This is a genomic window from Streptomyces sp. NPDC034084 (assembly GCF_055575535.1).
The window spans coordinates 392,517-447,417 of sequence record NZ_JBVISK010000003.1; the positions used below are offsets into that span (position 1 = coordinate 392,517).

General features: G+C 72.9%; 53 protein-coding genes, 1 pseudogene and 1 riboswitch (2 of these 55 only partly in view). Of the genes and pseudogenes, 20 read left to right on the top strand and 34 right to left on the bottom strand.

The genetic code is table 11. From position 1 onward, the window contains the following. A protein-coding gene (locus ACZ51I_RS12725) for a hypothetical protein (protein WP_468874618.1) crosses the window boundary here: on the top strand, positions 1-143 show its 3' portion. It extends 832 nt beyond the left edge of the window; the window shows 143 of its 975 coding nt (coding positions 833-975); its start codon lies off the left edge, out of view; its stop codon occupies positions 141-143. A gap of 55 nt (positions 144-198) precedes the next feature. Continuing rightward, positions 199-1,731, top strand: a complete 1,533-nt coding sequence (locus tag ACZ51I_RS12730) for an amino acid permease (protein ID WP_468874621.1) — start codon at positions 199-201, stop codon at positions 1,729-1,731. 73 nt (positions 1,732-1,804) lie between these two features. Here the strand turns inward: ACZ51I_RS12730 and ACZ51I_RS12735 are convergent, their stop codons facing one another. Continuing rightward, on the bottom strand, positions 1,805-2,560 hold the full coding sequence (locus ACZ51I_RS12735) for a GntR family transcriptional regulator (RefSeq protein ID WP_468874623.1): 756 nt from the start codon (positions 2,558-2,560) through the stop codon (positions 1,805-1,807). Between the two features lie 183 nt (positions 2,561-2,743). On the opposite strand from ACZ51I_RS12735, the gene ACZ51I_RS12740 reads away from it, so the two are divergent. Next, entirely contained in the window at positions 2,744-4,084 is a 1,341-nt protein-coding gene (locus ACZ51I_RS12740; RefSeq protein WP_468874626.1) for a DUF2252 domain-containing protein, read from the top strand. A 42-nt stretch (positions 4,085-4,126) separates the two neighbouring features. On the opposite strand, the gene ACZ51I_RS12745 is transcribed toward ACZ51I_RS12740, so the two are convergent. Further along, the gene (locus ACZ51I_RS12745) at positions 4,127-5,518 is read right to left on the bottom strand and encodes an NAD(P)/FAD-dependent oxidoreductase (protein ID WP_468874628.1); all 1,392 of its coding nucleotides are present in this window, start codon (positions 5,516-5,518) and stop codon (positions 4,127-4,129) included. A gap of 23 nt (positions 5,519-5,541) precedes the next feature. Further along, positions 5,542-5,919, bottom strand: a complete 378-nt coding sequence (locus ACZ51I_RS12750) for an ArsR/SmtB family transcription factor (protein ID WP_468874630.1) — start codon at positions 5,917-5,919, stop codon at positions 5,542-5,544. A 153-nt stretch (positions 5,920-6,072) separates the two neighbouring features. Here ACZ51I_RS12750 and ACZ51I_RS12755 point away from each other — a divergent pair, with 153 nt between their 5' ends. Next, positions 6,073-7,968, top strand: a complete 1,896-nt coding sequence (locus ACZ51I_RS12755) for a heavy metal translocating P-type ATPase (RefSeq protein ID WP_468874633.1) — start codon at positions 6,073-6,075, stop codon at positions 7,966-7,968. 105 nt (positions 7,969-8,073) lie between these two features. Here the strand turns inward: ACZ51I_RS12755 and ACZ51I_RS12760 are convergent, their stop codons facing one another. The 12 genes from ACZ51I_RS12760 to ACZ51I_RS12815 all read right to left on the bottom strand — a co-directional run bounded on the left by ACZ51I_RS12760 (position 8,074) and on the right by ACZ51I_RS12815 (position 18,249). Beyond that, positions 8,074-8,613, bottom strand: coding sequence for a PadR family transcriptional regulator (locus ACZ51I_RS12760; protein WP_468874636.1), 540 nt, complete (start codon positions 8,611-8,613; stop codon positions 8,074-8,076). 46 nt (positions 8,614-8,659) lie between these two features. Beyond that, entirely contained in the window at positions 8,660-10,675 is a 2,016-nt protein-coding gene (locus tag ACZ51I_RS12765) for an NADPH-dependent 2,4-dienoyl-CoA reductase (RefSeq protein ID WP_468874638.1), read from the bottom strand. 98 nt (positions 10,676-10,773) lie between these two features. Next, on the bottom strand, positions 10,774-11,637 hold the full coding sequence (locus tag ACZ51I_RS12770; RefSeq protein ID WP_468874640.1) for an ATP-binding cassette domain-containing protein: 864 nt from the start codon (positions 11,635-11,637) through the stop codon (positions 10,774-10,776). Beyond that, positions 11,634-12,383, bottom strand: a complete 750-nt coding sequence (cbiQ, locus tag ACZ51I_RS12775) for a cobalt ECF transporter T component CbiQ (protein WP_468874643.1) — start codon at positions 12,381-12,383, stop codon at positions 11,634-11,636. The genes ACZ51I_RS12770 and cbiQ overlap by 4 nt, the downstream gene beginning before the upstream one ends. 5 nt (positions 12,384-12,388) lie before the next feature. After that, entirely contained in the window at positions 12,389-12,898 is a 510-nt protein-coding gene (locus ACZ51I_RS12780) for an energy-coupling factor ABC transporter substrate-binding protein (protein ID WP_468874646.1), read from the bottom strand. After that, positions 12,895-13,593, bottom strand: a complete 699-nt coding sequence (locus tag ACZ51I_RS12785; protein WP_468874648.1) for an energy-coupling factor ABC transporter permease — start codon at positions 13,591-13,593, stop codon at positions 12,895-12,897. Before ACZ51I_RS12785 ends, ACZ51I_RS12780 begins: the two co-directional genes overlap by 4 nt. A 29-nt stretch (positions 13,594-13,622) precedes the next feature. After that, a riboswitch (cobalamin riboswitch) is annotated at positions 13,623-13,828 on the bottom strand. Positions 13,829-13,906: 78 nt separating this feature from the next. Beyond that, positions 13,907-14,359, bottom strand: a complete 453-nt coding sequence (locus ACZ51I_RS12790; RefSeq protein WP_468874651.1) for a PTS-dependent dihydroxyacetone kinase phosphotransferase subunit DhaM — start codon at positions 14,357-14,359, stop codon at positions 13,907-13,909. Next, positions 14,356-14,976 carry a dihydroxyacetone kinase subunit DhaL gene (gene dhaL, locus ACZ51I_RS12795; RefSeq protein WP_468874652.1) on the bottom strand — a complete coding sequence of 207 codons (621 nt, stop codon included), beginning with the start codon at positions 14,974-14,976 and terminating at the stop codon, positions 14,356-14,358. The genes ACZ51I_RS12790 and dhaL overlap by 4 nt, the downstream gene beginning before the upstream one ends. Positions 14,977-15,006: 30 nt before the next feature. Continuing rightward, positions 15,007-15,999, bottom strand: a complete 993-nt coding sequence (gene dhaK / locus ACZ51I_RS12800; protein WP_468874654.1) for a dihydroxyacetone kinase subunit DhaK — start codon at positions 15,997-15,999, stop codon at positions 15,007-15,009. Between the two features lie 84 nt (positions 16,000-16,083). Further along, positions 16,084-16,704 (bottom strand): YdcF family protein, encoded by a 621-nt coding sequence (locus tag ACZ51I_RS12805; protein ID WP_468874656.1) that lies wholly within the window; start codon positions 16,702-16,704, stop codon positions 16,084-16,086. Between the two features lie 391 nt (positions 16,705-17,095). Then, entirely contained in the window at positions 17,096-17,656 is a 561-nt protein-coding gene (locus tag ACZ51I_RS12810; protein WP_468874659.1) for a GNAT family N-acetyltransferase, read from the bottom strand. Between the two features lie 218 nt (positions 17,657-17,874). Further along, entirely contained in the window at positions 17,875-18,249 is a 375-nt protein-coding gene (locus ACZ51I_RS12815) for a VOC family protein (protein ID WP_468874662.1), read from the bottom strand. Between the two features lie 465 nt (positions 18,250-18,714). Here ACZ51I_RS12815 and ACZ51I_RS12820 point away from each other — a divergent pair, with 465 nt between their 5' ends. The 6 genes from ACZ51I_RS12820 (at position 18,715) to ACZ51I_RS12845 (ending at position 22,540) form a co-directional block, all read left to right on the top strand. Beyond that, on the top strand, positions 18,715-19,473 hold the full coding sequence (locus ACZ51I_RS12820) for an SGNH/GDSL hydrolase family protein (RefSeq protein WP_468875627.1): 759 nt from the start codon (positions 18,715-18,717) through the stop codon (positions 19,471-19,473). Between the two features lie 125 nt (positions 19,474-19,598). Beyond that, the gene (locus ACZ51I_RS12825; RefSeq protein ID WP_468874665.1) at positions 19,599-20,174 is read left to right on the top strand and encodes a hypothetical protein; all 576 of its coding nucleotides are present in this window, start codon (positions 19,599-19,601) and stop codon (positions 20,172-20,174) included. Positions 20,175-20,317: 143 nt separating this feature from the next. Then, on the top strand, positions 20,318-20,632 hold the full coding sequence (locus ACZ51I_RS12830; protein WP_468874667.1) for a hypothetical protein: 315 nt from the start codon (positions 20,318-20,320) through the stop codon (positions 20,630-20,632). A 23-nt stretch (positions 20,633-20,655) separates the two neighbouring features. After that, positions 20,656-20,943: a hypothetical protein gene (locus ACZ51I_RS12835; RefSeq protein WP_468874670.1), complete on the top strand. Its 288-nt coding sequence runs from the start codon at positions 20,656-20,658 to the stop codon at positions 20,941-20,943. Between the two features lie 288 nt (positions 20,944-21,231). After that, on the top strand, positions 21,232-21,930 hold the full coding sequence (locus tag ACZ51I_RS12840; RefSeq protein ID WP_468874672.1) for a hypothetical protein: 699 nt from the start codon (positions 21,232-21,234) through the stop codon (positions 21,928-21,930). A 175-nt stretch (positions 21,931-22,105) separates the two neighbouring features. After that, the gene (locus ACZ51I_RS12845; RefSeq protein WP_468874674.1) at positions 22,106-22,540 is read left to right on the top strand and encodes a VOC family protein; all 435 of its coding nucleotides are present in this window, start codon (positions 22,106-22,108) and stop codon (positions 22,538-22,540) included. A 14-nt stretch (positions 22,541-22,554) separates the two neighbouring features. On the opposite strand, the gene ACZ51I_RS12850 is transcribed toward ACZ51I_RS12845, so the two are convergent. The 4 genes from ACZ51I_RS12850 to ACZ51I_RS12865 form a co-directional block, all read right to left on the bottom strand. Beyond that, complete coding sequence (locus ACZ51I_RS12850; RefSeq protein WP_468874677.1) at positions 22,555-23,127, bottom strand: antibiotic biosynthesis monooxygenase; 573 nt, start codon at positions 23,125-23,127, stop codon at positions 22,555-22,557. A gap of 75 nt (positions 23,128-23,202) precedes the next feature. Beyond that, the gene (locus tag ACZ51I_RS12855; RefSeq protein ID WP_468874680.1) at positions 23,203-24,672 is read right to left on the bottom strand and encodes a multicopper oxidase family protein; all 1,470 of its coding nucleotides are present in this window, start codon (positions 24,670-24,672) and stop codon (positions 23,203-23,205) included. Positions 24,673-24,951: 279 nt separating this feature from the next. Then, positions 24,952-25,314 carry a DUF952 domain-containing protein gene (locus tag ACZ51I_RS12860; protein WP_468874683.1) on the bottom strand — a complete coding sequence of 121 codons (363 nt, stop codon included), beginning with the start codon at positions 25,312-25,314 and terminating at the stop codon, positions 24,952-24,954. Positions 25,315-25,404: 90 nt separating this feature from the next. Beyond that, positions 25,405-26,349, bottom strand: coding sequence for a LysR family transcriptional regulator (locus ACZ51I_RS12865; RefSeq protein ID WP_468874684.1), 945 nt, complete (start codon positions 26,347-26,349; stop codon positions 25,405-25,407). A gap of 202 nt (positions 26,350-26,551) precedes the next feature. Here ACZ51I_RS12865 and ACZ51I_RS12870 point away from each other — a divergent pair, with 202 nt between their 5' ends. Then, a complete protein-coding gene (locus tag ACZ51I_RS12870) occupies positions 26,552-26,851 on the top strand; it encodes a DUF1876 domain-containing protein (RefSeq protein WP_468874686.1) in 300 nt (99 codons plus the stop codon). Between the two features lie 115 nt (positions 26,852-26,966). Here the strand turns inward: ACZ51I_RS12870 and ACZ51I_RS12875 are convergent, their stop codons facing one another. Continuing rightward, the gene (locus ACZ51I_RS12875) at positions 26,967-27,569 is read right to left on the bottom strand and encodes a CBS domain-containing protein (protein ID WP_468874688.1); all 603 of its coding nucleotides are present in this window, start codon (positions 27,567-27,569) and stop codon (positions 26,967-26,969) included. Between the two features lie 198 nt (positions 27,570-27,767). Here ACZ51I_RS12875 and ACZ51I_RS12880 point away from each other — a divergent pair, with 198 nt between their 5' ends. Beyond that, positions 27,768-29,048 carry a YncE family protein gene (locus ACZ51I_RS12880; RefSeq protein ID WP_468874691.1) on the top strand — a complete coding sequence of 427 codons (1,281 nt, stop codon included), beginning with the start codon at positions 27,768-27,770 and terminating at the stop codon, positions 29,046-29,048. Between the two features lie 68 nt (positions 29,049-29,116). On the opposite strand, the gene ACZ51I_RS12885 is transcribed toward ACZ51I_RS12880, so the two are convergent. Both ACZ51I_RS12885 and ACZ51I_RS12890 read right to left on the bottom strand, forming a co-directional pair. After that, on the bottom strand, positions 29,117-31,186 hold the full coding sequence (locus ACZ51I_RS12885) for a galactose-binding domain-containing protein (protein ID WP_468874693.1): 2,070 nt from the start codon (positions 31,184-31,186) through the stop codon (positions 29,117-29,119). Positions 31,187-31,309: 123 nt separating this feature from the next. After that, on the bottom strand, positions 31,310-31,903 hold the full coding sequence (locus ACZ51I_RS12890) for a TetR/AcrR family transcriptional regulator (RefSeq protein ID WP_468874695.1): 594 nt from the start codon (positions 31,901-31,903) through the stop codon (positions 31,310-31,312). A gap of 161 nt (positions 31,904-32,064) precedes the next feature. Here ACZ51I_RS12890 and ACZ51I_RS12895 point away from each other — a divergent pair, with 161 nt between their 5' ends. After that, positions 32,065-33,450, top strand: a complete 1,386-nt coding sequence (locus ACZ51I_RS12895) for a hypothetical protein (RefSeq protein ID WP_468874697.1) — start codon at positions 32,065-32,067, stop codon at positions 33,448-33,450. A gap of 28 nt (positions 33,451-33,478) precedes the next feature. Here the strand turns inward: ACZ51I_RS12895 and ACZ51I_RS12900 are convergent, their stop codons facing one another. Together ACZ51I_RS12900 and ACZ51I_RS12905 are read right to left on the bottom strand one after the other, a co-directional pair. Beyond that, positions 33,479-34,159, bottom strand: a complete 681-nt coding sequence (locus ACZ51I_RS12900; protein ID WP_468874699.1) for a GntR family transcriptional regulator — start codon at positions 34,157-34,159, stop codon at positions 33,479-33,481. A 66-nt stretch (positions 34,160-34,225) separates the two neighbouring features. Beyond that, positions 34,226-35,434, bottom strand: coding sequence for a CaiB/BaiF CoA transferase family protein (locus ACZ51I_RS12905; protein ID WP_468874701.1), 1,209 nt, complete (start codon positions 35,432-35,434; stop codon positions 34,226-34,228). A gap of 212 nt (positions 35,435-35,646) precedes the next feature. Between ACZ51I_RS12905 and ACZ51I_RS12910 the strand changes: the two genes are divergently transcribed. Continuing rightward, positions 35,647-36,828 carry an acyl-CoA dehydrogenase family protein gene (locus ACZ51I_RS12910; RefSeq protein ID WP_468874704.1) on the top strand — a complete coding sequence of 394 codons (1,182 nt, stop codon included), beginning with the start codon at positions 35,647-35,649 and terminating at the stop codon, positions 36,826-36,828. A 72-nt stretch (positions 36,829-36,900) separates the two neighbouring features. On the opposite strand, the gene ACZ51I_RS12915 is transcribed toward ACZ51I_RS12910, so the two are convergent. Together ACZ51I_RS12915 and yczR are read right to left on the bottom strand one after the other, a co-directional pair. After that, positions 36,901-37,404: an FBP domain-containing protein gene (locus ACZ51I_RS12915; RefSeq protein ID WP_468874707.1), complete on the bottom strand. Its 504-nt coding sequence runs from the start codon at positions 37,402-37,404 to the stop codon at positions 36,901-36,903. An 81-nt stretch (positions 37,405-37,485) separates the two neighbouring features. Continuing rightward, complete coding sequence (gene yczR, locus ACZ51I_RS12920) at positions 37,486-38,958, bottom strand: MocR-like transcription factor YczR (RefSeq protein ID WP_468874709.1); 1,473 nt, start codon at positions 38,956-38,958, stop codon at positions 37,486-37,488. A 100-nt stretch (positions 38,959-39,058) separates the two neighbouring features. Here yczR and ACZ51I_RS12925 point away from each other — a divergent pair, with 100 nt between their 5' ends. Further along, on the top strand, positions 39,059-39,244 hold the full coding sequence (locus ACZ51I_RS12925) for a hypothetical protein (RefSeq protein ID WP_468874711.1): 186 nt from the start codon (positions 39,059-39,061) through the stop codon (positions 39,242-39,244). A gap of 23 nt (positions 39,245-39,267) precedes the next feature. Here the strand turns inward: ACZ51I_RS12925 and ACZ51I_RS12930 are convergent, their stop codons facing one another. Beyond that, complete coding sequence (locus tag ACZ51I_RS12930) at positions 39,268-40,644, bottom strand: DUF6777 domain-containing protein (protein ID WP_468874713.1); 1,377 nt, start codon at positions 40,642-40,644, stop codon at positions 39,268-39,270. A 140-nt stretch (positions 40,645-40,784) separates the two neighbouring features. Between ACZ51I_RS12930 and ACZ51I_RS12935 the strand changes: the two genes are divergently transcribed. Beyond that, complete coding sequence (locus tag ACZ51I_RS12935; protein ID WP_468874716.1) at positions 40,785-42,110, top strand: streptophobe family protein; 1,326 nt, start codon at positions 40,785-40,787, stop codon at positions 42,108-42,110. Here ACZ51I_RS12935 and ACZ51I_RS12940 read toward each other — a convergent pair. Genes ACZ51I_RS12940 through ACZ51I_RS12950 form a run of 3 tightly spaced genes read right to left on the bottom strand, consistent with a single transcriptional unit; the run spans position 42,107 to position 46,395 of the window. Then, positions 42,107-43,084 carry a serine/threonine-protein kinase gene (locus ACZ51I_RS12940; protein ID WP_468874718.1) on the bottom strand — a complete coding sequence of 326 codons (978 nt, stop codon included), beginning with the start codon at positions 43,082-43,084 and terminating at the stop codon, positions 42,107-42,109. The two genes, ACZ51I_RS12935 and ACZ51I_RS12940, sit on opposite strands and share 4 nt — an antisense overlap. Next, the gene (locus tag ACZ51I_RS12945; RefSeq protein WP_468874720.1) at positions 43,081-43,737 is read right to left on the bottom strand and encodes a hypothetical protein; all 657 of its coding nucleotides are present in this window, start codon (positions 43,735-43,737) and stop codon (positions 43,081-43,083) included. The genes ACZ51I_RS12940 and ACZ51I_RS12945 overlap by 4 nt, the downstream gene beginning before the upstream one ends. Positions 43,738-43,773: 36 nt before the next feature. After that, positions 43,774-46,395 carry an FHA domain-containing protein gene (locus ACZ51I_RS12950; RefSeq protein WP_468874723.1) on the bottom strand — a complete coding sequence of 874 codons (2,622 nt, stop codon included), beginning with the start codon at positions 46,393-46,395 and terminating at the stop codon, positions 43,774-43,776. A 100-nt stretch (positions 46,396-46,495) separates the two neighbouring features. Between ACZ51I_RS12950 and ACZ51I_RS12955 the strand changes: the two genes are divergently transcribed. After that, the gene (locus tag ACZ51I_RS12955) at positions 46,496-47,158 is read left to right on the top strand and encodes a TetR/AcrR family transcriptional regulator (RefSeq protein ID WP_468874725.1); all 663 of its coding nucleotides are present in this window, start codon (positions 46,496-46,498) and stop codon (positions 47,156-47,158) included. Here the strand turns inward: ACZ51I_RS12955 and ACZ51I_RS12960 are convergent. Continuing rightward, positions 47,122-47,928, bottom strand: coding sequence for a class II aldolase/adducin family protein (locus tag ACZ51I_RS12960; RefSeq protein ID WP_468874728.1), 807 nt, complete (start codon positions 47,926-47,928; stop codon positions 47,122-47,124). The genes ACZ51I_RS12955 and ACZ51I_RS12960 overlap by 37 nt on opposite strands. A gap of 160 nt (positions 47,929-48,088) precedes the next feature. Further along, positions 48,089-48,415, bottom strand: a pseudogene (locus tag ACZ51I_RS12965) (DUF3626 domain-containing protein); the annotation flags it as partial. A 114-nt stretch (positions 48,416-48,529) separates the two neighbouring features. Between ACZ51I_RS12965 and ACZ51I_RS12970 the strand changes: the two are divergent. Further along, the gene (locus tag ACZ51I_RS12970) at positions 48,530-49,189 is read left to right on the top strand and encodes a ThuA domain-containing protein (RefSeq protein WP_468874730.1); all 660 of its coding nucleotides are present in this window, start codon (positions 48,530-48,532) and stop codon (positions 49,187-49,189) included. Between the two features lie 121 nt (positions 49,190-49,310). After that, positions 49,311-50,708, top strand: coding sequence for an NADP-dependent succinic semialdehyde dehydrogenase (locus ACZ51I_RS12975; protein ID WP_468874732.1), 1,398 nt, complete (start codon positions 49,311-49,313; stop codon positions 50,706-50,708). Positions 50,709-50,741: 33 nt separating this feature from the next. On the opposite strand, the gene ACZ51I_RS12980 is transcribed toward ACZ51I_RS12975, so the two are convergent. Both ACZ51I_RS12980 and ACZ51I_RS12985 read right to left on the bottom strand, forming a co-directional pair. Beyond that, positions 50,742-51,791, bottom strand: coding sequence for a PHP domain-containing protein (locus ACZ51I_RS12980; protein ID WP_468874735.1), 1,050 nt, complete (start codon positions 51,789-51,791; stop codon positions 50,742-50,744). A gap of 10 nt (positions 51,792-51,801) precedes the next feature. After that, a complete protein-coding gene (locus ACZ51I_RS12985) occupies positions 51,802-53,886 on the bottom strand; it encodes a SpoIIE family protein phosphatase (protein ID WP_468874737.1) in 2,085 nt (694 codons plus the stop codon). Positions 53,887-54,060: 174 nt separating this feature from the next. Between ACZ51I_RS12985 and ACZ51I_RS12990 the strand changes: the two genes are divergently transcribed. Beyond that, positions 54,061-54,901, top strand: partial view of an ATP-binding protein gene (locus tag ACZ51I_RS12990; protein ID WP_468874740.1) — the start only. Its footprint extends 2,450 nt past the window's final position; the window shows 841 of its 3,291 coding nt (coding positions 1-841); the start codon lies at positions 54,061-54,063; the stop codon falls past the right edge of the window.

The window sequence follows — 54,901 nt, forward strand, 5'->3', positions numbered from 1 at the left end:
TCGCCGACGCGGCCCGGGTCTTCGAGGCGCTCGGCCCCTACTACACGACCCTCCCCTGGGCCTACCGCACCGCTCACCCGGACGACCGCGCCCTCGCCGAGGAGATCTTCCTGCGCGCCCGCACCCGCTGTCTCAGCGGCTGACGCGTGCCCCACCCCCCGACGTACCCCCGCTCCTTACCCGTCCCCGGAGGTCCCCATGTCCCGTACCGACGCCCCGACCGACGCGATACGCAAGCCACCGCCGTCCCAGGACGACGAGGCGAGACTGAGAGAACTCGGGTACCAGCCCGTCCTCGCCCGTCGCATGGACGGCTTCGGCAACTTCGCGATCAGCTTCTCGGTCATCTCCGTCCTCTCCGGGTGCATGACCCTCTACGGCTTCGGGATGGGCACCGGCGGCCCGTCCGTCATGCTCTGGGGCTGGGCCGGCGTCGGCCTCTTCGTCCTGTGCGTGGGCCTCGCCCTCGCCGAGGTCACCAGCGCCTATCCCACCTCCGGCGCCCTCTACTACATGGCCGACCGGCTCGGCGGGCGCCGCTGGGGCTGGTACACCGGCTGGCTGAACCTGCTCGGCCTCCTCGGCGCCATCGCCGGCATCGACTACGGCGCCGCCCTCTTCACCGGAGCCTTCCTCAACCTCCAGTGGGGCTTCGTCCCCACCCCGGGCTCCACCTTCCTCGTCTTCCTCGCGATCCTGCTGCTCCACGCCGGACTCAACCTCTTCGGCGTCCGGCTCGTCAGCGTCCTCAACTCCGTCAGCGTGTGGTGGCACCTGATCGGCGTCGCGGTCATCGTCGGCGCGCTCGCGTTCGTCCCCGACCGGCACCAGTCCGTCGAGTTCGTCTTCACCGAGTTCGTCAACGACACCGGCTGGGCCAACCCGTTCTACGTCGCCGCGATCGGCCTGCTCCTCGCCCAGTACACCTTCTCCGGCTACGACGCCTCGGCCCATCTCTCCGAGGAGACCTCCAACGCCTCCGTCACCGCCGCGAAGGGCATCGTCCGGGCCATCTGGGTCTCCTGGCTCGCCGGCTTCGCCCTCCTCGCCGGACTCAGCTTCGCCATCCAGGACTACGCGGCCACCCAGAACAGCGCCACCGGCGTCCCGCCCGCCCAGATCCTCCTGGACGCGCTCGGCTCCGGCGGCGCCGCCGCCCTGCTGCTCGTGGTGATCGTGGCCCAGCTCTTCTGCGGCAACGCCGAGGTGGCCGCCGCGAGCCGCATGGTCTTCGCCTTCAGCCGCGACAACGCCCTGCCGGGCTCGGCGATCTGGCGCAAGGTCAGCGGCAGGACCCAGACGCCCGTCCCCGCCGTCTGGCTCGCGGTCGCCGTGGCCGCGCTGCTCGCCGTCCCGTCGCTGTACTCCGCCACCGCCTACGGCGCCGTCACCGCGATCAACGTCATCGGCATCACCCCCGCGTACGCCATCCCGATCTACCTCCGGCTGCGCGCCGGGAAGCGCTTCGTCCCCGGCCCCTGGAGCCTCGGCCGCTGGAGCAGGCCGATCGGCTGGATCGCCGTCGTCTGGGTGGCGTTCGTGACCGTCCTCTTCTGCCTGCCGCAGAAGTCCCCGGTGAACGTCGACACCATGAACTACGCCGCCATCGCACTGGCCGTCGTGCTCGTCCTCGCCAGCGTCTGGTGGTACGTCGCCCGCCGCTCGTACGGCACGCCGACCGCGTACGGCACCGCCCGCGAAGAGGCGGAGATAGCCGAGGGGATCGTCTGACGGCCGGGCCCGGCCCCGGGGCGTGTCCGGCGGATCGGCGCCCGTCTCGCCCCGTCCCCGTACCGGACGGCAGTCAGACGCTGAACTCGTAGGTCCAGGCGGCCGACTGGGCCGAGAAGTCGATGTCCGTGATCTCCAGGGCGCGCCCGTGCTGGTCGCTGACGACCCGGTGGACGATCAGCCGGGCCGTGCCGCCGGCCGTCGTCGTGGCCGGGCCGGGCGGGACGCCGACCGACTCGCGGTGGGTGATCCGCAGGCCCGCCTGGTGCATCCAGTGGTAGAGGAGCCGCAGGTCGGGCTGGGGATGGATGTCCTTGCCCCGCCGGTACCGGGAGAGCTGGGGGATCTCGGCGAGGGCCGGCCGGGAGAACCACGAGACCGCGCGCTGGAGCGCCGCCCCGTGCGGTCCGAGGACCGTGTGCCGGTGGACGAGCGTCGGTTCGCCGGGGGTGAGCAGGAGCCGTGGCGCCAGGGGGGTGGGCGATGGCTCCCAGGTGAGCGAGGCTCGCACCAGCGCCTCGGCCGCCCGTGGGCCGCCGGGGAAGGTCGGCCGGCGGGCCGTGACGGCGGGCGCGGCCGGCTCGGGCGCGGTCGCGTCGGCGGCGGCGAAGGTGCCGCGCCGGTCGGTGACCACGAGCCCTTCGTCCCTGAGGAGTTGGAGCGCGCTGCGGACGGTCTGCCGGTTGACGTGGTAGCGCTGGGACAGCGAGCGTTCCGACGGGAGTCGGCTGCCGGGGGAGATGTGCCGCCGGGTGAGGTCCTCGCGCAGGGCGGCTGCGACCCGGAGATAGCGCGGCACGTCCGCCGCCTCGGAATCGGGCTCGACCATGATCAACCCTCTCTGTGCTCAGCGTGACAGCATGGACCGTGTGGGTGATCAATTCCTATCATTGGTCTAAACCATTTGGCCAGGCCGGTCCGGCAGAGTGGCCGAAACGAGCGTCGCGCCGTGTAATGAGGGTCCAGGTGACGGGCCGGAGGCGCGGCGGCGGGAAGAGGCGGGTGAGGCCGGATGACGACACCGTCGGAGCGCGCCGCTCGGGGCAAGGCGGCCCGCAAACGCGTCTCCCGCACCTCCCACGGCCGCTGGATACCCAGCTCACAGCGCCCCGACCCGCTGGACGTCCTGGAGCGCCAGTCCGTGGACCGGCTCCCCGACCTCGTCCCCCTCCGCTACGGCAGGATGGCCGTCTCCCCCTTCGCCTTCCTGCGCGGCGCCGCCGCCGTCATGGCCGCCGACCTCGGCGCCCAGCCCCACACGGGGCTCACCGTGCAGCTCTGCGGCGACGCCCACCTGCTCAACTTCGGTGTGTACGCCTCACCGGAACGGACGCTCCTCTTCGACGTCAACGACTTCGACGAGACCCTCCCCGGCCCCTTCGAATGGGACGTGAAGCGGCTCGCCGCCAGCATCACCGTCGCCGCCCTCCAGAACGGCAGCGCCAAGCCCAAGGCCCACCGCGCCGCGCTCGCCGCCGTCGAGTCGTACCGCACGAGCATGCGCCGCCTCGCCGGCCTCGGAGAACTCGCCGTCTGGTACGAGCGGATCGCCGCCGACGACCTGCTGCCCCTCGTCCGCCGCGGCGAACGGACCCGCGTCGCCCGGCGGCTCGACCGGGCCCGCCGCCGCACCAGCCTCCAGGCCCTCGGCCGGCTCACCGGGACCGACGAGGCCGGGAATCGGCACCTCGTCGACGACCCACCGCTCCTCGAACGCGCCACGGACATCGACCGGGTCACCCTCGGCAAGATCTTCAGCGACTACCGCAGCTCCCTCGCCGAGGAGCGCCGCGTCCTCCTCGACCGCTTCCACTTCGTCGACGCGGCCCGCAAGGTCGTCGGGGTCGGCAGCGTCGGCACCCGCTGCTTCGTCCTCCTCCTCGAAGGACGGGACGACGGAGACCCGCTCATCCTCCAGATCAAGGAGGCCGGCCGCTCCGTCCTTGAGCAGTACCTGGCCCCGACCGCCTACCCCCACCAGGGCCGCCGCGTCGTCTGCGGCCAGCGGCTCACCCAGGCCGCGAGCGACATCTTCCTCGGCTGGATGACCGGCCCCGAGCAGCGCCACTTCTACTGGCGGCAGCTGCGCGACATGAAGGGCTCCGCCGAGGTGGAGACCATGTCCCCGGCCGTTCTGCGCGACTACGCGCGGCTCTGCGGCCGGGCCCTCGCCCGCGCCCACGCCCGCTCCGGCGACCGGATCGCCATCGCCGCCTACCTCGGCGGCTCGGACGTCTTCGACCGCGCCGTGGCCGACTTCGCCCTCGCGTACGCCGGGCAGAACGCCGACGACTACGCGGCGCTCGGCGCGGCCATCGCCGCGGGCATGGTGACGGCGGCCCCGGGCGCCTGACCGGGCCCCGGGCCGCCGCCGTCACTCGTACGGGCGTACGGGCTACGCGTCGCGGCGCAGTGGCGGTTCGGAGGGTGTCGGCGCCACCGGGCCGAACAGCACCGCACGTGCCACGGCCGGTGCGAACAGCACGCTCGGCGGAGCCGTGAGGCTGATCGCCTTGCGGAAGGCCGCGCCGACGAACGGGTCGCCCGCCGCCCTTTCCTGCACGCGGCTCAGGTACCAGCCGGCCGCCTTGTCCAGCGCACTGGGGGACTTCGTGCCGCCGAGGGCGCCGGGCATCTTCTTGTCGGCGCCCGTCGAGATGTCCCAGGCCTGCCGGGAGGCGTCGAGGAGGGCGCGCTGCACGCGCCGGGTGGTCGGGGTGCGCTTCGGGTCGGAGAGCGCCCGGCGCAGGGCGACGGCGGAGATCGCCGCCACCGCCATGCCCTGTCCGTAGACCGGGTTGAAGGCGCAGAGCGCGTCGCCGGTGGCGAGGAAGCCGGCCGGGCGGCGGCCTGGACGGTCGTACCGGCGCCGGATGTTGGCGGTCCTGCGGAAGCCGTACACCGGGGACACCGGCTCCGCCCCGGCCAGCCACTCGCTGATCAGCGGGTGCGGAAGCCGCTTCGCGAACTTCTCGAACGCCCCTTCCTCGGTGGGCGGTTCGTTGCCACGCAGCCCCGAGAGCGTGACGAGATGGGTCCCGTCGCCGACGGGCAGTACGACAGCCCCGTACTCCTGGGCGGAGTCGGGCACGATGAAGTAACCCATGGCATCGCTGTCCAGCACGCCGGCGGGCGCGCGGTAGACCCGGGTGCCGTACGCGAGACCGGTGTCGATGACCTCCTCGTGCGGTGCCTCGGCGCCGACCGCCGCCAGCCAGTCCGCCGCCTTCGTGGACCGGCCGGAGGCGTCGACGACGAGATCGGCCTCCAGGACACGGGCTTCCTTCCCGGCTCCCGCGCCACGCTCGCGCAGCCTGACTCCGCGCACACGCGAGGAGTCGCCGGTGAGTCCCATCGCCTCGTGGCCCTCGACCAGTTCGACGCGCGGGTCGGCGAGGACCCGCCGCCGCACCAGCCACTCGAGCTGTGGCCGCGAACCCGAGTAGAAGCTCGCGGTGGCGGGCGTCCGGCGGATCCACCTGCCGTTCTGCCACTGGACCATGTCCTCGGGCACGCCCACCCTGGGCGCGCCGAGTTCCCGCAGCTCGTCCATGAAGCCGGGGAGCAGCTCGTCGTACGCCTGCTGCCCGCCCGCGATGAGGACGTGCAGGTGCCGGCCCTGCGGGACACCCGGCCGCGCGTCCGGTCCCTCCGGGAAGCGGTCGCGCTCGACGACCGTCACCTTCTCGGCGTGCTCGGCCAGTACCCGAGCGGCAAGCAGTCCAGCGAGACTTCCCCCGATGACCACCGCGTGACGTGCAGCGCGGCGCCCCAAGTCGTCGGCCATACCCGCCCCTTCGTGTCGTGGAACTACGACTGACCAGTATCCACGCCGGTGCGGGCGCCGTCGCGTGCCCCGAGCCGCAGGTGCTCGATGTGGTAGACGGCTTCGTCGAGGAGCTGGGCGACGTGGTTGTCGTACAGGCTGTACTCGATACGGCGCCCCTGCCGGACGCCCGTGACCAGGCCGAGCGCGCGGAGCAGCCGGAGCTGGTGGGAGACGGCGGACTGCTCCATGCCGACGGCGGCGGCGAGGTCGGTGACGCCGCACGGGCCCTGGCGGAGGGTGGTGAGGATCATCAGCCGGGACGGGGTGGCGAGGGCCTGGAGGGTGGCGGCGATGGCGGCCGCGGACTCGGCGTCCAGGTGGGTTGCGGGGGTGGTCTCGCCGTTCGCTCCGTGTCCCATGCGCTCATCGTAGCGGCGCTCGTATGTCTATACGTGAAGACCTCTTCATGTGTTCGGGTATGGTGGTGACCCTCCCGGCCCCGCCCGGTGCGGTCCTGCCCGCCGTGCCCGAGGGCCGTCCTGCCCGCCGCCCTCGAAAGAGGTGTCCTTCTCATGGCCCTCCCGGAGCTCACCACCCCGCAGGCCCCCGCCCCCGCCCGTACGCCGAGGACGCCGCACCGCACCCGGGCCGCCGCCCTCCCCGAGGTCCGCTGGGCCGCGCTCGCCGCCCTGGCCTTCCTCGTCGCCCTCCCGCTCGACCTGGCCGGCGCCCCGGGCTGGCTCTGGGGCCCGCTCTACGCGGTCTGTTACGCCGCCGGCGGCTGGGAACCCGGCTGGGCCGGCCTCCAGGCGCTCAAGGAGCGCTCCCTCGACGTGGACCTGCTGATGGTGGTGGCCGCCCTCGGGGCCGCCGCCATCGGCCAGTACCTCGACGGCGGGCTCCTCATCGTCATCTTCGCCGTCTCCGGCGCCCTGGAGGCCCTCGCCACCTGCCGTACCGCCGACTCGGTCCGCGGCCTGCTCGACCTCGCCCCCGCCACCGCCGTCCGCCTCACGCCCGGGGGAGAGGAGACCGTGGAGGCGACCGCCCTCGCGGTCGGCGACACCGTCCTCGTACGGCCCGGGGAGCGGCTCCCCGCCGACGGCACGGTCCTGCGCGGCGCGAGCGACGTCGACCAGGCGAGCATCACCGGCGAACCCCTCCCCGCCCCCAAGACGCCGGGCGACACGGTCTTCGCGGGCACCCTCAACGGCTCCGGGGCGCTCCGCGTCCGCGTCGACAAGGACGCGGCCGACTCCGTCATCGCCCGGATCGTCGCCCTCGTCGAGGAGGCGAGCGCCACCAAGGCCCCCACCCAGCTCTTCGTGGAGAAGATCGAGCAGCGCTACTCGGTCGGTGTCGTCGTCGCCACCCTGGCCCTCTTCGGCCTGCCCGTCGCCCTCGGCGCCGACCTCACCGGCGCCCTGCTCCGCGCCATGACCTTCATGATCGTCGCCTCGCCCTGCGCGGTGGTCCTCGCCACCATGCCCCCGCTCCTCTCCGCGATCGCGACGGCCGGACGCCACGGCGTCCTCGTCAAGTCGGCCGTCGTCATGGAGCGGCTCGGCGCGGTCGACCGGGTCGCCCTCGACAAGACCGGCACCCTCACCGAGGGGACGCCGAGGGTGACCGCCGTCCACGGCGACGACTCCGCCCTCGCGCTCGCCGCGGCGGCCGAACTGCCCAGTGAGCACCCGCTGGCGCGCGCCGTGGTGGCCGAGGCCCGCGCCCGCGGCCTGGAGATCCCCGAGGCGAGCGACTTCACCGCCGAGCCGGGTCAGGGGGTACGGGCGGTGGTGGGCGGACGCGAGGTGCGGGTCCGACGGGCGCCCGGCGCCCACACCGACACCACCGTCGAGGTCCTCGTCGACGGCGCCCCCGCCGCCGTCCTCCACCTCTCCGACCGGCTCCGCGAAGGCGCCCCCGAGGCGGTCGCCGCCCTCGCCCGGCTCACCGGGGCCGCCCCCGCCCTGCTGACCGGCGACAACGCGGGTGCGGCCGCCCGCATCGCCGCCGAGGCCGGGCTCAGCGACGTGCGCGCCGGCCTCCTCCCGCACGAGAAGGCCGAGACCGTACGGGAGTGGGAGCGGGCGGGCGCCAAGGTGCTGCTCGTCGGCGACGGCGTCAACGACGCACCGGCCCTCGCGGCCGCCCACACCGGCATCGCCATGGGCCGGGCCGGCTCCGACCTCGCCCTGGAGACCGCCGACGCGGTCGTGGTCCGCGACGAACTGCACGCGATCCCGGCCGTCGTGGCCCTCTCCCGCCGCGCCCGGCGCCTTGTCGTCCAGAACCTGGTGATCGCGGGCGTCTGCATCGGCGCTCTCGTCACCTGGGACCTCGCCGGCAACCTGCCGCTCCCCCTGGGCGTCGCGGGCCACGAGGGCTCCACGGTCCTGGTGGGCCTCAACGGGCTGCGGTTGCTGCGGGATTCGGCGTGGCGCCGGACGGCGACGGGCGAGGCGTGATCCGGGGCCCGTACGCGCCGCGCGGTCCGTTACGGGCGAACGGCGCGTCCCCACAACGGGCGGGTGGCGGGTGCCGGCCCGGCGGGGTACCGCACCGCAGGGCCGTCAGTCCTCCGGCCCCAGCTCGGCCAGCGCGCTCGTCAGCCACTCCACCCAGAACCGCTCCAGATCGACCCCGCCCCGCAGGACGAGGTGGCGCAGCAGGTCCGGTTCGGCGCGGCGGCGCTCCGCCGGGAAGTCGCGGGCCTCGATCAGGAGGTACTCGTCCAACTGGGCCTGGTGGAGAGACAGATGGCGCTCCAGCTCGGCCCGGAGCCCCGCCGTTCCGACCATCGCCGCGGCCCGCATCCGCAGCAGCAGGGCGGACCGGAGCGGCTTCGGGTCCTCGGCCCTGCCCACCCAGTCGCTCAGCTCCGCCCGGCCGGCGGGCAGCACCTCGTACTCCTTCTTCTGCCCCCGCGCGGGCACCGGGGCAGGCAGGGCGCGGATGTGCCCCGCCTGCTCCAGTTTCCCGAGCTCGCGGTAGATCTGCTGGTGCGTGGCCGACCAGAAGTAGCCGATCGACTTGTCGAAGCGGCGCGTCAGTTCGAGGCCGGAGGACGGCTTTTCGAGCAGCGCGGTGAGGATCGCGTGCGGGAGGGACATGCTCGCATCCTAGGTTCGGCCGGCCACGGTGATCACGGTGCGGCCGTCACAGGGCGGCGGCGAGGCGGGTCCCCTGGTCGATGGCCCGCTTCGCGTCCAGCTCGGCGGCGACGTCCGCGCCGCCGATGAGGTGCGCGGAGCGGCCCGCCGCGATCAGCTCCTCGTACAGGTCGCGGCGCGGCTCCTGCCCGGCGCAGAGCACGACCGTGTCGACGGGAAGGAGCTGCGCCTCCCCGTCGATCGTGACGTGCAGGCCCGCGTCGTCGATCCGGTCGTACGACACGCCCGCCACCATGGTGACCCCGCGGTGCTTGAGCTCGGTGCGGTGGATCCAGCCGGTCGTCTTGCCTAGGCCGGCGCCGACCTTGGTGCTCTTGCGCTGGAGCAGGTGCACCTGGCGCGGCGGGGCGTTCCGCTCGGGCGCGCGCAGTCCGCCGCGGTTCTCGTACGAGGTGTCGACGCCCCACTGGCGGAAGTACGTCTCGGGGTCCTGGCTCGCGCCCTCGCCGCCGTCCGTGAGGAACTCGGCCACGTCGAAGCCGATGCCTCCCGCGCCGATGATCGCGACCCGGTCCCCGACCGGAGCGCCGTCCCGCAGCACGTCCAGGTAGCTGAGGACGCTCGGGTGGTCCTCACCGGCGATCCCGGGCGTGCGAGGGGTGACGCCGGTCGCGACGACGACCTCGTCGTAGCCGTCCAGGTCGGCGGCGGAGACGTACGTGTTCAGGCGGACGTCGATGCCGCGCTCGGCGAGCTGCACGCGGAAGTAGCGCAGCGTCTCGTCGAACTCCTCCTTGCCCGGTACCCGCTTGGCGATGTTCAGCTGGCCGCCGATCTCGGCGGCGGCGTCGAAGAGGGTGACGGCGTGGCCGCGCTCGGCCGCCGACACCGCGCACGCGAGTCCGGCCGGGCCCGCGCCGACGACGGCGACGCGCTTGGCGAGGCGGGTGGGGGAGAGGACCAGCTCGGTCTCGTGGCAGGCGCGCGGGTTGACCAGGCAGGAGGTGATCTTCAGGTTGAAGGTGTGGTCCAGGCAGGCCTGGTTGCAGCCGATGCAGGTGTTGATGGTGTCCGCGCGGCCGGCCGTCGCCTTGGCGACGAAGGCGGGGTCGGCGAGGAAGGGGCGGGCCAGTGAGACCAGGTCGGCGCGGCCGTCGGCCAGGATCTCCTCGGCGACCTCGGGGGTGTTGATGCGGTTGGAGGTGACGAGCGGCACGGAGACCGCGCCCATCAGCTTCTTCGTCACCCAGGTGTAGGCGCCGCGCGGCACGGAGGTGGCGATGGTGGGGATGCGCGCCTCGTGCCAGCCGATGCCGGTGTTGATGATGGTCGCGCCCGCGGCCTCGATCTCCTTGGCCAGCTGGACGACCTCCTCCAGGGTGGAGCCGCCGGGGACGAGGTCCAGCATGGAGAGGCGGTAGACGAGGATGAAGTCCTCGCCGACGCGCTCGCGGATGCGGCGGACGATCTCCAGCGGGAAGCGGACCCGGTTCTCGTACGAGCCGCCCCAGCGGTCGGTGCGCCGGTTGGTGGCGGCGGCGATGAACTCGTTGATGAGGTAGCCCTCGGAGCCCATGACCTCGACGCCGTCGTACCCGGCCTCCTTGGCCAGCTCGGCGCAGCGCGCGTAGTCCTCGACGGTCTGCTCGACCTCGGCGTCGGTCAGCTCGTTCGGTACGAAGGGGCTGATGGGCGCCTTGATCGGGCTGGGGCCGACGAGACCGGGGTGGTAGGCGTACCGGCCGAAGTGCAGGATCTGCATCGCGATCCGGCCCCCCTCGGCATGCACGGCGTCGGTGATCAGCCGGTGCTCGGCGACCTCCTCAGCCGTGGTGAGCTTGGCCCCGCCGTCCCAGGGGCGGCCGGCCTCGTTGGGCGCGATGCCGCCGGTGACGATGAGCCCCACGCCGCCCCGGGCCCGCTCCGCGTAGAAGGCGGCCATGCGCTCGAAGCCGTGCTCCGTCTCCTCCAGGCCGACGTGCATCGAGCCCATGATCACCCGGTTGGGCAGGGTGGTGAACCCGAGGTCGAGCGGGCTCAGCAGGTGCGGGTACGGGGTCATGGGGGGCGCCTCCTCGCGCAGGGGTCGTCGACCCCAGTTGTAGGCGACCCCGCGCGCCTTCTGCAACTAGTTGCAGAAGAATCCGGGAGTGATGTCTACTACTCGGTAGCCGCCAAGTGTGCCGTGATCCACGCGTCCAGGTCCTCCGGTGTCCGGGGCTCCGCCGCGTCCGCGCCCAGCAGGCCGTGGGTGCGCAGGAGCCGTGCCACGGCCGTGCCCCAGGGCCGGCGCAGGCGGGCCGCGGCCAGCAGGGCGTCGTCCGCGAGGAGCTCCGCGACGGGGCCGGTGCGCAGCCCGGCGGGGGAGAGCACCGCCGCCTCGTCCGCCCAGCGCAGCGCCAGGTCCACGTCGTGCGTCGCCATCACCACCGTCGTCCCGGCCTCCCGGAGCCGCTCCAGGGCGTCGAGCAGCCGCTCCTGCCCGTGCGGGTCGAGCCCGGCCGTCGGCTCGTCCATGATCAGCACCCGGGGACGCATCGCGACGGCGCCCGCGATCGCGGCCCGCTTCCGCTGCCCGTACGACAGCAGATGCGTCGGCCGGTCCTCCAGAGCGACGATGTCCAGCGCCTCCAGGGCCTCCCGCACCCGGAGCCGTACCTCCTCCTCGGGCAGCCCCAGGTTCATCGGACCGAACGACACGTCCTGGCCGACGGAGGCGGCGAACAGCTGGTCGTCCGGGTCCTGCACGACCAGCTGAACCGTGGTCCGCAGCCGGGTCAGCCCCTTCCGGTCGTACGTCACCTCGGTCCCGTCCAGGAGCAGCGACCCGCTCCCGCACCGCAGCCCCCCGCTGAGGAGCCGCAGCAGCGTCGTCTTGCCGCTGCCGTTGCGGCCGAGGAGCGCGATCGCACGCCCCTCCGCCACCGCGAAGTCCACGCCCGACAGGACCGCGGGCCCGTCCTCGTAGGCGAAACCCGCCTTCACCAGCTCCACGACGGCGGCAGGAGGCGTCGGAGACGTCACGGAAGGAACCTTTCCAATACGAGGGTGAGGGCGACGAGCCCCGCGAGGAGCACGCCCGTCGCCGCGAGGAACCGCCGGGAGACGGGGCAGGCGGGCACCAGAACGCGCAGCGTCCCGTCGTAACCGCGCCCGGCGAGGCCCGACTGCAGCCGTTGCGCCCGGTCGAAGGCCCGGACGAACGTCGTCGCGCCGAGCCCGGCCAGTGAACGCCAGGTCGCGGCCCGGGTCGTGTGCCCGAGCCGCGCCGCCTGCGCCTGCCGGATCTTCGTCAGGGCGTCGAGCAGCAGGAAGATGATCCGGTACATCACGAGCGCCACGTCCACCACGGGCGCCGGCACCCCCGCCCGGACGAGCCGGGGCAGGACGTCGGACACCGGCGTCGTGAACGCGAAGAGCAGCACCCCGAGCGAGGCCGAGGCGGTGCGAAGCAGCAGCTCGCCCGCCTGCACGGGCCCGCCTGGCGCGAGCGCGACGATCCCCCGGGGGCCTCCCACCTCGAAGAGCAGCGGAACGGCCCCGGTCACACAGAAGCCGAGCGGGATGCGAAACGCGCGCCACAGCTGCCGGCCCGGCACACCGGCCGGACCGAGCAGCACCGCGAGCGTGGCCGCCGCCACGAGCACCGCGCCGGGCCACGGGGGCAGCCCCACCGCGCACAGCGTCAGACCGAAGCCGAGGAGGGCCTTCTCCACGGGGTGGCGGCGGCGCCAGCGGCTGCTGTGCGCCGCCGCGTCGATCGGCAGCATCGGCGCTACGCGTCCGAACCGTCGACCGGGGAGGAAACGCCCGCGCCGACGGCACCAGTGCCGGGCGCACCGGCGCCCGGTCCGCCGCTCGCGGTTGCCGGGCCGTCATCGTCGGTGGGGTCGCCCACCGCCTCAGCCTTCGTCCCCGCCGCCTGGGCGGCCTCGGCCCCGACGGTCCCGCCCACGACGGCCCCGCCCCCGGCCTCGGCCGCGGCCCGCGCCGCGCCCTGGCGGCGGCCGCGGCGCAGGCCGAAGTAGTACGCGAGCACGCCGGCGCCGATCGCCGCCTGGAGGGCGAAGAGCGCCGACTCGATCTCGCCGGACGGCGGCTCGTACAGCGGGCTGAACCACGGCTCGTAGTCCGGCTGGAGTTCCGTGATCGCGGTCTCCGCCTCGCCGTCGGAACCGGCGAACGGCTGCTCCTTGTGGTCGCCGAGGCCGAGCGCGAGCGGCAGGACCGCGAGCGCGGCGACGACGAGCAGCAGCAGGGTGTTGATCTTCGCGTTACGGCTCATCGCGCCGCCGCCTCCTCGTGCTGTTCCCGCCGCGCCGGAGCGAGCACGCCCAGCCGGGTCAGCTCGCCCTTGCTGGACTGCGTGAGCAGCCGCATCACGAGCACCGTGAGGAGACCCTCGCTCACCGCCAGCGGAATCTGGGTCACGGCGAAGATCCCGCCGAACTTGGCGAGCGCGCCGGGCACACCGCTGCCGGGGTCGGGGAACGCCAGGGCCAGCTGCACGCTGGTGACGCAGTACGTCGACAGGTCGGCGACGAACGCGCCGAAGAAGACGGCCACCATCAGCGGCGCACCGAACCGCCGCAGCAGCCGGTACGTCCCGTACCCCGCCCACGGCCCGACGATCGCCATCGAGAAGGCGTTGGCGCCGAGCGTGGTCAGCCCGCCGTGCGCGAGCAGCAGGGCCTGGAAGAGGAGGGTGATCGTCCCCAGGACGGCCATGATCGGCGGCCGGAAGAGGATCGCGCCCAGACCCGTACCGGTCGGATGGGAACAACTACCCGTCACGGACGGCAGCTTGAGCGCCGACAGGACGAAGGTGAAGGCGCCGGAGGCACCGAGCAACAGGGTGGATTCGGGATTCGACCGTACCTCGCGGGTCAGCGCGCGTACCCCGTGGACGACGAACGGAGCGGCCGCGACGCTCCAGGCTGCGGCGTGCACAGGGGGCAGATACCCCTCGGCTATATGCATGATCGGGAGACCCTCTCCAGCACCTCGTGGATGGACAACGCACCCTGGCCGGTCTCCTGGCTGACGGTCATACGGCCCGACTCCGCCTTCCCACACCGCCGCGGTCTCCCGCGCCGGTCCAGTGGCTTCCCCGAGGTGTTCCCCCCGGGGGTGGAGCCGGACCTCCCGATCACAGTGGCGAGGGCCGCACCGGTACCGCACCGGTTTCCCGTACACCAAGGCCCTGCGACATTAGTGTGTTGACCTGCTGGATCACAACACGGTCGCCACGCGGCGCGCCCCGATGATCACTCCACGCACTCGTGCGGCGCGCTCACTCCTTGCGGTAGGAGTACGCCTCCGAGGCCGCCGCCGCCACCGCGTCGAGGTCGCCGCCGGCGCTCGCCGTCACCAGCGCGGCGACCGCGCCCTCGACGAACGGCGCGTCCACGAGACGGGAGCCCGCGGGCAGTTCGTCACCCTCGGCGAGGAGCGCCTTCACGGTGAGGACCGCGCTGCCCAGGTCGACGAGGAGCGCCACCCCGGCGCCCCGGTCGACGGCCTCCGCCGCCGCGCGGATCAGCTCGGAACTCGTCCCGAGCCCGCCGTCCGGCGTCCCGCCCGCGGGCAGGACCGGCGCGAGGTCGCCGACGCCCGCGAGGCCGCGGGCGAGCTCGGCCACGGCCGTCGCGACCGCCGCGCTGTGCGAGACGAGGACGATGCCGACGGGCGCCGAGTCGGCTGCCAACGGCTCCGGGGCCCCGGCGGCTCCGGCCGCGGGGCTCATCGCGCCCCCTCCGCGCGCGCGGTCACGGCGAGCGCCGCGAACAGCAGCGCCGACGACGTCGCCCCCGGATCCTGGTGCCCGATCGACCGCTTCCCGAGATAACTGGCCCTCCCCTTGCGCGCCTGGAGGGGTACGGTTCCGAGGGCGCCCTCCTCGGCGGCGGCGCGGGCCGCCTCGTACGAGCTCCGCAGCCCCTCCACGCCGGGCACGAGGGCGTCGAGCATCGTCTTGTCGCCCACCTGGGCACCGCCCAGCTGCGACACGGCGGTCACCCCGGCACCGAGCGCCTCCGCCAACCGGTGCCGGGTGACCTCCGCGTCCTCGCCCAGGGCCTTGCCGGTGCGCCGCAGCAGCGTCCCGTACAGCGGTCCCGAAGCGCCGCCGACGGTGGAGATGAGCTGCCGTCCGGCGGCGGTCAGCACCGCGCCCGGAGTCGCCGGAGGCTCCTTCGCCAGGACCTCCGTCACGGCGGCGAACCCCCGCTTGAGATTGGCCCCGTGGTCGGCGTCGCCGATCGCCGAGTCCAGCTCGGTGAGCCGCTCCGCCTCCCGGTCGACGTCCACGGCCACCGCGGCCAGCCAGCGCACCAGGAACCCGGCGCCGATCGTCTCCGTCATGTCGCTCCCTTCCCCTCGTCCTCTCCCGGCTCACCGGCCCCAGCGCAGCGCGGGCGTCTGGACCGGGGCGTCCCACAGGCGCAGCAGCTCCTCGTCGACCTCGCACAGGGTCACCGAGCAGCCGGCCATGTCGAGCGAGGTCACGTAGTTCCCGACCAGTGTGCGGGCCACCGGCACCCCCCGCTCGCCGAGGACCCGCTGCACCTCGGCGTTGAACCCGTACAGCTCCAGGAGCGGGGTCCCGCCCATGCCGTTCACCAGGACGATGACCGGACCGGACGGACGCAGGTCCTCCACGACGGCGTCGACGGCGAAGTCCGCGATCTCCCGCGAGGTCATCATGGGCCGCCGCTCCCGACCCGGCTCGCCGTGGATGCCGATCCCCAACTCCAGCTCCCCCTCGGGGAGATCGAAGGTCGGGCTGCCCTTCGCGGGGGTCGTGCAGGCGCTCAGGGCCACCCCGAAGGAGCGGGACCGCTCGGCGACCCGGCGGGCGACCGACTCGACCCGCTCCAGAGGGGCGCCCTCCTCGGCGGCCGCGCCCGCGATCTTCTCCACGAACATCGTGGCCCCGGTGCCCCGCCGGCCCGCCGTGTACAGACTGTCCGTCACCGCCACGTCGTCGTCGACGAGGACCTTCGCGACCTGGATGCCCTCGTCCTCGGCGAGCTCCGCCGCCATCTCGAAGTTCAGCACGTCACCGGTGTAGTTCTTGACGACGAACAGCACCCCGGCCCCGCTGTCGACCGCGGCCGCGGCCCGCACCATCTGATCGGGCACGGGCGAGGTGAACACCTCGCCCGGACAGGCGGCCGCCAGCATCCCGGGTCCCACGAACCCCCCGTGCAGCGGCTCGTGCCCCGACCCGCCGCCGGACACCAGCGCCACGTTCCCCCCCACGGGCGCGTCCCGCCGCACCACCACGCGCCGCTCCACGTCCACGGTCAACTCGGGATGCGCCGCGGCCATCCCCCGCAGCGCGTCGGCGACGACGGTCTCCGGAACGTTGATCAGCATCCTCATGGATACCTCCTGGTGAGAGCTGTCATTGATCTTGGCGGTCCGTGGTGCTCGAAAGCGGACTCGCGAGATCCTGATGCTGCCCCATCACCGACTGATTTGACATGGCGTCACCCCCCCCCCCCGCTCCTCGGCTTTGATGCCACGGAGTGTCCAAAGCCCGTACAGAGCCAACAGCGGTTTACCGATCATCCACTCGCCAGGACGGTAGTCATCCGCTCGCACGAGCCTCTCAGCAAGATCAGGGCGCTGCCGCCGCAAGTACGCACGGGCCTTGAGCGCGTGAGCTGGTTGGGAGGCGATCTTGATGTGGTCGACATCCTCAAGCAGCGGGATCACGTTCGTGATGTTCTCCCATGTCGTCGCGCTCTGGTCTTCGAGAAGCACCGTGCCGTCGAACCCGAGTACCGACTTCGCGTAGTCAGCCATCAGCTGGGCTTCCGCGGCGTAGCTGCCGGTCGCACCACCGCTGAAGATCACGAGGGTGCTTCGCGCACCGCCGGCGGCAACGGAGCGAATTCCGGCACGAACGCGCCAGCGGTTGATGAAGTTCGCCGTCGAATGTCGGTTCCGGTAGCCCAACACGACCACGGCTTCTGATGCGCCCCCGCTGCTCCCCACGAGGGCTCGGGACCAGCGCCAGTTCATCCACTCGCCCCAGGCAAGGGCCGCAGTCGCAGCTATCGCCAGCCCTGTTCTTCGTCGCATGCGGCGACTCTAGGGCAGCGCCGTATGGGGCAGCGAACTACCATCCACCCTAAAGAGAACGCATTCTGTCAGGGCTTCTCAGAAGCGGCCGGCGATCGGCGCCGTGGTCGTCGAAGAACGTGAAGGTGTCCGTCAGCGCCTGTTCGGCGACCTCAACCTGGCGGCACCGCCCCGGTATGCTTCGGCCCGTTCCGGGCATCGGATGGGTGTTCCGGTCGACCCGCGCACTCAGAGCGTTGCTGGTGAGGCCGAGAAACATCTCTGCCGAGTCATGCAGGGAGAGGAGGCTGCTTGCTCCCATCGGAGCAGTTGTCAAGAGTTGTGGATCGCCTGGGGGCAAGATTGCCTGTTCACAGCGGAACCTCTGAACTTCCAGCTGAACGACCGACCCCTACTTACGCTGTTCCCACTCGCTTCGGGTGAGTTCGTACTCGACTTCCCCGGCCTCGGAGCCTTCGATCGCATCAGGCCAGTCCCCGGTGAAGTTGCGGAGGAACGACAGGCCCGCTTTCTCCATTACACGCCGGGATCCCGTGTTGACCGTCATGGTGTTCGCGGTGACTCGTTCCACCCCGAGATCTGTGAAACCGCTGCGGATCAGGGCCCGTGAACCCTCGGTGCCGTAGCCGTTTCCCCAGGCGGCCTTGTGCAGCCGGTAGCCGAGTTCGACCACGGCGGGGCTGTGCTCGTCCAGGGGGCGGAATTCGAACCAGCCCAGGAAGGTCCCGGTTTCCTTCTCCTGCGCGGCCCAGTAGCCGCGGGTCCCGAAGCACGGGTAGTCGTGGAGAAGCCTGGGCAGGGTCTGTCCCAGGATCGTCTCGCGGCTCGTGGGCCGGCCGCCGTTGATGAAGCGCATGACGTCGGGGTCGTTGTCCAGTGCGAGCAGGTGGTCGACGTCGGCCTCGGTGAACGCGCGCAGCACGAGCCGATCGGTCTCCAGGAAGATGTCCATGCCGCGATCTTCACCACCGGCAGCTGGGCCCGCCACCGGATATTTTGTGGCAGGCAGGCGAAGAGGGCGTGGTTCATGCCGCTTGGGACCCGGCTGCGTGCTCCCCGTCGCTGCCCTGGGGGCAACCGCGACGTAGGGGGAAGGGTGAGAGGAAGCGCGTCGCCCTCTGTCGGGACGGGCAGGGCCGTCGGCGGAGAAGGTGGAAGTGGGGGAGGCGTTCAGGCGCCGGGAAGGAAGAGGCAGAACAGATGGCCGTGAGGGTCGCGGAGGACCCGCACATCCTTCTGAGGCTGGTACTCCTCCACCGTCGCGCCCAGGGCGCAAGCCCGCTCGGTCTCCGCCTCCAGGTCGTCGACTTGCAGGTCCAGGTGCGCTTGCATCTGCTGAGTCTTCGGACGCTGCGGCCAGGTGGGAGGGGTGTGATCGGTTTCCAGCTGGAAGCTGAGGCTGGGACGTTCCTGTTCGGGAGCCCGCAGCCGGACCCACTCCGGCGCGCGCTCGACTTCCTCCCAGCGCAGCAGCGCTCGGTAGAAGTCGGCGAGCGCGGGAGGATCGGGCGTACCGAGGACGAAGGCACCGAGAGAGGTCGTCATCTCTCCCGTCTTGCCCCGAGGCTCACCTCTACACCTCTGTGGCCGGCCGCCGACGGGGAGGCGTTGTCACGTCGCCGTCGAAGGGTGCCCGTCAGGTCGTGCGCCCTTCGCGTACGCGGACTTCTCCGGCCGTTCCCCCCCGCGGCCAGAGCGCCGGGGGCGCCGTGTTCGCGGTGCCACGGCACTCGCGGCCGCGGTGGTCGTGTCCGGGGTGACAGCGGCCGGTGCGGATGGGACCGGTTGATTGCTCGCTCGGTGGTTTGTCGGGGCGCGTCCTCGCCCCTCGACGGAGGCCGAGGCAACTAGCCGGTTCACACGTCTATCGCGCGGGCTGTGATCGCTGCTAGAAGAGTGACTCTTCAACAACTCCCGGTCACGGGTCATCCTGAGGAGTCGCCTGTCATGTCCATGTCCATTCCCACGTCCGTGCCCAGATTTGGAAGGGTTCTGCTCGCGCTGCTGGCGATGGTCGCCGCGAGCGCCGGCCTGGCCCTGCCCGCCTCCGCCGCCGCGGCGACGGGGGAGCGGTACGTCGCTCTCGGGGACTCCTACTCCTCCGGGGTGGGCGCCGGCAGCTACCTGTCCGACAGTGGCAGTTGTCAGCGCAGCAGCAAGGCCTACCCCTCCCTGTGGGCGGCCGCCAACGCCCCGGCGTCGTTCTCCTTCACCGCCTGTTCGGGAGCGACGACCAGTACCGTGAAGAGCGGCCAGCTGGCCCCGCTCACCACCTCCACCACCCTCGTCAGCGTCACCGCCGGCGGCAACGACGTCGGGTTCGCGAACGTCATGCAGACCTGCGTCCTGCAGAGCGAGACGACCTGTGTCAACGCGGTCAACAACGCCATCGCGCAGGTCAACAACACCCTGCCCGGAGCTCTTTCCTCTCTCTACGGCGCCATCCGGAGCAGGGCGCCGCAGGCTCATGTCGTCGTGCTCGGATACCCGCGCTTCTACCAGTTGAACGGCGGTTGCATCGTCGGGCTGAGCGAAACCGAGCGGGCGGCAATCAACCGGGGCAGTGACGCCCTCAACGGCATGCTCGCCAAGCAGGCCGCCGACGCCGGGTTCTCCTACTCCAGCGTCGTGGACGAGTTCACCGGCCACGAGATCTGCTCGAGCGCCGCCTGGCTGCACAGCGTCTCGGTGCCCGTCTCGGACAGCTACCACCCCACGGCCACGGGCCAGTCCAGCGGTTACCTGCCGGCCTTCCGCTCCGCCGTCTGATCCCACACCCCGTGCCCCGGGGCCTTCCGCGTCCAGAGGTCGACGCGGGTAGACCTCGCGGTCGGTCGCTCACGCACCCCCGCACCGCCCGTACCCACTCGCCGAAGCCGACCAGGAGGAAATCCATGAAGTCTCCGCAGGTGCCCAACGGTCACTCCGTCCGCGACACGGCCGCGACCCGTACACGAGCTACCGCGCTTCGCTCCGTCCTGACCGCTCTCGCCCTCGTCCTCGGCGCGCTCTTCGCGCCCGGCGTCGGCGTTCTCACCGCCGCCGGCGAGGCCCACGCGGTCACCAAGATCAGCCACGCCACCGCGACCTCGATGTTCCGGAACTCCGGGATCACCTGGTCGTCCTCGGGCGGCTGCTCGGACCGCTACAACTCCACCTGCACGTCCTTCGAGCAGCTCAACCTCGCCACCGCCCAGGGCGCCCAGACCCTCAAGAGCGCCAGCGGCTGCGCCCTGAACATCACCGGCGGCACCGAGACCGGCCACGCGAGCGGCACGTACTCGCACTGGAACGGTTACAAGCTCGACTTCAGCAAGTACACCTGCCTCGGCAGCTACATCAAGAACACGTTCGCCTACATCGGGCTGCGCGGCGACGGAGCCCCGCAGTGGAAGTCCGGCGCGGGCAACGTCTACGCCGACGAGGGCAGCCACTGGGACGTGACCTTCTACAACTGCGGCGGCTGCTGACCCCGAGCCGGCCTCGTGGCGAGGGGCGGCCTGTCAGACGCGTTCCTCGCCACGAGAACTGTTGTGGTCATGACAACCGTCCGTCTATGGTTTACGCGCGTTGACCGCATCCCGGTGATCTCGCCTCAAGGAGTCGATGAGCGATGCCGCACACCAGACGAGTGCTTGCCACGGCCGCAGCCGCAGTCGCCGCAGCGGCGCTGCTGCAATCGCCGGCCCAGGCGGCCGTGGTGCCCGAACACGCGATCATCATCTGCCAGAGCGCCAGTTTCTACGCGAACTACGACAGCTCCTCCGGTCCGACAGGCTTCCTGCGCACCCTGTCGTACGGCGACAAGGTCGGCCACACCCGAGGCGCCCACCCGGTCTACAACGGCTGGGCCGCCACCTTCGACTTCGGCCCCAACGACTGGGGTTACGTGCGCTACGAATGCATCGGCGGCTACGGCTCCTGGTGAGCCGGGATTCGGGAGGGAACGTCATGTCCGCACTTCGCACCGCCCGCACCGCGGCGGTGGCGGCCGCCGTCGGAGCGGCCCTGCTGCTCGGCTCCGGACCCGCCCAGGCCGCCAACGGCACCATCGGCGAACGCGAGACGGTCTGCGCCCAGGACCTCTTCGTCCGCACGGCCCCGGCAGGCGCCTGGATGGGCACCCTCTACCAGGGCCAGACCTTCCTGGTGGAGAGCAAGCAGTCCGGCTGGGTGTACGGCTTCGCCTACGGCTCCATCAACCGCCACGGCTGGGTCCAGGACGGCTGGTTCTGCTGACCCCGGGAGAGGCGCCGGGCCTGTCCTGCCGAGCACGGTAGGACAGGCCCTGGCCCTGGCGGCGCCTCACGCGCTCTCGTGCGGCTCTGTGGCAGACGCTCGGGAATGCTCCCGCACTTCGTCAACCGATTCCGGGGAGTCGCCGCCCGTCCCGGTCGGTCGGCTGTACCCGTCCCCGTCCCCGCCCCCGCAGCCGGACCCGGCCGACCCGCCGTGCGCCGCCCTCGGTGCCCCTGGTGGCCGCTGACCGTTCTGCCCCACGCCCCAGCCCACCACGAAGGAGACCCAGTGACGACCGACACCGGTACAACTCTCCGCCGCCGCACCCGCGCAGCCACCGTCCTCGCCGCGGCGGTCACGCTCGTCGGCCTGATGCCCGGCACCTCCCAGGCGAACGTGAACAGGTACACCATCCAGCCGAACTCGCCCAAGCCGGCGGCGTGCAACAACTCCGGCACCGTCCCGGCCGGCACCTGGATGCAGAACAAGGTCTGCGGTTACTGGGTGGGCACCGCCCTGGCCGGCTCGTCCTTCGACGTCCACCAGACCGCCGCCAGCAACTACCACTACGGGCGCAGCTGGGGCGGCAACAACATCTGCGCCTGGATACCGCCGGGCGCCCTCGGCTCCAGCCCGACCGCATCAGTCGCGGAGTCGTGCAGCGAGGCGGTCAAGGACAACATCGCGCACCGCCGGACAGTCGGCTACAACTTCAACGCGGCCGCACACGCTGCCACGGACGGTACGGCGATCACGGTCGACCCGGCCTGTACGGCGTACTACAACTACTACACGACCAGCGCTTACAGCGACGGCTCGCTGCGGGACGTGGCCGGCAGGCCGGGCTCGACTGTCATGTACCGCTTCACGACGAACGGCTCGAACCCGGCCATCGTCGTGCGCGACAGCGCGATCGGCTGGATCTTCCTCAGTCGCTCGTGCGTCACCGACTGGCGAGGCATCGCCTTCTACAACGACAACGACTGAAAGGTCCGGGGTCAGGAACGGAACGGCCGAGATCCCGGGCGAGGGCACGACGGTCCGGCGTGTTCCGCCTGGCTGCCTTCTCGGCAACGGCCTCCCACCAGCACGGGGGCGACGGGTCCGGTGCTCACCGCCTCCAGGACAGCGGGGGAGCGGCACGAGCCATTAGGGTGGCCCGATGACGTTGATCAAGCAGTTCCAAGTCACCTTCGACTGCGCGGAACCCGTGCGCCTGGCCCGATTCTGGTGCGAGGTGCTGGGGTACGTCATCGCGCCGCCGCCGGAGGGGTTCGACACGTGGGAGGCGTACCACGGCACGCTCCCGGCCGAGAAGAAGGTCGTCTACTTCGCCTGCTCCGACCCCTCGGGCGTGGGCCCGCGACTGCTCTTCCAGCGCGTTCCCGAAGGGAAGGTCGTCAAGAACCGGGTGCACCTCGACGTGCGGGCCGGCACCGGCCTCGTCGGCGAGGAGCGCCTCGCCACCCTCGAGGCCGAGTGCGCACGGCTCGTAGAGCTCGGCGCGGTACACGTGCGCACCCTGTTCGCCGATGACGAGAACGAGTCGTGCATCCACATGCAGGACATCGAGGGCAACGAGTTCTGCCTCGACTGACAGCTCTCCGAGCGCTACGGCGTGAGCCAGTCGCGCAGGAGTCTGCTCACGGCGGGCATGGCCACGTACGTCATCAGGACGTTGAAGACGCCGGCGACGACGGCGCTGCTCAGCAGGAGGGGCAGCGCCGTGAGGTGCGGGGTCAGGAAGAGTCCGCCGAGCACGGAGATCGGGTAGATCGCCAGGGTCGCGCTGACCGCCATCTTCCACCGGGGCGGCGCGGGCCGGGTCGACCCCGGCTTCGCGAACCAGGTCTCCATGCCGGTCAGCCTGCGCCGGGCGATCTCCGTGTGGTGGTGCCCCTGGCAGTCGGCGAACCACGCGGCCCGCTCGGGGGACTCCTGCCACGCCCGGCACGCCTCGGCGTCCTGGAAACGGTGGACGAGGAACCAGGGGGCGTCGCCGCCGGAGGAGCGGAAGAGTCCGTACCCGAGGTGGCCGGGGAAGGCGGCCGCGGTGTCGAGAATGCCCTTCGCCCACCGCTCGAAGGCGGCCTCGTGGCCCGGCTCGACCCGGCGGGCTATCAGCAGGGTCACCTCACCGGTGTCGGCGGGGACGCTGGCGTGTTCAAGGCTGACCGCGGTCACAGAAACTCCTCGTGATCACACCGCGCCCGCCGACACTCTACGCCGGGCCCCTGGCGTGTCACGCCGGGCGGCCCCTCACCGGACCCGGAAGGTGCCCATCATGCCCATGGCCGAATGGTCGAGCATGTGGCAGTGGTACACGTAGTCGCCCCGGAAGCCGTCGAACGTCACGTGCAACTTCACCGTCTCACCCGGCATCACCCGGACCGTGTCCTTCAGGCCCGCCTCGGTCGGGCCCGCGGGCGCTCCGCCGCGTTCGAGCACCCGGAACTGGACCAGGTGCAGATGGAAGTTGTGCGGGGTGCGCTTGTTGGCGTTGGTGACGTTCCAGATCTCGGACGAACCGAGGGCCACGGTGGTGTCGACGCGCTCGGGGTCGTACATCTGCCCGTTGATGAACCCGCGCGGATCGGGGCGCCCGTCCTCGTCCATGCGGAGTTCGATGGGGCGGGTGACGGTGGCGGCGGGCAGGGCGGCGGCGGGCGGCAGGACGCGCAGCACCTCAGGGACGCCGCTGGGGTCGTCGGCGGTGCGCACGACGTCGAAGCGGAGCACCTTGCCGATCTGCTCGGGCCGGCCGGGTCCGGTGTTCGCGAGGACCAGCCGGGTGCCGACGGGGTAGCGGGAGAAGTCGACGACCACGTCGGCGCGTTCGCCGGGCGATAGCGTGAGGACGGGCACGGCGACGGGCCGCTCGAGGAGGCCGCCGTCCGAGGCGATCTGGGTGAGCGGAGTGCCGTCGGACAGGCTCAGCGCGAAGAGTCGCAGATTGGAGCCGTTGAGCAGGCGGAAGCGGTACTTGCGGGCCGCGACCTCGAAGTAGGGGGAGACTTTGCCGTTGGCGAGGACGGTGGTGCGGTCGCGGTCGGCCATCGTGTACGCCAGCTGCCCGCGCTCGTCGAAACGGGCGTCGCGGATCGTGATGGGCACGTCGTACCGGCCCTTGGGCAGGGGAAGGCCCTGTTCGAGGGCGTCGGTGAGCAGATAGGTGCCGGAGAGGCCGCGGTAGACGTGCTCGGCCTCCATGTGGTGGGCGTGGTCGTGGAACCAGAGCGAGGCGTGGGGCTGCCGGTTGGTGTACGCGTACGTCCGCGCGGTCCCGGGAGCGAAGACGTCCATCGGGTTGCCGTCGGACGTGGGCGGGACGCTCCCGCCGTGCAGGTGGACGGAGACGGGCACGTCGAGGCCGTTGTGGTGGCGGACGAGGACGCGGCGCCCGGAGCGGGCGTGGATGACGGGGCCGGGGAAGTGCCCGTCGTAGGTCAGGACATCGGTGGCGGTGCCCGGCAGGATCTGGGCGGTCGCCTTGCGGATGGTCAGCTCGTAGCAGTCCACGCCGCCCGTCGCGGAGAGCGGGCGCAGCACCCGCGGGACCGGCATGGCCGTGGTGAACGCGGGCGGTACGGGGATGCGCACATGGTGGGGGCCGGCCTGCGGCAGGGCCCGCGCCGCGTGTGCCTCGCCCCCGGCGGAGGTGCCGGGGGCGAGGAGCGGCAGGCCTGCGGCGGCGAGAGCCCCGCCGAGCACACTGCGACGGGTGATCATCGACTTCCTCCCGGGAGGCGGGCGGTACGTGACGCCGGACGAGAGGCTTCCGGCGGGCCGGCCGACACCCTCTGATCAAGGTCTAACCGAGAGCGGCGGGAACCGCATACGGCGACGGCGACCCCTGCGTCGACGGGACGTCGGCGGGAGCGGGCCTGCCCGGCGTGGCACCTGGGGTGCGGGCCGCTCCGGGCGGCACCGGACCAGATACTCCGTGCGGGGAGGGGCGTGGGGCGCGGGGTGGGAGGCGGGGAGGGCCGACGGGGCGGACCGGGCCCGTCAGAGGGTCTTCGCCAGCCCGGTCGCCCGTCCGTCCCCGTCCCAGGTGACCTCCAGGATCTCGTCGACGGCGGCGCGGTCGATCGGACCGAAGACATGGGGGAAGAGGGTCCTCTCGGAGACGCCGGGCGGCGGGGTCGGCACGGCGGCCTCCCACTCCGTCCTGGCCGCGAGCCGGCTCTCGTCGACGAGGAGCGCGAGGAGCGGCCCGGGGGTGCCGCGGTAGAAGGCGTTGACGACGGCGAGTGTCGTCGGCACGTCGGGGGAGCAGTGGACGAAACCTTCCTCCTCCAGGGAGGCGGGGGCGTACGGCTCCTCCGGCCGGGCGGACCATTCGGCGGGCGTGACCACGTGGTAGATCATGTGCCGGTTATAGCAGGAGCACTCGACGGCCCCCGGACCTCGGGACCACGCCCTGCGGGCGCCGGGACCCACGCCCTGCCCGCCCCCGGGTCACCAGCTCCTTCCCACCTCCGTCAGGAGGTCCCGGACGCGGCCGACGTCGGGGTTGTCGGGGCGGCCCGGGCGCTGGACGAGGTAGCCGGTGTTGAAGGGCGGGTCCTCCGGTTCGTACAGGGGCACCAAGGCGCCGGAGCGCAGTTCGGCCTCGCAGAGGTAGCGGGGCAGCACGCTGAACCCCGCCCCGGCGACGACCGCGGCGAGCACCCCGCGCAGATCCGGAACGGTCACGGCGGCGGGGCGGGACAGCCGCGCCCCGAACACATGCCGCCAGTAGCGGCGGGCGATGGGCAGATCCTCGGCGTACGCGACCAGGGGGAGGGGGTGCAGCGCCGCAGGCCCCGCCACGTCCGGCCGCTCCTTGACGCGGTCGGCCCACACCGGAGCCGCGACCAGGACGAACTCCTCGTCGGTGAACGGCACGGCGGTCAGCGCCCGCCCGCGCGGCCGGAAGGTGGCGATCACCAGGTCGTGCCGGCCCGCGCGCAGCCCGTCGAGGAGCGGCTCGGTCAGACCCGGGGTGACCCTCAGCCGTACGCCTTCGGCCGTCAGTGGCGCGAGGGCGGGCAGGACGCGCGTGCAGAGCAGCTCGGCGGGGCCCGCGAGATGCACGGGAGCGGCCTGCTCGTGGGGCCCGGCCTCGTGCCCGGTGACGGCGGCCAGAGCGTCGAGGGGCCCGGCGATCCGGGCCGCGAGGTCGTGTGCGACGGGGGTCGGGGCGACACCGCGCGGCAGCCGCTCGAAGAGCTCGCGGCCCGTCTGCCGCTCCAGCGCCCGGATCTGCGTGGTCACCGTCGGCTGCGAAAGCCCGAGGAGCCCGGCGGCGGCGGTGAAGGAACCGGAGCGGTGGACCGCCAGGAAGGTCCGCAGCAGATTCAGATCGGCCACTGGCTGTGCCGGGCCGCCGACCGCCGTCCCATCGGGATCCTGATGTCTCATGGGGGAAGCCTACTGAGACGCCTATGGCGGACCGGGCCTCCGGCCCGGGGAGCGCGCCTATTCCAAGGGAGACCGAGGGCTTCCGCAGATGCCGTGCGCCGGCCACTCCCCGCGCGTTCCCGCCCCGGGCGATGGATCCTGGAGGTACCGGAAGGGGCCGTGCCTCGTCTTCGCGCGGCCCGGCGAGGCGAGGAGGCGGACCATGAGCCGCACGCTGGAGTGGACGGTCGGCCTGGAACTGACCGAGGAGAGCGGCAGGACGAGGGCCGAGGCCCGGCTGGACACCGGCAACTCGACCCTCACCGGCCACGGCTCCGCGCGATGCAACCCGGCGGACGTGGACGTGCCGGCGATCGGCGACGAACTCGCCGCGAGCCGGGCGATGAAGGACCTGGCCGGCAAGCTCATGCGGGAGGCCAACCGGGAGATGGAGGCGGTGGGCGCCGGGACCGTACCCCAGCACACCGGCCCCGGGTACGGCTGGCCGGAGGCGGTCTCCTGACGGAACCGCCCTGTCTGTCGGGAGCCCGGGGGCACGGTCAGTCCGGGGGCGGGGCCCGGGCCCTTGGCCCTGGCGTGGGCGGAACCGGGGCTCCTGAGCCCCTGCCGTGCGGTGCCTAACGCGCGCTCTCGCCCTCCTCGTACGCCATCCGGTCCACGACCTCCACCACCCCGTCCACCGTCTCGCACAGGCGGACCAGGATCGGGCCGAGGCCCGGGCGTTCCAGGGTGCCGCTCAGCGTCACCCGGCCCTCGTCCACGTCGATGTGCACGGCCGAGGGGGAGAGGCGCAGGATGCGGACGATCACGTCCTCGCGGATCTCCTCCTGGATCGAGCGGTCCCTCCGCAGGAACAGCTGGAGGAGGTCGCTGCGGCTGAGGACCCCGATCAGCCGGCCGTCCGCGTCGACGACCGGGAGCCGCTTCACCCGGTGCCGTTCCATCAGACGGGCCGCCTCGACGGCCGTCCAGGAGGGCCGGGCCGTCACGGCGGGGCTCGACATCATGGCCTCCGCCGTGCTCGGGCCGTCCTTCGCCGTGTGCCGTCGCAGCAGGTCCGCCTCGGAGACGACCCCCACCGGCCGGTTCTCCTCGTCGACCACCGGGACCGCGGTGATGCCGTACTCGTCGAGGAGCCGCGCGATCTCCTTGAACGACGTCCCGCGCTGCACCGCGACCGCGGTGGGCGTCATCAGGTCCGCGACACTGCGGTGCCTCATCGTCCGTTCCGTCCCTTCTGCGTTCCGGATTCCATGATCCCGCACGGCGGGCCGTCCGGGCGTGAGGAGGCCGGAGCGGTGACCGGACGGACCTCGGGGCGGGAAGCGGGAAGCGGGGCGCGACAGGGGCTTGTGAGGCCGGACGTGACCGTGGTTACCTCCGGTAAGTCGTCGTCGCGCCACGGAAGAAGGACCCCCATGCCCTCTCCCCGCACGTCCGGGACCCGCCGCTTCCTCGGAGCCCTCGCGGCCTCCCTCACTCTCGTCGCCGCGTCCGCGAGTGCCGGCTCGGCAACCGTGCCCGGCTCGCCATCCACCCCCGGATCCTCCCCTGGGCTCCAGGAGGTGATGTTCGTCGGCAACAACTGGGACGGCACCGCCGACGTCATCGCCTCCCGAGGCGACTTCCACCGCGTCGGCCGCGTCGACGTCGTTCCCGACAAGGAGGAGCGCCTGCGCGAGATCTACCTGAACCCCGTCAGGCTCGCCTTCTTCCTCGGCGTCCGCAGCGGACCGGGCGAGGGCCACGACCAGTTCGTCGACGACATGTACGCGACCCCCGACGGCTCCGCGATGGTCGTCTCCCGCCCCAGCTTCGCCGACGTCGTCTCCCTCGACCTGCGGACCGGGCACATCAACTGGCGCTTCCCGGTGGCCGGTTACCGCGCCGACCACATGGCCGTCTCGCCCGACGGCACCCGCGTCGCGGTCTCCGCCTCCACCGCCGACACCGTGCACGTCCTGGACATCGCCACGGGACGGCAGGTCGGCTCCTTCAAGACCGGCGACAAGCCCCACGAGAACGTCTTCACCTCCGACGGACTCCTCTGGAACATGTCCATCGGCGAGGTCACCACCGCACTCGACGCCCCCTGGCTCGACTGGACCAAGGGCGACCGGAAGATCACCGTCGTCGACGCCCGCACCTTCGAGACCGTCCGCGTCATCGACATGCGCGCCCGCCTGGACGCCTTCGGACGCGGCGACCTCTCCGACGCCGTCCGCCCCCTCGTCTTCACGCCGGACGAGAAGAAGATCTACTTCCAGGTCTCCTTCTTCAACGGTTTCCTGGAGTACGACATCGACTCCGACCGCATCACCCGCCTCAAGAACCTCCCCGGCAACCCGGCGACCGACCCCGACCGCACCACCTGGGTCAACGACTCGCGCCACCACGGCCTCTCGATCAACGCGGACGGCAGCAAGCTCTGCGTCGCCGGGACGATGGACGACTACGCGACCGTGGTCGACCGCACCACCCTCCAGGAGGGCCCGCTCGTCCCGGCTTCGAAGCCCTACTGGGCGACGGTCAGCGGCGACGGCGCGTCCTGCGTCATCTCCGAGAGCGGCGCGGACCGGGTCACCGCGATCGACTTCGGCACCGGGCGGCGCGTGGCGAGCGTCGACGTCGGCGACCACCCGCAGCGTGTCCGGCTGGCCCGCGTCCCCGGCGACTGGACCGGCCCCACCACCGGCTGAGAGCACTCCCGAGGACACCGAGGGGGCCTGCGGGATCCGGATCCCGCAGGCCCCCTCGGCGCGTAGGCTCACGACCTGTTGACGGCCACCTCGTAGAGCGAGTACCCCCAGTCCGTGGCCCGCCTCACCCCGTGGACGCGCACGTAACGGGCCGGCTGCGAAGCGAACTCCGCCGTGTCGTAGCCACCGTCACCCGCGTCCGTGGACCACACGTTCCGCCAGCTCGTACCGTCGTCCGACAGTTCGATCCGGTACTCGCGGGCGTAGGCCCGCTCCCAGTCGAGCGTGACCCGCCCGACCGGGCGCACCGACCCCAGGTCCACCCGGAGCCACTGGTCGTCCGACCACTCGCTGGCCCAGCGGGTCCCCGTGTCGCCGTCGACCGTGAGACCCGGCGAGAAGTTCACGAAGGGGTTCCACCACTGGGTGGTGCTGGCCGACGTCGGCTGCCCGGCCGCGAGGTTCACGCCCGGCTCGTGGTCCTCCGTCCGCTTCCAGGTGGTCAGGTACGACTCCGCTCCCCGCGACAGCTCGTCCACGACGCTCTGCCCGCCGGGGGTGAGCCGGATCTGCTCGATCCAGTCCGGCACGAGACCGTTGTGCGCGGCGCCGTCGGTGTTGAGGTCCCAGGTGCGCTCACCCGTGACCTGGCGGTCGAGGACCGAGCCCCCGTCGAAGCTGCGGAAGGGGTACTTCACCGCGTTCGGCGCGCCGGCTCCGACCGGGCCCGGCCAGCCGCCGACCCCGTTCATGTCCGTGCCGTAGCCGAACCCGACCCCGTACTTCTTCCGCAGCTCCGCCTTCTGTCCGGCCTCGCCGACGAAGCCCTCGGCGCCGTGCATGTACGAGGCGGCGAAACCGCCCAGGCGGTAGAGCCGCTCGGTCCAGTCCAGGTCCATCCAGCTGTGGCTGGACAGGACGCCCGGGTACTCCTCGGCCTCCAGGATGTCGAGCGCCCGCCCCGCGGCCTTGACGCTCATGTGGTCGAGCTCCAGCATCATGCCGCGCTGGATCATGCCTTTCACGGCGTACTCCCCGAGCCGGGTGAGCCCGCGGGTGTTGCACCTGGCGTCGGAGGCGTACGAGGGGACGCTCACCCCCGGCGGCAGCTTCTCGGCCATCGCGGGCGGCGCCGCGGCGAGACCGATCGGGTTGTCGTGCTGCGGGCCCGCGCACTTCTCGGTGGCCCAGAAGGTGCCCGTGGACAGGAACTGGCCGATGTTCACCGCCACACCCGTCGTCCCGCTGTCGAAGCGGACGCCGCAGAGCGCGTTGTCGAACTTGTGGCAGAGGAACATGCTGCGCACGCCGAGCGCGTACAGCTCGTCGAGGCCCTTGTCGATGTCCGCCTGGCCGCACTGGGCGACGTCGAGAATCTGCTTGCAGCCGAAGGGCTCGGAGGTCTCCACGCCGAGGACGACGGCGAGCTTGCCCTGCTGGATCACCGAGCGGGCCTGCGCCGCGCTGGTGACGATCCGGAACCAGCCCTTGCCGGGCCCGCCGTACATCCCGTCGATGTAGTCCTGCATCTCGTACGTCTTACGGGCCTCCAGCCGGATCGCCGTCATCTCGTCGCAGCTGCGGTCCCGGGGCAGGAGCGAGCAGATCAGGCCGTTGGTCACCAGGTCGTTGACGAGCACCCGCTGGCCGCCGCGCCAGGCGCGCTCGACCCAGGCGTAGTAGTTCTGCTGGTGGCTCAGCGAGTCGTGGGCGGGCCAGTCCTTGAAGGTGGGCCAGCCGACCGGATCGTGCTTGCCGTTGTCACCGCCCGTGAGGTGCTCGAAGATCGCCCCCGAGCCGTCCGGGTAGTGCTCGGGACAGTCCTTGAGGGCATCGGCGACGCCCGCCTGCGAGAACGGCGCCCCGCAGATCATCCGGCCGCCGAAGCCCTCGCTGGACATCAGATGGTTGTGCGCGTCGACGAACCCGCGCACCTTCCCCTGCGCGTCCGTTCCCGTGAACGGCGCGCCCGTGACGTTGATCTGCGAGTCCGGCGCCGGCCGGGACGAGGCCTCCCACCACGTGCCACCGGCGGCGGCGGGGACCGGAGCGGAGCCGAACAGCACCGCGGCGAGGGCCAGGAACAGCGCCAGGAGAGCGGATCCGCCGCCGCTCCCGCGCGAAAAGGGTCGAGTCATGAGCTGCGATGCCTCCGGACGGTGGGGGAGTACCGGGCGCCCCGAGGATCGCGGTGCGGAGGGTGCGAGTCAAGAGTCCGGGTCAAATGACCTGTTGAGGGAGCGCCAACTCGCTCGCCGGGCTCAACCCTCCATCATGGCAACGAGTTGATCGGTCGTCAGATCCAGGTGCTCGGCGGCGGCCTGCTCGTCACCGAGGACGAGGAACTGGAGGGTGAGCCCGTCGATCGCCGCCGCCAGATACCGCGCGAGCACCTTCACCGGCACCCGCGGCTCAAGGCCCCGCGCCTCCCGGACCTGCTCGACGAGCGCCGACGCGGACGCCACGTACTGCTCGTACTGCGCGCGCGCCAGATGCTCGAAGCCGGGCTCGCGCAGGGCGTACTGGGTGAGGTCGTACGTCAGCATGTGCTCGCCCGGGTGGGCCGTGACGTGGTCCCAATACGTCTGCAGAGCACCCCGGACCGTTTCGCGCAGCGTCGCTCCCGGCTCGACCGCCGACATCACGCGCTCCACGTAGGTGCCGGTGATCGTCTCGATCGCCGCTTCGAGGAGCGCCTGCTTGGAGTCGAAGCAGTAATGGAAGACGCTCAGCGAGACCCCCGCCTCGGCGCAGATCGACCGGGTCGTGGTCCGGGCGACACCGTCCCTGGTCATCGCCCTGATCGCCGCCTCGACCAGCTGCCTGCGTCGTTCGGCCGACGGCATCCGCGCCATGATTCCTCCTCGCGTCCGGCGCCAGGGTATCCGCAGCCCCACTGCGCCCCGCGGGCCCCGATCCACGCCGGACGCCGGGGGGAGCCACCGGGCGAGGGCGACCCGTAGGGCTGGCGATAATGAGGCCCCCTGTTCTCACCAGCCACCGAAGAGCCCACTCTGTGATCGACAGCACCACGCCCCTCCAGAACACCGGTCCGGCCGGGATACGTGCCGAGCGACGCCGGCTCGTCGAGTCCGTCGGCGCCCATCGCCGACTCCTGTCGGCGCGACGCCCGTTCGAGCTCGCGGACCGGCGGCGGCTGAACCGTGAGGCCGGGGAACGGGCCCGTGCCGAGGCGCGACACGGCAAGGTCCTGCAGCGCGTCCACGAGAAGCGGGCCAGGAGCGAACGGTCACTCACCGCCCGTCTGGACGGCCTGGACGGGAAGCGCGCCGGACGCGAGCGCCAGGCGCTCTCCGTCCTGCGGCGCGCGTCGATCGAACGGTCGCTGCGCGGCACCCGCCTGACGGCGAGCGAGGTGAACGGCATCGGCAGCGGACTGGTCCGCGACCTCGCGGCACAGGGCATCACCACGGCCGCCGACTTCAAGCGGGTCAGCTGGGGCAAGGCCCCCAACGGGCGCGGCGGTGAGGTGCTCTACATCCACCGCACCCAGGGCCGCAAGGTCCACATCAACGGCATCGGCGAACACCGTGGCAGGCCGCTGATGGAGTGGCGGCGGGCCGCCGTCGCCAGGGCGGAGGCCCGCGCGCCGAAGGACCTTCCGCCGGACGAGCGGCACCGCGTCGAGGAGATCATCGAGAACGAGCGGGTACGCCTCCAGGCGGAGCTCACCGAGGTGCCCAAGGCCGCCGAAGCCGCCCGGGCGGAAGCCGAACGGCTCCACGCCGAGCGCCTGGCGGCGCTGACCGGCGCCGAGCGCGAGGCGGCGGAGGAGTCGGCCCGGCGCCGGGCCGAGTTCGACGAGACGGCGGAGCGGCTGCTCACGCTCCGGACCGAACTGGCCGCCCACGTCGCTCAGTACGGCGATCTCGGGTTCCGCGACCGCCGTGCGCGTACCCGGGCCCTTCGCCCGGTGCCGTCCGCCCCGCCGCTGATTCCCGCCCCTCGCTCCCCGGAGGGGGTGCCGGAGGCGGGTGTGGGTCCGGGTGCGGAGGCCGTCGAGACGCTCGGGATCCGGGCGAGCCTCGGCTGGCTCGTGCCCGTCGCGCTCTTCTGCACGACCGTGGCGTTCGGCGCGGGCGAGACGGACGCGACGCCCCTGTGGTGGGCCGTCGTGGGTCGCCTGGCGTCCCTCGCGGTGACCGTGGACCTGCTGCGTCTGTGGATCCCGCGCAGGAGGTGGCGGACGGCGGACGACATGCCGGCCGGCACCGGGTTCCTGGCCTCCGGCGCGTTCCTGGGGCTCGTGGCCGGCAGCATGTTCACGGACCCGTCGTACACCTCCGACAGCGCCCCCTGGGCCATGGCCGTGGCGGCCGTGCTCCTCCTCGTGGCCGGCGCGGCCCGGCGCGCGGGTGCCGGATCCGGCGCGTCCGAGTGAGGCCGATCCGGCTCCGGGCCCCGCGCGGTCAGTCCTGTTCCGGGTCTTCCGGGTCCAGGACCTCGCGCAGTGCCGCCACCGCGTGGGCCCGGTGCTCGTCGAGCCAGCGGACGGTGGCCTCCTCGTCGCTGTGGCGCAGCGCGGAGAGCACGGCGCGGTGCTCGTGCACGGCCTGCTTCCGGTGGGTGGCCTCGGTGTAGTACAGCGAGCGGTACGCGTCGGTGGAATCCCACAGGGTCGTGATGAGCCGCACGAGGCGCGGCATCCCGGAGGCCTCGATCAGAGTGAAGTGGAAGAGCCGGTTCGCCGCCGCCATCGCGGCCACGTCCCCCGCGGCGGCGGCCCGTTCCACCTTCCGCTGGATCCGTTCGAGCGTGCCGACCGTGCCGTCCGGCATCCGCCGCACGGCGATACGGACCGCCTCGGTCTCCAGGAGCTCCCGGATGCGGTAGATCTCCTCCAGGTCGGCGAGGGAGAGTTCCGCGACGAAGTAGCCCCGGTGGACGTGATGGACCACCAGGCCCTCCGCCTCCAGGGCCTTGAGGGCCTCCCGCAGGGGGACCCGGCTCACCTCGAACCGTGCCGCCAGAGCCTCCTGGCGGATCGGCCCGCCGGGCCTGAGCTCGCCACTGGTGATGGCGCGCCGCAGTTCCTCCAGGACGAACTGCTGGGCCGTCTGCGGCCGCCGCCTCTCCGCCGCGCTGCTCATCGCCTGTGACCTTCCGTTCCCTCACGTCCTCGCCGGCGGGCCCCGCCGCCGGTGCCGACCATCTTCCTACGCGCTGCCGTCCGCCGCTGACGCCCTGTGGACAACTCGTCCCAGCTCCGACAGCACCCCGTCCGTGTGCTCGCCGAGGCGGGGCGGAGCGGTGCGGTAGGAGGGCGGGGTGGCGTCGAGCCGGATCGGGTTGGCGACCTGACCGGGACCGGCCGCGGACTCCGGGACGCGCGGGGCGAGCCCCAGCCGGTCGGCGAGGCCGAAGGCGGCCGCCAGGTCGTTGATCGGCCCGCAGGGCACGCCGGCCGCGGTGAGCTCCTCGAACCAGCCGTCGGCGGTACGGCCGCCGAGCGGGCCGGCCAGCGCCTCGACCAGCTCCTCCCGGTGGGCGACTCTGGCCGTGTTCGTGGCGAAGCGGGGGTCCCGGGCGAGTTCGGGGCGGCCGAGCCGCTCGCACAGGGCCCCGAACTGCCGGTCGTTGCCCACGGCGAGGACCAGCGGCCGGTCCCGCGCCTCGAACACCTCGTACGGGGCGATGCTCGGGTGCCTGTTGCCCATGGCGCGCGGCACGACCCCGGCCCCGAGGTGGGCGGCGGCCTGGTTGGTGAGCGCCGAGAGGAGGGAGGTCAGCAGGGAGACCTCGACCCGCTGGCCCTCGCCGGTGCGCTCCCGGTGCCGCAGGGCGGCGAGCACGCCGAGGCCCGCGTGGAGGCCGGTGATGACGTCGACCAGGGCCACCCCGGCCTTCGTGCCCTGTCCGTCCGGTTCGCCCGTCACGCTCATGAGGCCGCCCATGGCCTGGACGAGCAGGTCGTAGCCCGGCAGCCGGGCGCCCTCGGCGGTGCCGAAGCCGGTCACCGAGCAGTAGACGAGCCCGGGGTTGCCCGCACGCACGTCCTCGTAGCCGAGGCCGAGCTTCTCCATCGTGCCGGGGCGGAAGTTCTCGACGAGGACGTCCGCGCGGTCCACGATCGCGCGGGCCGTGGCCAGGTCCTGGGGGTCCGTGAGGTCGAGTGCCACGGAGCGCTTGTTCCGGTTCACACCGAGGAAGTAGGTGGCCTCCCCGGCGGCGAACGGCGGACCCCACGCGCGCGTGTCGTCCCCGGAGCCCGGCCGCTCGATCTTGATCACGTCCGCGCCCAGGTCGGCGAGGAGCATCGTCATGTACGGCCCGGCGAGCACCCGGCCGAAGTCGGCGACGACGATCCCGGACAGGGCGCCCGCCGTCGGTGGCGTCCCGGGTGTGTCCGGCTGGTCTGCGCGCATGCGGCTTCCCTCGCTCCCGCTGGAGATACCGGAGATTGGAGATTGGAGATTGGACGTTGGATCCAGATTCTGGAGGTTGGATCCAGTCGATTGGAGATTGGATCCAACCGGACCGTACGGATCGGATGTCGGATTTTCAATACTGGATCCAATATCCGATCGGGCGCTACGCTTCGGCTCGCCGAGTTGCCACAGTCGCCAGGAGGCCGTCCGTGAAGTCGCCGTCCACCCCCGTCCATCCCTTCGACCTGCTCGCCGTCGACGGACTCCTCACCGACGAGGAGCGGGAGATCCGGAACACCGTGCGGGCCGCCGCCGACCGTGAGCTGCGACCGCACGTCGCCGGCTGGTTCGAGAAGGGCGAGATCCCGGCCCGTGAGCTGGCCCGCACGCTCGGCGGCATCGGCGTGCTCGGCATGCACCTGGACGGCTACGGCTGTGCGGGCACCAACTCCGTGGCGTACGGGCTCGCCTGTCTGGAGCTGGAGGCCGTCGACTCCGGGCTGCGCTCCCTCGTCTCCGTGCAGGGCTCGCTCGCGATGTACGCGATCTGGAAGTACGGCTCCGAGGAGCAGAAGCAGCGCTGGCTGCCGAAGATGGCGGCCGGAGAGTACATCGGCTGCTTCGGGCTCACCGAGCCGGACGCCGGGTCGGACCCCGGGGCCATGCGGACCAACGCCAAGCGGGACGGTTCCGACTGGGTCCTGAACGGCACCAAGATGTGGATCACCAACGGTTCGGTGGCCGACGTCGCCGTCGTCTGGGCGCGGACCGAGGACGGCGTCCGCGGCTTCCTCGTCCCGGCCGGTACGCCGGGTTTCAGCGCCCCCGAGATCAAGATGAAGCTCTCGCTGCGGGCGAGCGTCACCAGTGAACTGGTCTTCGAGGACGTCCGGCTCCCCGCCGACGCGATGCTGCCGGAGGCCCGCGGCCTCTCGGGCCCGCTCGGCTGCCTGAACGAGGCGCGCTTCGGCATCGTCTTCGGCGCGCTCGGCGCCGCACGCGACTGCCTGGAGACCGCGATCTCCTACGCCAGGGACCGGGTCGTCTTCGCCCGTTCCCTCGCCTCCTACCAGCTGACGCAGCAGAAGCTCGCCGACATGTCCGTCGAGCTCGGGAAGGGCATGCTCCTCGCCCTCCACCTCGGCCGGCTCAAGGACGCGGGCACCCTCACCCCCGAGCAGGTCAGCGTCGGCAAGCTGAACAACGTCCGCGAGGCGATCGCGATCGCCCGCGAGTGCCGCACGATCCTGGGCGCCAACGGCATCACCCTGGAGTACCCGGTGCTGCGCCACGCCAACAACCTGGAGTCCGTGCTCACCTACGAGGGCACGAGCGAGGTCCACTCCCTGGTCATCGGCAAGGCGCTCACCGGCGAGCAGGCCTTCCGCTGAGCGGAGCCGCGACGAGCGGAGCCGGCGAGCGGTGCCGGTGAGCGGAGACCCGGGCGGAGGCGTCGAGGTCGCTCAGCCCGCCGTCACCCGGTCGAGGAAGGCGTCCAGATTGCCCGTCAGGCGGGCGATCTGCTCGTCGAGGTCGAGGGACTCCTCGTGGCGCCGGTGGCGCAGCTTCGGCTGGCGCTTCCCCCGGACGTAGAGGGAGCAGGCGAGGTCGGCGCAGAGGTAGATGCCGACCGTGTTGCCCTCGCGGCCGCGGCTGCCGGCCAGCGGTGCCACCAGGAGCGTGACGCCCGAGGACGCGTGCGCGGTCAGGCAGACCTGGCACATGCTGGACTTCACGGCGCTGGTCCGGCCGGTGGCCGGGACCCGCAGGGTCACGCCGAGCGGGCCGTTCTCGCGCGGCACGACCAGGTGTGCGCGCAGGGGCGCGCCGGGGTCGACCCAGCCGAGGAAGTCCAGGTCCTCCCAGGGGAGTTCCGCGAAGTCGAGGGGCAGTTTGAGCCGGGCCGCCTCGCCCTTGGTGCAGTTCACGAAGGACGAGCGGATCTGTTTGTCGGTCAGTGGTTCCACTCGGTGGACCGTACACGGACCTCCGGCGGCAGGCATCCGAATAAGTCGGCGGGCACCCGAGTGAGGAGACCCGCCGGGCCCTCAGGCAACCCAGTCCGGCAGGGCGGGGTCCGCGAAGTGCCCCGGGGCGCCGTCCAGGGCCGCCGCGAGCCGCTCCGCCGCCGGCTCGTACACGTCCACGGGCAGCGTGAACGGGATCCGCAGCCGGTGCTCGTGCGTGCCCGGGTCCACCCCGAAGCGGGCGCCGCCCTCCACCCGTACGCCGTGCCGCAGGGCGCGGGCCGCGAGGGAGGACGCGACGGGCCGGCCCAGGTCGATCCAGAGGCACATCCCGCCCGGCGGCTCCGCCCACCGCCACTCCGGCACATGGCGGGCGAGGGCGTCGGTCAGCGCGGACCGGCGCAGCCGCAGCTCGTCGAGGCGGCGCGGCAGGATCACGTCGAGGCGGTCCATCAGAGCGACGGCCACCAGCTGGTCCAGCACCGAACCGGACAGGTCGGCGGTGATCCGGACCCGGGCCAGCTCGGCCACGACGCGGGACGCGGCCCGCACCCAGCCGACCCGCAGCCCGCCCCAGCAGCTCTTGCTCAGCGAGCCGACGGAGACGATCTGCTCACCGTCGCCCCCTCCGGCCGAAGCCGCGAACGGCGGGGGTGCCGGGACGTCCAGGGCCATGTCCGTCAGCGTCTCGTCGACCACCAGCCACGTCCCGGTGGCGCGCGCGGAACGCGCGATCTCCCGGCGTTGCTCCGCCGGCATGAGCCGCCCGGTCGGGTTGTGGAAGTCCGGGATCAGATAGGCCAGACGTGGCGCGGTCTGCCGCAACGCGGCGTCGACGAGTCCGGTGTCCCAGCCGGTCTCCGTCACCGGGACGGGCGTCACGCGGAGCATGCGCCCCCGCATCGCGTCGAGGGCGTTGGTGTACGAGGGGTTCTCGGCCAGCACCCGGTCGCCGGCCCGGCCGAGCAGCGTGAGGACCAGCGAGACGGCCTGCTGCGCACCCGTGGTGACGAGGATCTGGTCCGGGAGGGTCGGCAGGCCCCGGGCCGTGTAGCGCTCGGCGATCGCGGTGCGCAGCGCCGGGAGCCCGTACGGGTGGTAGCCCTGCGAGCCGGCGTAGCGGGGCAGCTCGGCGGCGGCCGCGGCCAGCGCGGCGGACAGTTCGGCCTCCGGGGCGTGCGGCGCGGCGAGCGCGAGGTCGATGGTCGCCCCGGCGTCGTCCTGGAAGGCGCCGAGAACGGTGGGCGTCTGGCCGTCCGGCAGGGCGGTCCACGTACCGGCGCCGCGCCTGCTGTGCGCGTAACCGCTCTCCCGCAGCAGGTCGTACGCCCCGGTGACGGTGGTCCGGCTCACCATGAGCACCGCCGCGAGTTCGCGTTCGGCCGGCAGCCGCAGGCGCAGCGCCACCCGGCCGTCGAGCAGCGCCTCCCGTACGGCCCGCGCGAGCTCCCGGTAGCCGAACCGGCCGCCGTCCGGGGGAGGGGTGAGAAGCGACGCGAGCTGGCGGCCCGTCAGGGTCCGGTCCGCGGTGTGGACCACACGTGCCACTGCCATGCCAATCACTCCTCATTGGCTCTGATGTCCGGGCCAATAAGGTTACAGACTCCTTTTCAGTGGCCTGGAGGCCGCGTTCCTCAGGGAAAGGAGACGACCGATGTCCGGACACTTCACCGACCGCGACGAGCGGATGTGGCAGCGGCGCGCGGAGGAGCGGACGAGCCGCCCCCTGCCGATCGGGGCCTGGCTCCGGGGCCTGCGCGCCAGGGCCGCGCGCACGGGGCCGATCAGCGGGGCGGCCTCGCCCGCCCCTCGCGCCGCCCGCGTCAGCGAACCGGCCTGACCGTCCCGTGCCGACGACCGGGCTCAGCTGACGAGGACGGACCCGGGGCCGGGCGCCGGGCCGGACGGCGGGCTCGAGGCCGAACCGTCCGAGGGGGGTTCCGAAGCGGGGCTCGACGACTCCGTCGACGGCGACGAGTCCGAGGGGCCGGGTGAGTCGGACGGCGGCTCCGGCGAGGACGTCGGCGCGGAGGGGGTGAGCGTCGAGGGGCACGGGGACGGTGTGATCCCGTTGCTCGGCGTCGGGGTCTCCGTGCCCGTCACCGGCACGCAGGGCACCGGCGACAGCGGGGAGACCGACGGCGACGGACTGGACAGGGAGGTCGAGGGGGACGCCGACGGGGAGGCCGTGGGCGGCGGGGGTGGCGGCGGGGTCGGCCTGTCGTGCTCGCCGGTGTCGCCGTGCTTCCGCGCGAACCAGCCGTCGTCCTGGGGGTCGTACACGACGAAGACGTTCACGACCGTGACCGAGGGCGCCACCACGACGAGCTGCTGCGAGCTGTACCCCTGCCACGGGGTGCCGATCGTGCGCGGCGCCTTCTGCGCGACCGGACCGGTCAGCGGATTGCCGCAGGCGCAGCGCACCCGGGGCACGCCTCGGTTGTCGACCATGACGGCGGTGCCGGCCTGGAGCACGGCCTGGTAGGTGGTGGCCGCGCCGTCGCGGAAGCCGTGGTTCGTCACCCGGGTGTCGACCCGGAGCTGAAGCGGGGTCAGGGAGCGGAGATACGCCGGCACGTCGGCCGGTGGGATGCCGATGACGGAGGCGAAGGCCGCGTTCTTCGCGGGCTCGCCGGAGAGGAAGCGGACCTGCTGCTCGACGTCGCAACTGGCCACCGACTTGGTCCCGCCGTAGAGACCTGGCGTCGCCCCCGACGTCTTGGGCAGGGCCGAGGCGGTACGGGGCGGCAGCGAGGCCGGCGGGACGGAACCGACGTCGGCGCGTGCCGTCGACGGGGTGAACGGGTCCGGGCCGGTCGCGGCCGCGTTCTGCAGGAAGACCTCGCCGCCACCCGATCTCGTCGTGTCGCCCTTGTCGTCGGGGCGGTTGGTGAGGACGACCGCGAGGGCCGCGGCGGCCACGAGGACGGCGGTGACCGAGGCGACCTTCGGGACGGATCGCCACCAGGGGCCTCCGCCGCCCCTGCCGCCGCCCGGACGGGAACCGCGGTCGCCGCCGGAGCCGTCGCCGCCCGAGCCGTCGCCGCCGGATCCGCCGCCGGAGCTGCCTCCACCGCCACCGCCGCCGGACGAGCCACCGCCCCACGAGGGGTCGTGGGGCGGTCCGGGCGGTGGTGGGGGACCGGCGCTTCCCGGGCGTGTGCTCGGACCCGAGAGGGGGCCCGAGGGGGGACCTGCGGGGGGAACCGACGGAGGGCCGGACGGCGGGTGGGAAGTCACGTTTTTCCCTTTCTTCCGTTCCGCGCCCATTGTGTGCGCCGAACGGTGCCCGCCCGCAAGCGGAAGCCCTCCACCCTGCCGGCGGACCACCGGCCCTCGCCCACGAGCGGCCCCCCGCTCCCGGTACTAGCGTGGGCAGCGTGACGAGCAGTCGGCTCCCCACCTCCGCGCGGTCAACCGCCACCCCCACGGGCCACCACGCCCGTGTCCTCCTCCAGGCCCTGGCCGCCGTGGTGGCCGGGTACCTCGCGATGGCCGTCGTCGCCGGGCTCGGCCTATGGGCCGCCGGCGCCGCCGACCTGCCCGGCGGCTTCAGCGCCGTCCTGGCGGCGGTCGTCGTGATGGCCACGGGCGGCAAGGTCGAACTCTCCGGCGACGCGGGCGACCTCGCGGGCACCCAGGCCCAACTGACCGCCATGCCGCTCACCGTCACCCTGGTGGGCGCACTGGTCACCGGTTTCTGCTTCCTGCGTCCCCTGCGCCACCACGCCGTGACCAGCGCGCGCGAACTCCTGCTCCGCGCGGCGAGCGTCGTCGTGCTCTGGCTGGCCGCCCTCGCGGGTCTCTCGGCCCTCGCCCGTCACGACTTCCCCCTGACCCTCGGCGGCGGCGACGGCGACGACCCCCTCATGGAACTCTTCGGCGACCTCCTCGACGCCACGAACCCGACCGTCGGCTTCCGCACCGACGTCGGACCCACGCTCTTCTACGGGCTCCTGTGGATCCTCGGCGTGGTCGCCGTCGCCCTGCTCGTCTCCCGCCGGACCCCTCTGCCGCCCCGGCTCGTCCGCTACCAGGAACCCGTCCGCCCCGCCGCCTTCGCGATGCTCCTGCTGCTCCTCGCGTACGTCGCCGTCGGCCTGGTCATCGGGATCGTCGTCGCGGCGACCAAGGGCCACGCCGCCGAGACCCTCGCCGTCCTCCTCCTGGGCCTCCCCAACGTCACCTGGCTCGCGCTCGGCGTGGGCATCGGCGGTTCCTGGGAGGGCAGGGCGGAAGGCCCCTTCGGCCTTCCCATGCCGCAGATCCTCGACGCCGTCCTGCGGCGCACGGGCGAACGACCGGACCTCTCGACCGTCGACCTGTCCTCGCTCGCCGCCCAGGACGCACGCGCGTGGTGGCTGCTGCCCGTCGCCGCCGTTCTCGTCCTCGCCGCCGCCTTCGTGGCGGCCGTCCGCTCCCCGGCCCGCGTCTCGCACTGGCAGCACGCGCTCCACCTGGGCATCGCCTTCGCCCTCACCATGCTGGTCGCCGCACCGGTCACCCTGGTCGAGGCCCGCTTCGGCCTCTCGGTCCTGGGCATCGGCGACCTCGCCTCCCTCGGCGGCGAGGTGCTGCTCCGGCCGCACGTCTGGAAGACGGTCGGCTTCGCGCTCCTCTGGGGCCTGGTGCTCGGCTTCCTCGGCGGCCTCCTGGCCTCCCGCGTCCACCGCAAGGGCGAGGTCGAGCAGCAGGGAACGCCCTAGTCCAGCTCCCGGAAGACGGGACGCGCCCACGCGGGCGGGGCCGGCGGCGCGTCGAGCCGGCGGGGGCTCCGGGACACCACCGGAGCGCCGCCGCCCGCGTCGGACAGGACGGCGCGCAGCTCCGCGACGAACTCCAGGCACGTCCCGTACCGCTCCTCGGGTGTCTTCGCCAGCGCCCTGGCGAACACCTCGTCCGCCGCCGCAGGCAGCCCCGGCCGCACCTCGGAGAGCGGCGGCGGCGGATCGTACTGCTGCGCCCACAGCACGGCCCAGTCGGTGTCCCGGCGGAACGGCGGCACCCCCACCAGGGTCTCGAAGACCACGCACGCCAGGCTGTAGACGTCGCACCGGCCGTCCACCGGCTTCCCGGAGATCTGCTCGGGCGCCACGTAGTCCAGCGTCCCGACGAACTCGCCCACCGTCGTGAAACCCGTGAGGGACAGCGACTTCTTCGTCAGCCCGAAGTCCGTCAGGTAGACGTGCTCCGGATGGTCGCCGTCCGTGCCCTCGGCGATCAGGATGTTGCCCGGCTTCACGTCCCGGTGCACCAGGTCGTGCGCGTGCGCCGCGTCCAGGGCCGAGGCGACCTGCACCGCGATCCGGCCCGCCTTCACCGGCGGCAGCGGCCCCTCGCGGTCGAGCAGCGCCACCAGGTCCTGGCCCACCACGTACCGCATCGCGATGTACAGCACGCCCTCCGTCTCGCCCGCCTCGAAGACCGGCACGATGTGCGGGTGGTCGATCGAGGCGGCCACCCGCGACTCGTGCGCGAAGCGCTTGCGGAAGGTGTCGTTGCGCGCCAGCTCCGGGGCGAGCAGCTTCAGCGCCACCGTCCGGTCGAGGCGCAGGTCCCGCGCCCGGTACACGACGGCCATCCCGCCGCGCCCGATCTCGCCCTCCACGCGGTAGCCCGCGATCTCCTTGCCGAGCAGCCCCGAGGGCCGGCCCGCCGGGATCTCCGGATCCGCGGTCATCGGCCCTCACCCGCCGGCCCCGTCCGCCCCACGACCTGGGTCGGGGGCGGCCCGGCCGCCGCCGAGGGGTCCACCTGCGGCACGACCTGCGTCGGCTCGTGCCCGGGAGAGGCCGGCCGCTCCCCGGGCCCCGGAGCGGGGTCGGCGGCCGACGGCGCCGACGAGGCCGCGTACGTACTGAGCCCGATGCCGTCGCAGTACACCCAGCGCTCGTGTTCCGCGTCGTACAGCCACACCGACTCGCCGTCGACGACCATGCCGACCCGCAGGCCGCGGGTCCGCACCCGGAAGGCCTCACCGTCGATCCGGCCCGCGCCCAGTTCCTCCGCCGCCCGCCGGTAGCGGCCGAGAGCGTCCTCGGCGCGGGCGATGAGCGGCCGGGGATCGGCGGTCCTGGTGAGGGGCCGGCCCGCCGCCGGAGGGTCCTCGGGCACGCCGACGAGGAGGCGTGCGTCGACCCACGCGGTCCAGCCGTTGGAGCACAGCACCCGCCCCCAGTCACCGGCCCGTTCCACGAGCCGTACCGGCAGGAACGCGTCGAGGGGGGTCGTGGGCAGTCCCGGATCGGGCGCCTCCCAGGCGGAGAGCCCGGAGCGCGGCACCACATGGGTGGGCCGGAAGTCCGGCACGTATTCGGGTACGGGGACGCTCACGGCCTCACCTCCGGCGCAGGGATGCTCCTCATCCGGCTATCTCCGCATGACGACCGGCTCGTGGCGGCGCAGCAGCCGGGCCACGGCCAGACCGAGGACCACACACAGCAGCACCATCACGCCCATGTCGAACAGCCACGCCTCCACCGTGTGCCGCATCAGCGGATCAGCCGTCTTCTCGCTCGGCGCGGTCCTCCCGATGTCGATCGTCGCGCCCATCGCCGCGAACGCCCACCGCGAGGGCACGAGCCAGGCCAGCTGCTCCAGGACGGGCGTGCCCCGCACCTTCAGCAGCGCCCCGCAGAACACGACCTGCACGATCGCGAGGAGGACGAGCAGCGGCATCGTCACCTCCTCCTTGCGGACCAGGGCCGAGACCAGCAGCCCGAGCATCATCGCCGTGAAGGCGAGGAGCGCGACCGCGAGGGAGATCTCCACGAGCGGCGGCAGCAGGACGCCCTTGCCGCCGGGCACGTTCAGCGGCACGCCGATCAGGGCCACCAGGGTGAGGACCACCGCCTGCACGACCGTGATCAGACCGAGGACCACCACCTTGGAGGCGAGGTAGGCGGAGCGGGACAGGCCGACGGCTCTCTCGCGCCGGTAGATCGTGCGCTCCTTGACCAGCTCGCGCACGGCGTTCGCCGCGCCCGTGAGGACACCGCCCACGCAGAGGATGAGCAGCACGTTCAGCGTGGACTCGGGGTTGAGGCTGCCCTCGGACAGGGCCCTGGCCATCGCGCCCATCACGAACGGCAGCGCCACCATGATGGCGATGAAGGTCCGGTCGGCGGACAGCGCCGCCGCGTACCGGCGGACGAGCGTCCGCAGCTGGGAGCCCCAGCTCTGCGCCTTCGGCGGCGGCGCCGGTTCCGGGGCGGTCCGGTCGGCGGCGGGCACGGGGACGTCGGGGCGGGCCGTCGCGTCCGCGATGTACCGGCGGTGGAAGCGGGAGGACCGGTACTGACCGGCCCAGTCGCGCTCCCGGTCGTTCTCGAAGGCCTCGAAGGCCTCCGGCCACTGCTCGAAGCCGAAGAAGCCGAGTGCGTCGGCGGGCGGCCCGTAGTACGCGACCCGGCCGCCCGGTGCGAGCACGAGGAGCCGGTCGCACACGTCGAGGCTGAGCACGCTGTGCGTGACCACCACGACCGTGCGACCGTCGTCCGCGAGGCCGCGCAGCATGTGCATCACGGAGCGGTCCATGCCCGGGTCGAGCCCGGAGGTCGGCTCGTCCAGGAAGAGCAGGGACGGCTTGGTGAGCAGTTCGAGGGCGACGCTCACCCGTTTGCGCTGACCGCCGGAGAGACTGTGGACGGGCTGGTCGGCGCGCTCCACGAGCCCGAGCTCCCGGATGACCTCGTCGACCCGGGCCCGCCGCTCGGCCGGCGCCGTGTCCTCGGGGAAGCGGAGTTCGGCCGCGTACCCGAGGGCCCGGCGGACCGTGAGCTGGAGGTGCAGGATGTCGTCCTGCGGGACGAGCCCGATGCGCTGGCGCAGCTCGGCGTAGTCCTTGTAGAGGTCACGGCCGTCGTAGAGCACCGTGCCCCGGTCGGCCGGGCGCTGGCCGGTGAGCGCGCCCAGGAGCGTCGACTTCCCGGCGCCGGACGGGCCGACGACCGCGAGCAGGCACTTCTGGCCCACCGGGAACGACACCTCGTCGAGGAGCGTGCGGCGCCCGTGGTCGACGGTCACCGCGAGCGACCGGACGTCGAGGGAGACCTCGCCGGTGTCGGTGAACTCGACGAGCTGGCCGCCGATCAGACAGAACGCGGACCGGCCGATGCCGACGATGTCCTCGGCCGTCACCCGGGCGTCCACGACGGGGGCGCCGTTGAGGAAGGTGCCGTTGTGGCTGCCGAGGTCGTGGATCCAGTAGGTGCCGTCGGGGTGGGCGATGAGCTCGGCGTGCCGCCGGGAGACGACCAGGTCGGCCACGACGACGTCGTTGTCGGGGGCGCGGCCGATCCGGATGCTGCGGGTCGGCAGCGGCCGCACGGACGTCGGCTGCCGGAAGGTCCCGGTCGCGGCGGGGTACGAGACGGAGGGCGGCCGGAGGACTGCGGGCTGCCGCACTACGGGGTCGGGGGAGGGGGCGGGTTCGGGTTCCGGAAGAGGAGCCGGAGGGGCGCCGGGAGCCGGCTCCCGGAGGACCTCGGGCGAGGGCGGGGGTCTCCGTACGGCCTCCGGCGCGGGTGGGGGCGCGGGTGGGGGCTCCCGTACGACCTCCGGCGCGGGTGGGGGCTCCCGTACGGCCTCCGGCGAAGGGGGCTCGGCCGGCGACTCCCGTACGGCCTCCGGATCCGGTACGACGCCGGGTGGCGCGGGCCGGGCCGGGGCGCCGGTCGAGAGCACCGCGCGCGGCCCGTCGGCCGGATGCCCGAACCGTACGACCGTCCCGGGACCGACCTCCCGCGGCCCGGCCAGCCGCATACCGTCCGCGAATGTGCCGTTCGTACTGCCCACATCCGCCAGGGTCCAGTGGCCGTCGGCGGCGCTGAGCACCGCGTGGTGCCAGGACGCCCGGGCGTCCGCGAGCACGATGTCGCTGGTGGGGTCGCGCCCGATGCGATAGACGCGGCGCGGGTTCATGAGCGTCGCGTCCCCGTCGATCTCGAGGACCAGATCGGGCGCCGTGGGCACGACGGGCCGCTCTGCCATGCATGAATTTTATCCGCCGCTGCTGATCGCCGCCCGGGAAGGAGACGCCGGTAAGGTGGGCGTCCGCCGCGCGAGCGGCCCGAGCGAGGAGGAAACACCCGTGCCGAAAGGTGTCACCAGGCGGCGCCCCCGCACCCGCGCGGCGCTCCTGAAGGCAGCCCTGGAGACCTTCGCCGAGCACGGCTTCCACGCGACGACCATCGAGCAGATCTGTGAGCGCGCCGGCTACACGCGGGGCGCGTACTACTCGAACTTCGCGAGCAAGGAAGAGCTCTTCCTCGCCCTCTTCGACGAGCACAGCGAGCGGACGGTACGACGCCTCGCCGAGTCCATCGACGCGCTGACCCCCGACGAGTACAGCCTCACCCGGCTCGCGGAGCTGGCCGCCCACGTCGAGCCCGACGAGCGGGAGTGGTACCTCGTCACCACCGAGTTCACCCTGCACGCCATCCGCGACCCGCAGGCCGCCTGGGTGCTCGCGCGCCACGACGAGCGGCTGCGGGCCGAGATCGCCCGCGGTCTCACCCTGGTGCTGCGCCGGGCCGGACGGGAACTGACCGTGGAGGCCGACCGGTTCGCCCGCCTCCTCATCGCCCTGCGCGAGGGGGGTCTGGCGCAGAGCTACGTGGAGCCCGCCGAGCTGCCGCCCGGCACCCTGGAACGGCAGTTCCTCGCCCCGCTCCTGGAGGCGATGACCCGCGAGATCCCGGGCGGCGGCCCCGCGGGTCAGTCGAAGAGGTCGGGGTCGGACGCGGTGATCTGATCCCACAGCGGGCGCGCCTGGAACCAGCCGGCCAGGTGCCCGCCGATCTGGCCCCGGGTGAGGAGGGCCGTCTCGCGGTCGATGAGCTGCGGGGTTCCCGCCGCCATCGCGAGGAGCTGCGCCTGGCAGGAGCGCTCCATGGTGACGAACCACCACACGGCCTCGGCGACGGAGTGACCGACCGTGAGGAGCCCGTGGTTCTTGAGGATGACCGCCTTGTGGTCGCCGAGGGCCTTCGCGACCCGCTCGCCCTCCTCGGCCTCGTTCACCACCCCCCGGTAGTCGTCGTAGATCCCGTGGTCCTCGAAGAACGCACAGGCGTCCTGGGTGATCGGGTCGAGCGGGATCCCGAGGCTGGAGAAGGCCTTGCCGTGCAAGGAGTGCGAATGCGCGGCGGCGACCGCGTCGGGGCGGGCGGCGTGGACCCGGGAGTGGATGACGAACGCGGCCCGGTTCACCGGCCGGCGCCCTTCGAGGACGTTCCCCTCGTGGTCCACCAGGATCAGGTCCGAGGCCTTGATCTGGGTGAAGCTCATGCCGAACGGGTTGACCCAGAAGGCGTTCGGGTCGCCGGGATCGCGGACGGTGATGTGCCCGGCGACGCCTTCCGAGAAGCCGAACCTCCCGAAGATCCGGAACCCGGCGGCGAGTTGTTCCTTGCGGTAGGCGCGCTCCTCCTCGACGGACTCGAACGAGGGCGGCAGCGGGACGATCGCCCCCTCGGGCAGGGGCCCGACGGCGGCGGCTATCGCGGGCGGCACGGTGCTCATGGGCGGCTCCTCGGTGAGGGGGGTGCGCGGTGTGTGGCTGGGTGGGGCTGGCGCGCCAAAAGATACAGAGATGTATCCGATACGACAACGGATCAGGTGAGCGGGGCGCCGAGCGGGCCAGGTAGTGCCAGACCTTCTTCACGTCCTGCGGGTCGTACCGCCCCGAGCGAGCCGCCTCCTGCACGATCCGGCGGCGGAAGTCGAGGGCGCCGTACACCGGGCGCGACTCCGTCGGCGCCTCGTCGTAGGCCCGGCCGAATATCCGGCTCTCCGAGCGCCGACGGTCGCCGCCGGGGCGGGCGGTGAGGCCGCCGTTGCCGGTGCCGGTGACGAACTGGGAGCGGTAGACCCCCTCGTCCACGAGCCGGTGGAGGAAGTGCGGGTGGAAGTTGAGGGTGACCCGCAGGGCGGGGTCGAGCGGCTCACCCGTGGAGCGCTCGGCGACATGAGCGAGGGCCCGCCGGGCGTGCTCGTGGAGGGGTGTCATCGGGGCAGTGTGCCGGAGCGGCGGGGGTTGCGGCCCTGGGTTTCCGGTGACTACGGTCGGGGCGACGGGGAAAGCGCTTTCACCCGTCCTGCCCCTCGCCCCTGGAGCCCCCGCGTGCCCACCGCCGACGTCCTGATCCACACCCGTACCGCGGGATACCGCCACGACTCCATTCCCGCCGGTGCCACCGCCCTCGCCGAGCTCGCGCGTGAGCTGGGACGGGTGGCCGAGGTCACCGAGGACCCTGACGTGTTCACCCCCGAGCGGCTCGACCGGTGCGCCGCCGTCGTCCTCCTCTCCACCACCGGGAACGTCCTGACGCCCGACGGGCGCACCGCCTTCGAGGCGTACCTCCGGGGCGGCGGCTCCCTCCTCGCCGTCCACGCGGCCGCCAACGCCGAACCGGACTGGCCCTTCTACGGCGAGCTGCTCGGCACCCGGTTCGACGGCCACCCCGAGATCCAGCCGGGCGTCGTCCTCGTGGACGCCCACGACCACCCGGCGACCGCCCCGCTCCCGGGCCGCTGGTCCCGCACCGACGAGTGGTACAACTTCACCACCGACCCCCGGGCCGCCGGCGCCCGGGTCCTCGCCCGCGCCGACGAGTCCACCTACCGCGGCGGCACGCACGGCGACGACCACCCGCTCGTCTGGTGCCGGGAGGTCGACCGGGGGCGCGTCTTCTTCACCGCGCTCGGGCACGCCTCGGAGACGTACCGCGACCCGGAGTTCCGTGCCCACCTCTCCGGCGCCCTGGCCTGGCTCACCGCCTGAGTCGCCGTCCCTGCCGGGCCGGCAGGGACGGGTGCGGTCACCCCACCGCCCCGCCCCTGTTGCGCCGACGCCCGAGGAGCGGAAGGTTACGGAGGGGGCCTATGGCAGGAGGAGGTACGGCATGGGCATCGCCACCGTGAACCCCGCGACCGGTGAGACGCTGCGCACCTACGAGGCCCACGGGCCCGAGGAGGTCGAGCGGCGCATCGCCGCCGCGCACGAGGCGTACCGCCAGTACCGGACCACCTCCTTCGCCGAACGTTCCAGGCTCCTGCGCGCCGCCGCGACCCTCCTCGACGAGGACACCGAGGACATCGCCCGCACCATGACCATCGAGATGGGCAAGCCGATCGTCGCCGCCCGCGCGGAGGCCGCCAAGTGCGCCAAGGCCATGCGCTGGTACGCCAAGAACGCCGAGGGACTGCTCGCCGACGAGCATCCGGCCGAGAGCGACGTCCAGGACTCGGGCGCGGACGTGGCCCGGGTCCACTACCGGCCCCTCGGCCCGATCCTCGCCGTCATGCCGTGGAACTTCCCGCTCTGGCAGGTGATCCGCTTCGCCGCGCCCGCGCTCATGGCGGGCAACACGGGCCTCCTCAAGCACGCCTCCAACGTACCGAGGACCGCGCTCTACCTGGGCGATCTCTTCCGCCGCGCCGGATATCCCGACGGCTGCTTCCAGACCCTCCTCATCGGCTCCCGCGATGTCGAGGGCGTCCTCCGGGACCCCCGGGTGGTGGCCGCCACCCTCACCGGCAGCGAACCGGCGGGGCGGGCCGTCGCCGCCGTCGCGGGCGGCGAGGTGAAGAAGACCGTCCTGGAGCTCGGCGGCAGCGACCCGTACATCGTCATGCCTTCCGCCGACATCGTCGGAGCCGTGAAGACCGCCGTCACCGCGCGCGTACAGAACAACGGGCAGTCCTGCATCGCCGCCAAGCGGTTCATCGTCCACCAGGACGTGTACGACGACTTCTCGGAGCGCTTCACCGCCGCGATGAACGCCCTGACCGTCGGCGACCCCCTCGACGAGTCCACCGACGTCGGCCCCCTCGCCACCGAGCAGGGCCGGGCCGACCTGGAGGCGCTCGTCGACGACGCCGTGGAGCGGGGCGCCGTCGTGCTCTGCGGCGGACACCGTCCCGAGGAGACCGCGCTCCGGAACGGCTGGTACTACCGGCCCACCGTCCTCACCGGCATCACTCCGGAGATGCGGATCCACCACGAGGAGGCCTTCGGCCCGGTCGCCACGGTCTACCCCGTCAGCGACGTGGAGGAGGCCGTGGCCGTGGCCAACGACTCCCCGTTCGGCCTCAGTTCGAACGTCTGGACGCGCTCCGCGGAGGACGTCGCGTTCTTCGTCCGCGACCTGGAGGCGGGGGGCGTCTTCGTCAACGGCATGACGGCCTCGCACCCGGCGCTCCCCTTCGGCGGGATCAAGCGCTCGGGGTACGGCCGCGAGCTGTCGGGCCACGGCATCCGCGAGTTCTGCAACGCGACCACGGTCTGGCAGCGCGCCTGACCGGTGCCGGCACAGGCCGGCTTCCACGCCGGCTCAGGCCTGACCCGCCCCTGGCTCAGCCTGGGTCCACGCGAGGAGACGCTCCGCCGGCCAGGTGTTGATCACCCGGTCCGGCGGGACCCCGCACTCCTCGGCCCGTGCGCATCCCAGGATCTGCCACTCCAGCTGACCGGGCGCGTGGGCGTCCGTGTCGACGGCGAAGTACGCGCCCGCCGCGACCGCCGTCCGCAGCAGCCGGCGCGGTGGATCGAGGCGCTCCGGGCGGCTGTTGATCTCGACCGCCGTCCCCGACTCGGCGCAGGCGGCGAATACGCGCTCCGCGTCGAACTCGGACTCCGGCCGCAGCCGTCCGCCGGCCACCAGCCGTCCGGTGCAGTGCCCGAGCACGTCCATCAGCGGGTTGCGGACGGCCCGTTCGAGACGGCGGGTCATCGAGCGGGCGTCCATCCGGAGCTTGGAGTGGACCGAACCGACCACCACGTCGAGGCGCTCGAGCAGCTCCGGTTCCTGGTCGAGGGAACCGTCGTCCAGGATGTCGCACTCGATCCCGGTCAGCAGCCGGAACGGCGCCCACTCCTCGTTGAGCCGCGCCACCACGTCCAGCTGCTCCCGCAGGCGCTCGGGGGACAGGCCCCGCGCCACCGTCAGCCGGGGCGAGTGGTCGGTGAGGACCGCCCACTCGTGGCCGAGCGCCGCCGCCGTCCGCCCCATGGCCTCGATGGACGCGCCGCCGTCGGACCAGTCCGAGTGCAGATGGCAGTCGCCGCGCAGCGCCGCCCGCAGCGCCTCGCCACCCCCGCCGTCCGACTCCGACGGGCCGAGGGAGGCCTCCAGCTCCTCCTCCAGGTGCGCCAGGTACTCCGGCACCCGGCCCTCCAGCGCCTCGCGGACCACCGCCGCCGTCTTGGGGCCGACACCCTTCAGGGCCTCCAGGGTGCCGTCGGCCGCGCGCCGGGCCGTCTCCCCCTCCGGCAGGGCGGCGACGGCCGTGGCGGCCGTACGGAAGGCGCGCGCCCGGTAGCCGGGCGCCTGGGCGCGTTCCAGCAGGAACGCGATGCGGTTGAGGGCGGCGACGGGATCCACGGCCGCCTCCTCAGCCTCTCCCCGGGGCGGATTCGACCGCCACCGTCGCGGGTCCGATCTCGCACCACACGGCCTTGCCCTCGCCGCGCGGTTCGACCCCCCAGCGGGAGGCCACCGCGTCGAGGAGGAGCAACCCCCGTCCCGAGGTGGCTGCTTCACCGGGGGTACGCCGCCGGGGCCAGGCGCTCGACCGGTCCTGCACCGAGAGCCGTACCCGCCGCACCGGCTCGGGCAGCACCTCCAGGGTCAGCACCGCTCCGCCCTCGGTGTGCAGCAGCACGTTCACGAGCAGCTCGCCCGTCAACAGCTCCGCGTCGTCGGCGAGTTCCGCCATGCCCCAGTCGCGGAGGGCCTGCCCGACGGCCGCGCGCGCGTCCGAGAGGCCCTGCGGGTCGGCCTGGTGGATGTACTGGTGGATGCGCGGCGCCCGGGGCGTGCCCGGGTCCGGGCTGCGCCGCAGCACGAGCAGCGCCACGTCGTCCCCCGAGCCCCACCGTTCCCAGAGGCGCTCGGAGAGGTGGTCGGCGAGGGCCTCCGCCTGCGGCGGGCCACTGCTGATCGCGCCCGAGAGCGCGGCGAGACCGGTCTCGATGTCCGAACCCGGCTGTTCGACGAGCCCGTCCGTGCAGAGCACCAGCGTCTCGCCGGGCACGAGGTCCAGCCGCGTCTCCGGGAACTCCTCGTCCCCGAACACGGTCGCCAGACCCAACGGCAGCCCGCCGCGCAGCTTGGGCTGGCCGACCCGGCCGTCGGTGTGCCTGATCAGCGGACCGAGATGCCCCGCCCGTACGGCGCGCAGAGTACCGCTCGCCAGGTCCACCTGCGCGTACGTACAGGTCGCGAAACGGTTGGTGTCCAGCTCGGCGAGGAACCGGGAGGCCCGGGCCAGGACGGTCGACGGAGCGTGCCCCTCGCCGGCGTACGCACGCAGGGCGATCCGCAGCTGCCCCATGATGGCGGCGGCGTGCGTGTCGTGCCCCTGCACGTCGCCGACGACGATCCCGACCCGGCCCCGGGGCAGCGGGATCACGTCGTACCAGTCACCGCCGACCTGCCGCCCGCTCCACGCCGCGTGGTAGCGGACGGCGATCTCACCGCCCGTGAACTGCGGGATCCGGCGCGGCAGCATCGTCGCCTGGAGCCCCGTCGCCAGCTCCCGCTCCTCGTCGAAGAGGATCGCCCGCTGGAGCGACTGTGCGACGATCGCCGCGAGCCCCAGCGCGAGGTTGCGCTCGTCGGCGTTGAACGAGGTGCGGCCCCGGTAGAACAGGGCCATGCCGCCGAGCGAACGGGCCTGCGCCACCAACGGCAGGTAGCAGGCGGCCCGGAACTCGAGCCGCGCCAGGTAGGGGGCGAGCTCGGGGAAGTCGCGCCCCAGCGAAGGGAACGAGGACACGAACCTGGGCCTGCCGCTCAGTACCGTTTCGGCCAGCGGCAGTTTCCGGTCGAGCCGGCGGCTGCGGAAGTCGTTGAGGACGTCGAGGGATTCACCGCTGAGCGCGATGATGTTCAGCGAGCCGTTCTCGACGAGACCGAGCGCGAGACCGTCCGCGCCGAGCCGCGCCAGGCCGCCCGGACCGGTCAGGGCGGCCGTCACGTCGTCCACGGTCACCGCGCGCGACAGCGCGTTGGTCGTCCGCTCGACGATGTTCGTCTGCACCTCGCGCCGCTTCTCCAGCTCCTGGACGAAGGCGAAGTGCGCGACCTCGGCCGTCGTGTCCCGCACGACGCCGACGATCCGCCGGGCCCGGCCGTCCGGTGACCGCAGGATCCGCGCCTGCACGTGCGTCCAGTGGGGTGATCCGTCGGCCTGGGGGATGGGGAAGTGCGCCGTGTACGAGACCGCGCCGCTGGTGACCGCCCGCCGTACGACGCCCTCCAGCTTGTCCCGCTCCTCGGGGGCCAGACGCCTCACGAGCGAGACCGGACGCCCGTCGTAGTCGCCCGGAGCCACGCCGAAGACCAGCAGCCCGGACTCGTCGACATCGATGGTGCCCGTGTCGAGATCCCAGTCGAAGCTGCCGGTCCGGTTCATGGCGAGCCACTCGGCGGGCCCGATCTCGCCACTGCGCGTACGCCGGTCGTCATCGGTCATCCTCCCCATTGTCGAACCCGCGCCCCCTGGACGCCATGGCGCCGACACGGCGTGGCGCGAGTTCGCCGTCCCGGAGTGGCCGGAGGGGCTCGCGGGGCCCGGAGGGTCTCCTGGGGCGACGGTGGGCGACAGGGGTGGCGGTCCGCGGCCTGCGTGCCGGGGCAGAATGGGCCGGTGCAGCCGCCCTACCGTGTTCTCGGCCCGTGCCAGGCCTTCCGCACCGACGACGGGACCGAGGCAGTCCTGAGCGGTGCCCGGCTCCGGGCCCTGCTCACCGCGCTCGCCGCCGCCGGAGGGCGGGCGGTGGACCCCGGCGCACTCGTCGACCAGGTCTGGGCCGACGGCGACCCGGCCGGCGACCAGGACCGTACGGCGGCGCTCCAGGCCCTCGTCGGGCGCCTGCGCCGGGCCCTGGGCCGCGAGGCCGTCGTCTCGGCCCCCGGCGGCGGCTACCGGCTGGCCGCCGCCCCGGACGCCGTCGACCTGCACCGTTTCGAACGGCTCGCCGCCGAAGGCGCCGCCGCCCTCGCCGCGGGTCACGCCGAGCGGACGGCCGGCCTCCTCGACGAGGCCCTGGGACTCTGGCGCGGGCCCGCCCTCGCGGACCTGCCAGGCCGGGACACCGACCCCCTGGTCGTACGGGTCGAACAGCGGCACGCCCAGGCGCGGCGCGACCGCCTCGCCGCCGACCTGGCGCTCGGACGGGCGGACGCCGCGCTCGCGCCCCTCGCCGCCCTCGCCGCCGGGCAGCCGCTCGACGAACCCCTCCAGGCCCTGCGGATCCGGGCCCTGCGCGCGGCCGGCCGGCCCGCCGAGGCCCTCGCGGCGTACGAGGAGGTACGCGCGGCCCTCGCGGACCGGCTCGGCACCGATCCGGGGCCGGAGCTGCGCTCCCTGCACGCCGAACTCCTCACGGCGGACGGGCCCGTACCGCCCCCGCCGGCCGCGCGGACCGGGACGGCGGGCGCCCTGCCCGCCCGGCTGACCTCGTTCATCGGCCGGACCGACGAACTGG

What these genes read in the sequence shown, in the direction of transcription:
- ACZ51I_RS12890 (WP_468874695.1), bottom strand. Translation starts at nt 31,903, where the DNA reads ATGGCGCGGATGCCGTCGGCCGAACGACGCAGGCAGCTGGTCGAGGCG.
- ACZ51I_RS12765 (WP_468874638.1), bottom strand. Translation starts at nt 10,675, where the DNA reads ATGACCCCGTACCCGCACCTGCTGAGCCCGCTCGACCTCGGGTTCACC.
- ACZ51I_RS12740 (WP_468874626.1), top strand. Translation starts at nt 2,744, where the DNA reads ATGACGACACCGTCGGAGCGCGCCGCTCGGGGCAAGGCGGCCCGCAAA.
- ACZ51I_RS12745 (WP_468874628.1), bottom strand. Translation starts at nt 5,518, where the DNA reads ATGGCCGACGACTTGGGGCGCCGCGCTGCACGTCACGCGGTGGTCATC.
- ACZ51I_RS12735 (WP_468874623.1), bottom strand. Translation starts at nt 2,560, where the DNA reads ATGGTCGAGCCCGATTCCGAGGCGGCGGACGTGCCGCGCTATCTCCGG.
- ACZ51I_RS12755 (WP_468874633.1), top strand. Translation starts at nt 6,073, where the DNA reads ATGGCCCTCCCGGAGCTCACCACCCCGCAGGCCCCCGCCCCCGCCCGT.
- ACZ51I_RS12900 (WP_468874699.1), bottom strand. Translation starts at nt 34,159, where the DNA reads ATGAGCAGCGCGGCGGAGAGGCGGCGGCCGCAGACGGCCCAGCAGTTC.
- dhaK (WP_468874654.1), bottom strand. Translation starts at nt 15,999, where the DNA reads ATGAGGATGCTGATCAACGTTCCGGAGACCGTCGTCGCCGACGCGCTG.
- ACZ51I_RS12845 (WP_468874674.1), top strand. Translation starts at nt 22,106, where the DNA reads ATGACGTTGATCAAGCAGTTCCAAGTCACCTTCGACTGCGCGGAACCC.
- ACZ51I_RS12825 (WP_468874665.1), top strand. Translation starts at nt 19,599, where the DNA reads ATGAAGTCTCCGCAGGTGCCCAACGGTCACTCCGTCCGCGACACGGCC.
- ACZ51I_RS12820 (WP_468875627.1), top strand. Translation starts at nt 18,715, where the DNA reads ATGGTCGCCGCGAGCGCCGGCCTGGCCCTGCCCGCCTCCGCCGCCGCG.
- ACZ51I_RS12860 (WP_468874683.1), bottom strand. Translation starts at nt 25,314, where the DNA reads ATGATCTACCACGTGGTCACGCCCGCCGAATGGTCCGCCCGGCCGGAG.
- ACZ51I_RS12780 (WP_468874646.1), bottom strand. Translation starts at nt 12,898, where the DNA reads ATGAGCCGTAACGCGAAGATCAACACCCTGCTGCTGCTCGTCGTCGCC.
- ACZ51I_RS12905 (WP_468874701.1), bottom strand. Translation starts at nt 35,434, where the DNA reads ATGCGCGCAGACCAGCCGGACACACCCGGGACGCCACCGACGGCGGGC.
- ACZ51I_RS12870 (WP_468874686.1), top strand. Translation starts at nt 26,552, where the DNA reads ATGAGCCGCACGCTGGAGTGGACGGTCGGCCTGGAACTGACCGAGGAG.
- cbiQ (WP_468874643.1), bottom strand. Translation starts at nt 12,383, where the DNA reads ATGCTGCCGATCGACGCGGCGGCGCACAGCAGCCGCTGGCGCCGCCGC.
- ACZ51I_RS12730 (WP_468874621.1), top strand. Translation starts at nt 199, where the DNA reads ATGTCCCGTACCGACGCCCCGACCGACGCGATACGCAAGCCACCGCCG.
- dhaL (WP_468874652.1), bottom strand. Translation starts at nt 14,976, where the DNA reads ATGACGGAGACGATCGGCGCCGGGTTCCTGGTGCGCTGGCTGGCCGCG.
- ACZ51I_RS12985 (WP_468874737.1), bottom strand. Translation starts at nt 53,886, where the DNA reads ATGACCGATGACGACCGGCGTACGCGCAGTGGCGAGATCGGGCCCGCC.
- ACZ51I_RS12855 (WP_468874680.1), bottom strand. Translation starts at nt 24,672, where the DNA reads ATGATCACCCGTCGCAGTGTGCTCGGCGGGGCTCTCGCCGCCGCAGGC.
- ACZ51I_RS12760 (WP_468874636.1), bottom strand. Translation starts at nt 8,613, where the DNA reads ATGTCCCTCCCGCACGCGATCCTCACCGCGCTGCTCGAAAAGCCGTCC.
- ACZ51I_RS12810 (WP_468874659.1), bottom strand. Translation starts at nt 17,656, where the DNA reads ATGGACATCTTCCTGGAGACCGATCGGCTCGTGCTGCGCGCGTTCACC.
- ACZ51I_RS12885 (WP_468874693.1), bottom strand. Translation starts at nt 31,186, where the DNA reads ATGACTCGACCCTTTTCGCGCGGGAGCGGCGGCGGATCCGCTCTCCTG.
- ACZ51I_RS12950 (WP_468874723.1), bottom strand. Translation starts at nt 46,395, where the DNA reads ATGGCAGAGCGGCCCGTCGTGCCCACGGCGCCCGATCTGGTCCTCGAG.
- ACZ51I_RS12960 (WP_468874728.1), bottom strand. Translation starts at nt 47,928, where the DNA reads ATGAGCACCGTGCCGCCCGCGATAGCCGCCGCCGTCGGGCCCCTGCCC.
- ACZ51I_RS12815 (WP_468874662.1), bottom strand. Translation starts at nt 18,249, where the DNA reads ATGACGACCTCTCTCGGTGCCTTCGTCCTCGGTACGCCCGATCCTCCC.
- ACZ51I_RS12880 (WP_468874691.1), top strand. Translation starts at nt 27,768, where the DNA reads ATGCCCTCTCCCCGCACGTCCGGGACCCGCCGCTTCCTCGGAGCCCTC.
- ACZ51I_RS12830 (WP_468874667.1), top strand. Translation starts at nt 20,318, where the DNA reads ATGCCGCACACCAGACGAGTGCTTGCCACGGCCGCAGCCGCAGTCGCC.
- ACZ51I_RS12785 (WP_468874648.1), bottom strand. Translation starts at nt 13,593, where the DNA reads ATGCATATAGCCGAGGGGTATCTGCCCCCTGTGCACGCCGCAGCCTGG.
- ACZ51I_RS12750 (WP_468874630.1), bottom strand. Translation starts at nt 5,919, where the DNA reads ATGGGACACGGAGCGAACGGCGAGACCACCCCCGCAACCCACCTGGAC.
- ACZ51I_RS12875 (WP_468874688.1), bottom strand. Translation starts at nt 27,569, where the DNA reads ATGAGGCACCGCAGTGTCGCGGACCTGATGACGCCCACCGCGGTCGCG.
- yczR (WP_468874709.1), bottom strand. Translation starts at nt 38,958, where the DNA reads ATGGCAGTGGCACGTGTGGTCCACACCGCGGACCGGACCCTGACGGGC.
- ACZ51I_RS12975 (WP_468874732.1), top strand. Translation starts at nt 49,311, where the DNA reads ATGGGCATCGCCACCGTGAACCCCGCGACCGGTGAGACGCTGCGCACC.
- ACZ51I_RS12790 (WP_468874651.1), bottom strand. Translation starts at nt 14,359, where the DNA reads ATGAGCCCCGCGGCCGGAGCCGCCGGGGCCCCGGAGCCGTTGGCAGCC.
- ACZ51I_RS12835 (WP_468874670.1), top strand. Translation starts at nt 20,656, where the DNA reads ATGTCCGCACTTCGCACCGCCCGCACCGCGGCGGTGGCGGCCGCCGTC.
- ACZ51I_RS12925 (WP_468874711.1), top strand. Translation starts at nt 39,059, where the DNA reads ATGTCCGGACACTTCACCGACCGCGACGAGCGGATGTGGCAGCGGCGC.
- ACZ51I_RS12865 (WP_468874684.1), bottom strand. Translation starts at nt 26,349, where the DNA reads ATGAGACATCAGGATCCCGATGGGACGGCGGTCGGCGGCCCGGCACAG.
- ACZ51I_RS12805 (WP_468874656.1), bottom strand. Translation starts at nt 16,704, where the DNA reads ATGCGACGAAGAACAGGGCTGGCGATAGCTGCGACTGCGGCCCTTGCC.
- ACZ51I_RS12940 (WP_468874718.1), bottom strand. Translation starts at nt 43,084, where the DNA reads ATGACCGCGGATCCGGAGATCCCGGCGGGCCGGCCCTCGGGGCTGCTC.